This window comes from Alteromonas sp. S167 (assembly GCF_036864375.1).
Classification (GTDB): Bacteria; Pseudomonadota; Gammaproteobacteria; order Enterobacterales; family Alteromonadaceae; genus Alteromonas.
Genome location: NZ_JAZETR010000002.1, coordinates 1 through 57,671, shown reverse-complemented (window position 1 = coordinate 57,671; position 57,671 = coordinate 1). Strand labels below are relative to the sequence as shown.

The following is a 57,671-nucleotide window of genomic DNA, read 5'->3' as shown; positions in this document are numbered from 1 at the left end:
AAAAAAGGGAGCGCTGTGCTCCCTTTTTCGTTGATTTTCATATCAAAGCTAAAAGCGATTACGTGCGTGATTAGTGTTCACCTGATGAACATTCGCCTGTTTCGGCGTCACAACAGCCGCTTTCTTGGTGAACGTGGCCGTGCTCAAGTTCTTCTGCTGTAGCTTCGCGCACGTCTACAACGTTGACGTCGAAGGTCAATGGAATTCCTGCAAGCGGGTGGTTTCCATCTACCACGACATCTTCATCGGTAGTTTCAATAATAATAACCGATTGCTCACCTTGCGGCGTAGTAGCTCTAAAAGACATACCTACTTCAACGTCCATACCTTCAAACATAGAGCGTGGTACGGTTTGAACTAGTTCATCAAGTCGCTCTCCGTATGCTTTTTCTGGTGCAACAGAAACGTTAAAGCTGTCGTCTTTTGCTTTACCTATTAAAGCGTCTTCTAGCCCTTCAATAAGGAAACGGCGTCCAAGCAACACTACTAGAGGTGATTTGCCCTCAGATGAGTCAAGTGTTGTACCGTCTTCTGTCGATACGGTGTAGTGTAGCGTTACAACGCTGTCAGCGGTAATGGTCATAGCATTTCCTGTGTTGGCCCTTTTTGTCAAAAGGCATTAAAAATTCACGCAGCAACAAACAGTGTTTAGCGGCGTTTTTTTACAATATTGCTGGCTTTTTGCTCAATACTGTACGGTAGGGCGTTAGGGTAACAGGTAACGTCAGTTTGATCAGCCAATCTGTGTAAATCTTCTGGCGTTGTATCATTGGTTAATACCGCAATGAAATGCGTTTCTTTACCTAACGTTGCCACGCTTATAATTTTTCCGGCAACACGCCAGTTGTCACCCAACTGCTTTTCTAAGCTGTCACCCTCTTTAACATCCACGCGCATAGGTAATGTAAAGCTATAGGCGGCACGTTTGTTTTTCCCAAGAAAGCGGGTTCTAGCTACCACTTCTTGTCCCATGTAACAGCCTTTATCGAAATCGATCCCGTCAAGAGCCTGCACGTTTATCATTTGCGGTACATACTCGGCAACTGCCGACTCTGCAAGGGCAGGATGAACACTTTCAATTTGCAGAGCATCAAAAATGGATGCTTCAAGTTGTGGTACGTTGCGTTGGTTTAAGTTTGCTTGTACTTGTTGAGCCATTTCTTCGGTAAGCACAAGTACAACACCACTGTGTTTAAAGCCTGTTTGAAAGGCAAGAAGCGAATCGCTTGCAAAGCTTGCCAATGAAGTGCCTTGCTCACTTGCTGCCGCAAGCCTTTCAATATCTTCTTGCGCCACAACGCTAGATGGAAAGTGAGAAAGGGCATCACCTACTGTACTACTTGGTACGAACCAAAGCGTATACGCGTTTGACTCGTCAATAATGTCGGCTTTTGAAAATACACCGTACTTATTCAATTGAGCGAGAGAGTGTGCACCACTTGCCTTATTGGTAATCATCGCTATTTTGCTGTTGAAACGTGCAACATACCCTACAGACCACGTTTTTCCCTTGTTGTCGCAGTGCGCATAGTGCCGGGCAAAGTCTGCTGTAAGCTTATTAACGTTAACGGTAATTTGTCCTTGCAAATAACTATCAGCTTGCTCGCCCTCAAGGGTTATCAGCATGTGATTGTCTAAACGAACAGCAAATTTTTCGGGTAACGCTTCTAGCGTTTCAATTGAAGACATGTAAAGCACTCTTACTTTTAAACTATGCTTTCAAAGTATGGCAAAACAAGAATTAATCAAGGGATGTTAGTGTAGATATTAATTTATTATTAGTTTCATTATCAGACCAAAAGAGCAGTGATCCCGTACACCTGAGCGTGGTACTATTGAACGTAAATAAAAATAGGTAAAAGACATGAAGTTTGAACCAAAAAGACTTGCCCGATTAAAGTGGGCGTGCCGACGCGGCATGCTTGAGCTTGACGTTTTGCTGCTACCATTCGTTGAAGAAGCCTTCGACGATTTGAGCTATGAAGACCAAGAGACATTCGAACGTTTGCTTACCAGTGACGATCCAGACTTGTTCGCATGGATTATGGGTCACCAAAAGTGTGAAGACCCTGAATTAGCAGCCATGGTTTCTACCATAGTGAACCGTGTCAAAGTATAGAATAAATATATCGTATACACCCCACAGAACATTGCTACGTAGCGTGCTTTTATGTTGCTGCGTAGCGATGGCTTTATTAGGTGCACCCGATACCGTTTGGACATGGGTGAACCGCGAAACCACAATAGTTGCTCTTGTATTAGTTATGCTTGTTGCTATCGTAATGGATGCAATTTGTTACAAACAAACACCGACTGACATCACGTATTTGCTGTCTAGTGATGGTAAAATTTGCACAAGTAAAAACAGTTCACAAGAGTCACAGGCTCAACAAAACGGTTCAGTCCAAAACGCTTTACAGCAGCTCCATCACACATCAATGGTGCTCCCATGGGGGCTTTGTCTTGAAGTGGCTAGTGTAAAACGTTATTGGTTTCAGAAAAATCATACCCATTTGGGTTGGGTATTAAGAAATGAGTGTTCTGAGCGAGATTACCGTCGCCTTTGCCGCGCCGTAGTCTTGGCCAGAAAAGAAATGCCTTCAAGGAAAAATTAGATGTTTCGTGAATATATGCAGGCGCTTTTTAAGCGCGTTGATACACGGAAGTTAATGCAATTCAAGCCGCCTTCGCTACCCCAAAGAATTTATACGAAGAGCATTAGCGTCGATAATGCCCATTACGGCACGTACTGCAACGAGGTGGAATGGCCCGTAAGTGATCGAATGCATCCTTTGTATTTGCAAATGTTATCTTTGCCACTGCAGATGCAGTGCCTACTAGATAAGCAAAGCCCGTTTCCACTTTTGGGGCTTATTCATTCCGGCAATAGTGTGTCTGTGCTACTAAGTTGTGACCTTAGTGAGCCGTTCGAATGTCGCGTAAGGTTTCACGACGTAAATCCGCATAGTCGCGGGTGGGAAGTAGAGGTGTTACTAGAGGCGTATCAAGCTGGGCAGCTAGTTTATAAAGCCATAAGTAGCTACCTCGTGAAAGTTAAAGCGGTTCATGTGGCACCAAGAACCACACACTCTGAAGTGGTTGAGTCTTGTAACAGCGAAGAAAAGGTGACGATTGGAGATGCCTTATTACCTGCAGAGACCGGAAGGCGCTATGCAGCGCTGTCTGGTGACTTTAATCCTATTCACCTTTCTACGCTTTCGGCAAAGCTATTTGGATTTAAAAAGCCAATAGCCCACGGCATGTTTACACTAGCTCGCGCAATCTCTGCCTACACCGCCAATCAAGAAAACCCCAACGCCCTTGAAATAAATCGCGTAGATTGCCGTTTTAAAAAGCCTGTGTTTCTTCCCAACACTATAGTGTTTCAGCAGCATTGTGAAACAGATTCTAGTGTGAAAATTGACGTAACAAATGCGAGGAAAACCTCAACACATATCGAAATTTCGATGACGTTTTAAATAGAAAAGGTGAGTTAAAAACTCACCTTTTTTGTAATTTGGGGGAAGCGGTTACGTTTAGAATATTGCACGTTTCGCTATATGCTGTCGATTTACACTGTGTAAAAGTCATCGCTTTAAAAAACGTATCTGACACTTAGCTAAGCCAGTCAACTAAATCAGTCAGGTGTATCCGTAAAACTTGCTTCTGTGATAAGCGAGCCTATATCTGCCGCCGACAGCTGTTTGGTTGGCGTCAGAATAGTCGGTTTAGGCTCATCCAATTGATTTGGATGGTCTAAGTTGAAGTGCAAACCGCGACTTTCTTTGCGCTCCATAGCGCAGCGCACAATTAACTCGGCAACGGTCACAAGGTTGCGAAGCTCTAGTAAATTATTGCTCACTCTAAAGTGTGCGTAGTATTCAGCTATTTCTTGTTCAAGTAATTTTATGCGGCGCATAGCGCGTTCAAGGCGCTTGTCTGTTCTCACGATTCCTACGTAGTCCCACATAAATAGGCGTAGTTCATGCCAGTTATGTTGAATAATAACTTCTTCATCTGAATTCGAAACCTGGCTCTCGTCCCATGGGGCGATAGCTTCGTCACTGCCTGCTGTACGTAGCTTTGGAATAATGTCTTCGGCGGCTGCCGTAGCAAACACAATGCACTCTAACAATGAGTTTGATGCCATGCGGTTTGCACCATGTAACCCGGTATAGGCTACTTCACCAATGGCGTATACGTTATTTAAGTCGGTCTTGGCATTGAAATCGGTTATTACGCCACCGCAGCTGTAATGTGCAGCGGGAACAACAGGAATCGGTTCACGCGTAATGTCGATACCTAGCGAACGACACTTGCGATAAATGTTTGGAAAGTGTTTTACAATGAAATCGGCTGGCTTGTGACTGATATCTAGGTACATGCAGTCGGCGCCCAGACGCTTCATCTCATAGTCTATTGCGCGGGCCACCACGTCACGAGGAGCTAAATCGCCGCGCTCATCGAACTTATGCATGAATCGAGTACCATCAGCATGACACAAGTTTGCACCTTCACCGCGAAGTGCTTCGGTAATTAAGAAGTTTCTTGCCTGCGGGTGGAAAAGGCACGTAGGGTGGAATTGATTAAACTCCATGTTGGCAACCCGGCATCCTGCTCGCCACGCCATTGCGATACCATCACCGCTAGAAACGTCTGGATTTGAGGTATATTGATATACTTTACTTCCGCCGCCAGTGGCTAACGCGATAAACGGAGCGCGGATAACCTCAACGTGCTCTTGCTGACGATTCCACACGTATGCGCCAACACAGGTCTTGTCCTGCGTTTTTGAAGGAATTAAATCAATTGCATTGTAGCGTTCGAATACATGAATGTTTGGGTGCGTAGATACTGCGTCGTTAAGGGTTATCTGTAGCGCTTCACCAGTAGCATCTGCTGCGTGCAATATGCGCCTGTGGCTGTGTCCGCCTTCACGAGTAAGGTGAAAACGCTCTTCGCCAGACTCATTTTTCTCTGTATCAAAAGGCACGCCGTAGCCAATTAACCATTCCAGTGCTGATTTTGCGCGCTCTGCGGTAAACCGAACCGCTGGCTCTTCGCACAAGCCTCCACCGGCTTTCAACGTGTCTTTTACGTGTGCATCAATCGAATCTTGCTCGTCAAACACTGCCGCAATGCCGCCTTGTGCGTAGCGTGTTGAACCTTCGTTCCTGTCACTTTTACTTAATACTATCACCTGACAATGGTCAGCTAGCTTCAATGCTAAACTCAAACCAGCCGCACCGCTGCCAATAATGAGTACATCACATCGATGTTCAATAGCATTTGATGTGGAAGTTAGTGAAGAGGATACAGATTTCATGTATTTTTATACTAAATTAAACGAGCCAAGGTTCGGCAAGTCTAATGGATGAGTAGCAAAACACAATGATTGATAGTGTGAGTTGTACGCATTTTTTAAAATTTTTAATAGTTAGATAGAACTTTTGGGAACAGAGCGCGTCTACACACTGCTTGTTAGAGCTATTGTGTAGTTGAAGTAGGGAGTAACGGCTCGAATGAGCGAGCAGATAACCGACCAGCAGCTGGTTGAAAAAGTACAACGTGGCGACAAAAATGCGTTCAATTTATTGGTAACTCGTTACCAGCATAAAGTAATGCATTTAGTGTCTAGGTATGTCAAAAACACAGGCGATGTAGCGGATGTAACGCAAGAAGCGTTTATTAAAGCGTACCGCGCACTGCCGAATTTTAGAGGTGACAGCGCGTTTTATACGTGGCTTTACCGCATTGCCGTAAATAGCGCGAAGAATTATCTGGTGTCGCAAGGGCGTAAGCCACCTGCAAGCGACATAGATGCAGATGAGGCTGATTATTACGAAGGCAGCGATGCGCTTAAAGAACAGTCAACGCCTGAGCGTAGCTTACTATCTGAAGAGATTGAAGAGACACTGTTTAAAGTCGTTGAAAAGTTGCCTGACGATTTACGAATGGCAATTACATTACGAGAAATAGAAGGCCTGAGCTACGAAGAGATCGCTAGCGTGATGTCGTGCCCTGTGGGTACAGTGAGATCGCGAATATTCAGGGCTCGAGAGGCTATAGATAAAGTGATTCAGCCGCTGTTAGAAAACTAATCGAAAAAAATTAAAAAAAGATGAACTTTCTTTTTTTAGCGATGACTAACAGCTGTGTTAGGGTAGTAAACGATCAAATCGATCTGGAAATGAACATATGACGCAACAGCAAGAAAAATTGTCCGCATTCATGGATGGCGAGATAGAAGGCAATGATATCATCGACGCGATTAAGCAAGATGAAGCGCTTCAAGCCAAGTGGCAACGCTACCATGTATATCGCGGCGCGATGCGCAAAGAAGCTAGTGTCGCTCCCGAGCTTGATATTACCGCAAGCGTAGCCGCTGCGTTGGAGAACGAGCCAGCTATTGTTGCACCAAAACGCTCTCGTTGGCAGTCAATTCCTGTTATTGGCAACGTTGTACCGTTTGCTAAGCAATCTGGTCAGTTTGCAGTGGCAGCATCGGTTGCAGTAGCGGTTATTCTCGGCGTACAGCAATTCAATCAACCTGTTCCTACAGAGCCGTTTGAAACGTTTGAGACGGTAGGACCGCAAGGTGGCCTTGCTCCGGTTAGTTTAGAGCAAACACGTGAGCTGCCGCGCAACGATATGAACGAAGTTTTGGAAACAAAGCGTAAAATTAATGCGTTAATTGCTGACCATGAACAGCAAGTTAAGCTTAAGCAAGTGAAAGACGACGCTGAAGAGAAAGAAGGCGACAAAGTACGTCCATAAACGTCGTCCGTAGCGTCGCACATCTATTTATTTTAAACATGCCAGCATATAATTGCTGGTATGTTCGTTTCTAAGGCAGGGAAAATGCGCTGTAGTCTAGTCATTGCTTTCATTTCAATACCTCTTTTTAGCGCGCTTGGCGTTAACGCTCAACAGCAGCCTGTCGTAGAAAAACAAAATGCTAGTTATGAAGAAGCGCCAGTGGCGTCATCTACATCGTATCAGTCTGCTTCTTCTATCCAGTCTACTTCGCAATGGCTAATACGGTTAAGCGATATTGTGTCTAATGAGAACTATCAGCTTTCTTTCGTTCAAACAAAGACGGGGCAAGAAACAGTGCCTTATCTATGGCGTCATGGCATTGATGAGAACGGGACTGAGTTGGAACAATTAAATGTGCAAAACGGCCCTGGTAGGGAGCTTATACGCATTAATGACGTCGTAAGTGTATTCGAGCCTGACGTACAGCCATACAGCTTGCGCTCACAACATATTAATGGGCCAATTCCGACGGCGCTTTTGTATCATCCTGAAACGTTAACTACCGCCTATGAATTTGTGGCAGTAGGGCGCGCGCGAGTAGCTGGCCGACCTGCTCAACAAATTCGTATTGTGAGTCGCGACAACAGCCGCTTTAGCTATCAATTGTGGTTAGACGAAGCAACAGGAATGTTGCTAAAACTCAATATGGTTGACTTACAAGGTGCTATTTTGGAACAAGTGCAGGTGACTGCATTCGCTATGTCTCCCGAACCATCTGAGTATTTTTCACGTATTAATCCAGAATCGTTGCCAAAACCAATGGCGCTGAATAACGTGCAAACCAGAGAGCACTCTTGGGATGTGGGCTATTTGCCCATTGGTATGAAAGAAGTAAAAGAAGACACGCGGCGATTAGCATTAACAGGCCAGGTGGTAGAGCATAAAATGTTCTCAGACGGCTTGGTTGATGTGTCTGTATATGTGCAGCCCGCAGAAGATGCTGTAGGCGCCGATTTAGCGCTACGCCATGAACTAAGCACGTTTCTCACTTTAACCGTTGGAAAGGCCCAGATAACGGTTGTGGGTGAAATACCACTTCAGACAGCGAAAGCAATGGCAGCTTCATTAAGGCCGGCGGCAAATTCAGCAAATTAAGGGTAGTATTTCGACATGATCAAAGAAACCGCAACAGTGGTGGCAGTTGATGGCGATAAAGTAACCGTAGAGGCGGCCATCAAGTCCACATGTAATAGCTGTCATGCGCAGAGCGATTGTGGTACCGGTGTGGTTTCACGAGCGCTTGCGCCCAAGACACAGTATCTTACGTTGAATACGCCTATGACAGTGCAGGTTGGACAGCAGGTAACGGTAGGTATACCAGAGGCAGGTGTATTAAGTGCATCGGCTTGGCTGTATTTACTGCCACTATTTACGTTTATTGTCGCATTTTTTACTATTAGTGAAGCGTTGCTTATGGTGGAAATACGCCATGAATTAGCTGCATTGCTGCCCACGGTAGCCATAACGTATTGTGTTTATCGTTTTGTTGCATCAAAGCTTAGTAAATTAGAGTCTTCTAAATATCAGCCCGTGTTGCTTAAACATATTAAAACCGACTAGTTTTATCTTTCTTGTAAACCACCATACCCATTCAAAAGCATACTTATTAAAAGTTTAAGCCTTGCTGATTCGCTTTTCGTATTAGAAATGGGTAAAATCCGCACGCGCTACGTAGACATAGGCTATTTTTAGCGGTGTTGATGTCGAAAATACAGCAGCACACGTAGCATCTTTTTGTTTAATGAATTTTTCTGCAGGTAATTTCCAGCATTATGCAACAGTCGCACATTCGTAACTTCAGTATTATTGCCCACATTGACCACGGTAAGTCAACGCTTTCAGACCGTTTGATCCAGCATTGTGGAGGTCTTTCCGATAGGGAAATGGCTGAGCAGGTCCTCGATTCAATGGACCTAGAAAAAGAGCGTGGAATTACCATTAAAGCGCAGAGCGTAACGCTTAATTATGAAGCAAAAAACGGCGAAACGTATCAGCTAAACTTCATCGATACGCCAGGACACGTTGACTTTACTTATGAAGTTTCACGTTCTCTTGCAGCCTGTGAAGGTGCACTGTTGGTCGTAGATGCGGGGCAGGGTGTTGAAGCTCAGACACTGGCAAACTGCTACACTGCTATTGAAATGGACATGGAAGTGGTGCCTGTTTTAAACAAAATAGACTTACCGCAAGCAGACCCTGATCGCGTTGCTGAAGAAATTGAAGATATCGTCGGTATTGATGCGATGGACGCAGTACGCTGTTCTGCGAAAACCGGTATTGGTATTGAAGACGTTCTGGAAGTTATTGTAAATCAAATTCCACCGCCAGAGGGCGACCGTGATGCGCCTTTGAAAGCGCTTATCATCGATTCTTGGTTTGATAACTACCAAGGCGTTGTGTCACTGGTACGAATTGTTGAAGGTCAACTTACCAAGAAAGACAAAATTCAAATTATGTCGAATGGCCAAACTCACCAAGTTGACAAGATTGGTGTGTTTACACCGAAGGCACTAGACACGGGCGTACTGCGCGCCGGTGAAGTAGGCTTCATCATTGCTGGTATTAAAGATATTCAAGGTGCACCAGTAGGTGACACCATTACGCTAGCGCGTGAACCTGCAACTGAAATGCTTCCTGGGTTTAAGAAAGTTAAGCCACAGGTTTACGCAGGCATTTTCCCAATAAGCTCTGACGATTACGAAGACTTCCGTGACGCATTGGCAAAACTTAGCCTAAATGACGCGTCATTGTTCTACGAGCCAGAAAGCTCAGCAGCCCTTGGTTTTGGTTTCCGTATCGGTTTCCTTGGCATGCTGCACATGGAAATCATTCAAGAGCGCTTAGAGCGTGAGTACGACCTAGGCCTAATTACCACAGCGCCAACGGTAATTTATGAAGTTGAAACCACCAAAGGTGAAGTACTTACAGTAGACAGCCCTGCCAAGCTTCCGCCGGTAAACGATATTGCGGAAATTCGTGAGCCTCTTGTTGAAGCCAATATCCTTGTGCCGCAAGAATATTTAGGTAACGTTATCACGCTGTGTGTTGAGAAGCGTGGTATGCAAACTAATATGACTTATCACGGCAAGCAGGTGGCAGTAACTTATGAGCTTCCTATGGCGGAAGTGGTTCTAGATTTCTTTGACCGTTTAAAGTCGACGAGCCGTGGTTTTGCATCGCTAGACTACAACTTCAAGCGTTTCCAAACATCAGACATGGTGCGTGTTGATATTCTTATCAATGGTGAGCGTGTAGACGCCCTTGCGGTAATCACTCACAGAGAAAACTCTCAAGGTCGCGGCCGTGAGTTAGTTGAAAAGTTACGTGAGCTTATTCCTCGTCAAATGTTTGATATTGCAATTCAAGCGGCGATAGGCAACCACATTGTTGCGCGAAGCACGGTTAAACAATTGCGTAAAAACGTAATCGCTAAGTGTTACGGTGGGGACGTAAGCCGTAAGAAAAAGCTACTTCAAAAACAAAAAGAAGGTAAAAAGCGAATGAAGCAAGTGGGTAACGTTGAATTGCCACAAGACGCTTTCCTCGCAGTACTCAAGGTAGGTAAGTAATGGCGAATTATTTTTCCTTGATTTTGGTGGCGCTCACCTTAATCACAGGGCTTGTTTGGCTAGTTGACAGTGTGTACTTTGCGCCTAAGCGCAAAGCCCGCTTACAAGAAGCGGCCACCGCCGAAGGTGCAGCATATGGTGAAGATCCACAGCTGCCATATTGGGTAGATACATCGCAGCAGATATTCCCAGTCATTGCTTTCGTCCTTGTGCTTCGTTCGTTTCTTTATGAGCCATTTCAAATTCCGTCTGGCTCGATGATGCCAACGCTGTTGGTTGGCGATTTTATACTGGTAGAGAAATTCTCTTACGGCGTAAAAGACCCAGTGTTCAGAAGTAAGATGATTGAAACCGGTGTGCCAGAGCGCGGTGATGTGGTTGTATTTAAGTACCCTGAAGACACGTCAATTGATTACATCAAGCGCGTTATCGGTTTGCCGGGCGATACAGTGGTTTACCAAAACAAACAGGTGTATATAAAACCTAAATGCCAACAAGGCGAGGTTTGCGGGAAGCTTAAAGCAGTTCCTTTAGATTTCCAAGAGCGTGGTGAGTTTGTGCAAGATATGGCGCAACTTATGCGCTATACCGAGGACCTAGGTGTGGTTAAACACGACATCTTGCGTCATCCCGTTCGTGAAATTTCATCAGTTCATTTTTACACACAACCTGGCACACGCAGTAATGAGTGGATTGTGCCAGAAGGTCAATATTTTGTGCTTGGTGATAACCGAGACAACAGTCGTGACAGCCGCTTTTGGGGCTTCGTGCCAGACGAAAATTTAGTAGGTAAAGCGGTGGCAATCTGGATCTCATTTGAGTTCGAGCGCGATCCAAAAGATTTCTTGCCAACATGGGTACCCACCGGAGTGCGTTTTGACCGCGTAGGTGGCATTAATTGATGCAAAACCCAATGCAAGGAATAGATAAATATCGTCGGCTTTATAAGGCGATAGGCTACACGTTCAAAGACGAATCGTTGCTAGAGCAAGCGCTTACGCATAGAAGTGCAGCTAAGCAACACAATGAAAGACTAGAATTCCTAGGTGATGCCATACTGGGCATGATTGTTGGTGAAACCTTGTTTAAACGTTTCCCTAGTGTGCCGGAAGGCAAGCTAACCCGCATGCGCTCTACGCTTGTTAAAGGCGAGACACTAGCCGAACTTGCCAAAGAAACGAGCGTGGGTGAGTTGCTGCATCTTGGTCCAGGTGAGCTAAAAAGTGGTGGGCATCGCAGAAGCTCAATACTTGCTGATGCTGTTGAAGCCATATTAGGTGCTATCTATCTTGATTCAGGTATGGAAGAGGTAAGAGGTGTCATCGACAGACTTTGGGAAAGTCGTATTTTAAAGCTAGACCCCAATGCTCATCCCAAAGATAGCAAGACGCGCCTTCAGGAATTCCTACAAGGTCGAAAGCAACCTTTACCTACTTATGAAGTACTTTCTATTTCAGGCAAAGACCACGCGCAAACCTTTGAAGTAAGCTGTAAGGTAGAAAGCCTGCCAAAGGCGGTAGTGGCGTCGGGTAATAGTCGTCGTAAAGCAGAACAAGAAGCTGCTCGTTTAACATTGGAGAAGCTTGATGACAACGCATAATGACAATGACTCTATGTCTGCACCGCCAGTGGATACACGCTGTGGCCTTGTTGCCATTGTAGGAAGGCCAAACGTAGGTAAATCTACGTTGCTAAACCGCTTGTTAGGCCAAAAGGTAAGTATTACATCGCGTAAGCCACAAACCACACGTCACCGTATTCTGGGTATCGACACTGATGGCGATTATCAAGCTATTTATGTTGATACACCAGGGCTTCACCAAGACGAAAAGCGTGCTATTAACCGATACATGAACCGTGCAGCATCTAGCTCGTTAGCTGAAGTAGGGCTAGTGTTATTTGTTGTTGAAGGCGACCGGTTTAACAGCGAAGACGAGATGGTGCTAACGAAAGTAAAGCAGTCAAACCTTCCTTGCTATCTTATTGTAAATAAGATGGACAAAGTGGAAGACAAAGAAGGCTTTATGGTGCACTTACAAAAGCTAGGCGAAAAGCACAAGTTCGAACACATCATTCCAGTAAGTGCAAAGCAAGGCAAAATGATAGACGGCATTCGTGACCTTGTGGCGCAGTCGCTACCTGAAAGCGAATTCTTCTTTCCAGAAGACTATATCACTGACCGCTCAAGTCGCTTTATGGCTGCCGAAATCATTCGTGAAAAGCTTATGCGCTTTACAGGCGATGAACTGCCTTACTCAACTACGGTAGAAATTGAGCAGTTTAAGATGGCCGATAACGGCGTCTATCGCATAAACGGGCTTATATTAGTTGAACGTGAAACGCAAAAACGCATGATTATTGGTAAAGGTGGAAAACATCTTAAAACCATCGGTGAACAAGCGCGAAAAGACATGGAAAACCTGTTCGACAACAAAGTTTTCTTAGAGCTTTGGGTTAAAGTAAAACAAGGCTGGGCAGATGATGAACGTGCGCTGCGCTCTTTGGGCTACGGCGACGACAGCAATTTATAAGAGGCCTTGCCGATTGCGTTTTTACAAGGTCGAGTGATCTCGACCTTGTTACCATCCGTTTTCACTCCACATCATCATTAACGATTTATCGCGGGAGCGTATATGGCAATATCAGATATGCGTAGGCAATACTCAAAGGGCACTTTGGGTGAGTCTGATTTAACTTCAAATCCTTTCTCTTTATTTGATAAGTGGCTAAAAGATGCCATTGATGCCGGTATACCAGACCCAACTGCCATGACAGTTGCCACCGTAGACGCCTCAATGCAGCCGTCTCAGCGCATTGTGTTGCTAAAGGATGTTAGCGAAAAAGGGTTTGTTTTCTTTACTAATCTAGGCAGCAGAAAGGCACAAGAGTTATCTGTAAACCCAAAAGTGTCGTGTCACTTTCCGTGGTTTTTTATGGAGCGACAAGTGCGTGTTTGCGGTAGCGTTGAAAAGCTATCGGTATCTGAAAATGCGACTTACTTTTTTTCTCGTCCTAAAGACAGCCAGCTTGCGGCGTATGCTTCAAAGCAAAGCAAACCTATTGGCAGCAGAGAGCTTTTGCTAACCCAATTCAAACAATTGAAAGATAAGTTTGCTAACAAAGAACTACCAGTCCCCGATTTCTGGGGAGGTTTTCGAATTGTTCCCCATCAAATTGAATTCTGGCAGGGTGGTGAAGACCGCTTACACGATCGCTTTGAATACAATTTGACGGAAAACGGCGAGTGGACCACGCAACGGTTAATGCCATAGCACTCATGCGAGTGCACGCAGAGATACCACAATGATAGACAGTCATTGTCATTTAGATTTACCTGCACTCGCTGACAATATCGACAGCGTATTACAATGTGCTAAACAGAAAGGCGTTAATCGCATTATGGCACCTGGAACTACGGTGCCATCTTGGAAAAAACTTCAGCGCATTAGCGATTCGTTTGCACATCTACTTCCCATTGATACAGCCTTGGGTTTGCACCCTTATTTTCTCCAAGCAAATGCTGATAACGCCATAGCACTACTAAAACAGAGTGTTGACCTGCTTGAGCAGTCGTTAACCCATCCTCACTCCTCAGTAAAAGCCATCGGCGAAGCAGGATTAGACGGTCATATTAATACCTCGATGGCACTGCAAAAATCGGCGCTTGATGCGCAACTAAATATAGCTGCATCTGCATCGCTACCCATTATTTTGCATCATCGTAAAAGCCACCACTTGCTGTTTGAGGCCCTTAAAGCTGCTAAATTTACAAAAGGTGGTGTAATACATGCTTTTTCGGGCAGTATTGATGTAGCAAAGCGATATATCGAGCGGGGCTTTATGCTGGGTATTGGCGGAACCATAACTTACGAAAGAGCAGGAAAAACAAGAGACACCGTTTCGTATCTACTTAAGCATTACCGCGATTGGTTGCTTTTAGAAACTGATGCGCCAGATATGCCTATGAGTGGCAGGCAAGGGCAACCGAATAAGCCCGAATATATCGGCGAGGTAGTAAGTACATTGCAAACGTTGGGAGATGAATCAGAGGAAAGCGTTATAGGCTTAACATCAGCCAATTACGCCCGCTTATTTTTGTCCTAAACGAGCAATAATCCATGGTCGTGACTTGTAAAAAGCGCGCGTCAAGTACACACCTAAAATCAACGCTAGGCCCAATAAAATCAGTAATATAAACAGTAGCTGTGATCGCAGCGTCAGAGGGTTTTCCAATACGGCGTTCGTATTCATGTGGATGTTCACATAGCCAAGTAAAATACCGTCTTCATTATGAATATCTTCTACAAAGGTAAGTGGAGTAAGTGTGTCGCTTTTACTCAATTCAATAACGCTTGGGATCTTCGGTAGCGGTGCAATGTATTTGCCGTCACTATTAAAAACGGCAAGGTTAATGATGTGTGGTTCGCTCGTCAGCACCTTCAAAACGGTTTCAATGTTGGTAATAGCAATAGCTGAATCGCGCGTTGTGTCTGTTGTAGCTTGTTTTGCTGAGTTCTGTCTGCCAGTACTTTGTGTGCCAGTACTTTGTGTGCTTATGCTTTGTGCATTTACATAGTTCGACAGCGGTTTTTCTAGCAGTTTGGCATACTGGCGCGCAACGCTTTCTCCAGAGAACTGAGTTTGTACTTTTAACCACTCGTTCTGATATTGCTGTAACAGCACGATTAACACTATTGTCATTGCAACCACTCCAGCAACGACTAACGCATGACAAAGTCGCTTTATCACGGTGTAAAGTGAATGCGAACGGTCTGCTGTTCTTTTCTCGTGGTTTTCGCCGTTTGCTAACGCCATATTTGTAAAGGCCGTGTTCCCGTAAATAAATGCCAGCCTAACAGTAGGATAAATCGAATTAATTTTAAAGGAGTTATTTTATTGGCTTATTGAATTGGGTAGCATAAGGGCTAATCAAGTTAAGGGGCAATAACGTAGTGCATGCCAAATTAAACGCGCTTATTACCAGCGTGACATCATCATCTCTTCATGTTTCCGACGCGTTATCATCATACGTTACCACTGACGCTGGAAATGATAACTTCACACACACGTTAACCGTTTCAGGTCAGGCACTTACGCCTTTTATTGTGAAATCAGTTTTACAAGCACTAGAAAAGCACTTTGCTGCATCGTTTATGACGTTTCATCATCTACACAACGTGTTTGGTGACAGTGTTGTGACTTTGCGCGGTGAGCTATTAAGTGCTGATGTCTCGAGTGTGAAAGCTACTTTAGGAGATCTTTCATCCACCTACAATATTGATATTGGCATCCAGGCAAGTCGCCCATCATTGTCTCAGCCAGGCTTGCTGGTTATGGACATGGACAGCACCGTGATTGCTATCGAGTGCATAGATGAAATTGCCGTGCTTGCCGGGGTTGGCGAGCAAGTTGCTGAGGTTACAGCACGAGCCATGCGTGGCGAAATTGCATTTAACGACAGTCTTGTACATAGAGTTGCATGTTTAGATGGCGTGCCATTAGCCCATCTTGAAAAAATTCGAAACCGTATCCCGTTAATGCCGGGTATCCAAACATTGGTTCAAACCTTACAAAAGCACAATTGGAAGCTGGCAATAGCTTCAGGTGGTTTTACATACTTTGCCGACTATTTGAAAACCCGTTTAGGTTTAGACTACGCTATCTCTAATACGCTTGGTGTAAATGACGGGAACCTAAACGGTAAAGTGGAAGGTGAAATTATCAATGCCGAGGTTAAAGCGCGTACGGTTAAAACATTGGCGGAAAAATGGCAAATTCCAAAGGCACAAACCGTTGCTATGGGCGATGGAGCGAACGACCTTGTTATGATGGCTGAATCGGCGCTGGGCGTGGCATGTCACGGCAAGCCTTTGGTAAACGAAAAAGCCGATGTAGCAATTCGCGTGGGCAGTCTGCACAGTATGCTGTATTTCTTGGAAGGCTAGTGCTCACTAGCCTTTTTTGAGCTTCACTACACACTAAATAGTTTTAATTGCATAGTGTTTAGTGCTCATTGCGTAAGCAAAGCGCCCTTGGGTTTGCTTTCTAGCGTTTTGTTAGCGGTAATGTCGTCTAACGAAAAACCGTATCTTAAAAGCACTTCGTCAGTCACATCTATAAGATGTGAACACGCCGCCATACTCCACATCTTCTTTTCAAGTTCTTTGGCTTTGTGCATCGCGTACATGGTGACGTAGTTAATCTCTGTTTGAAGCATCGATAAATCGGGTTTGCCGGTTGTAGTTAGCATCAAATGAATAGCAATAAACTGGCCGCGAGTCATTGCCTCTCGAATAAAAGCCTTGCGTTGTTTGTTATCTTCAAACTTACTTGAATACCGCGGTATGATAGCCATTCTCGGGTCTTTTTGTGCAGTATCAAAGGAAATGAAAAGCTCTTCTCTTAACGGCGTGTTTTCATGCTTAACAACTTTTATACCGCTCTGTAAAAAAGGCGATTCCTGCTTTCTATCGCGGAATAAAAACTCAAGGTTTACTTGACCTTGCTCAGCAAATTGGGTTGTTAGCGTAGTAACACGCTCATCCTGTTTCCCGATAATGCAAGCTTGAGGTACGTATCGCACACCTTCTTTACTCATCAAAAATGAAAGCGACGTTGCGTTCCTCGCGTTAATACAGCGAAGTGCCTGACCCATGCCCGGTATTTCTTCTTCTGTATCTTCTACTTTTAGGCTGCTTTTATTCTTTTTAATAAGCTCTTCGAAAAAGTAGCGAGCACCTTTACCTGCATCTCCTGATACGGCTTTCAAATGCAAAATGTTTTTATCTGCGTTGTGGTAAATCACTTCGTATTGCAAATGCATTACGTTAAAAGACGGTGCAATTTCTTGAAGCTTAGGAAATGCAACTTCTACACGCCCTTCAAGGTTACCTTTATATTCGCGCTTCAACTCAATACGCAGCCCCAGGCCGTGTACCGAAATATCCTCGCTAATTCCGTTAATTACAGTTTCATCATCATTTAAACGAAGCGTTACTTGAGTTCTAAGCTGATAGCGGCTTTCAATCCGCTTTTCGTCATACTTAAATCGTACAATTTCAATATTTGATGTGGCACGGTTTCGAGGGTGCCCAAAGAGACGTAAATGCGAAAGGTTATCTCTATTGAACGTAAATTCGTTATAAGTTTCTTGTCCAGTTACTGAGGTAACATCGGTAATATGAGCAAGGAATTGTAAGTTTTTAAGCTTAGACATTAACCGAGCAGACGGCGGCGTATTAAGCTTTTTAATCTTGTTACCCACCGAATCAGGAATGGACGTTGGAATATGTGCTTGTTCTGGCACCATGTCTGTTAGTGTTATTTTAAATACACGCCAACTCGCCTTCTTCGAGCCAAACCCAAGAAAAGCACGCATAAGCGCATCCTTTTGCGCCAGTTCTTCCATCGCAGCAGAGTAGAAGTACACTTTCTCGTTTTGAAAATGTGTGAAGCTAAAGACAAAAATTTCTCTCACTTCCTCTGACTTATTTAATAGTTGATTAAGTCGTTCCTGAGTTAAAAGAAAATTTAGCCTACAGTTGTCATCTTCGTCTTGCCAATACTCGAGTGTTTCTCGATTCACTTCGTTAGCCATTGCAAAACGGGGCACCAGTGTATTGCTTATAACATCAATGAAAACAGGTAAGGTAGGGCTGCGGGGTGAAAAGAATTGTTCGCTTGTTTTACTGGTGATGGCTTCGATGGTGTTACTCATGTTTACTTTATAACGGCGCTTATTACCGTGAATAAAGTTTTCTAGGAACTTGTCGAAAGCTGGGTTGGGATGGTTACTGTCTCGCTGTAGTGCAAGGTAATTGACGTCGTTCTTCGTACTTATTTTTACTAGCTTGTACGCAATACCGTTCTTTTTATCCAGCGCGTATTCGGTTTCAAGGCCTCTAAAAAAGATATGAAGCGTTTCCCCTTTTTTAAAAAACGTATCTTTTGACAGTTTAACCTGTAGCCCTTCAAGCGAAATGTCTACACTTAACCCGCGTATCGACTCATTTTGGTCATTAAATAACTCTACGGCTACCGCAAAGTTCATACGCTCTGCATTGCGCTGACGATAGTCTAGAAGGTTTACTGTTGGTACTTTGAATTGTTCTAATATCGCAGAACGTTTTTTTAATTCGGGATTACTTCTCTCTTGTCGTTCTTGAGCGAGTTCTTTTTCGCGCATTAGGCGGAAATTGTTTTCCGTATTTTGTACGGCCTCGTAAACACCATAGGTATAACGACCAAAAACGCGTATCTGCTCTTCAAACTTATCAACAGCAATGTCATCCATATAGTGCGTGCGGCCTTCATGCACATACTTTTTGCATTTACCATCTACATGGCCACGTAAGTCAATGGTCCTCATGCAAGGTTTTGCAAGTCGCTTTACTTCCATCTTTATAAGGAAGCGCTTCTCTTTCGGAACATCAGAAGCGATCTGAAGCAGCACTTGGTTGAACTCAGGTTCATTAACCATTGGCTTTAGCTGTTCTATAATGGCAGCATATTGCTTTAAATCTTGACTCATGAACGGGCAACTTTGTCGTTAAGTATCATTATTTTAGTTATTATCGGCATTTCAGCCAATCTCATTAATATGGAGGTTGCGCGTCCTGCGCGTGCGTGAAGCACAAAAGTTGAGAAGCAATCACGTGTTCTACATAAAAGCATAGTGCACAACGTATAAAACGTATACCTAACAAAACAGGTGTTGGTGGGTCGCAATCTCTTCTAAATGAAGAACATAGAATACTACTTTAGACTAATGGATCAAATAGCTTTATGGCAAAACGTAAAACTGCTTATGTCTGTTCAGACTGTGGCGCAGAATTTCCTCGTTGGCAAGGGCAATGTTCAGAATGCAAAGCTTGGAACACAATAAGCGAGTTTGTTGTAGCGAGTGCTAAAAGTGCTTCTCGTCCCAGTACTTCAGGTTATGCGGGTCAAACTGCGGCAAAAATAGAAACCTTAAACGCAATAGATTTGGCATCTCTCCCACGCTTTAGTGCAGGCTTTAAGGAACTGGACCGTGTGTTGGGTGGTGGTATTGTGCCTGGAGCCGCTATGTTAATTGGCGGTTCGCCAGGCGCAGGTAAAAGTACGTTGCTGTTACAGGTAATGTGCCAAATGGCACAAAATGAAACGGCACTGTACGTTACGGGTGAGGAATCATTACAACAGGTTGCCATGCGCGCTAAGCGGCTAAACTTACCAGACGATAAACTGCTAATGCTTGCAGAAACCAACGTCGAAACCATCTGCGACCTTGCCCTTACGAAAAAGCCCAAGATTATGGTTATTGACTCCATTCAGGTAATGCATGTATCTGACGTACAGTCGGCGCCGGGCAGTGTTTCTCAAGTGCGTGAAAGTGCTGCCTATCTAACGCGCTTTGCAAAACAAAATCACATTGCCATGTTTATAGTGGGCCATGTCACCAAAGACGGTAATTTAGCAGGCCCTAAGGTGCTAGAGCACTGTATTGATAGTTCTATGATGCTAGAGGGCGAAAGTGATGGGCGTTATCGCACCCTTCGCAGTCATAAAAACCGATTTGGAGCGGTTAATGAGCTTGGTGTTTTTGCGATGACCGAAAAAGGTCTGAAAGAGGTGAGTAACCCATCGGCCATCTTTTTAAGTCGTGGCGATAACGAAACGCCGGGCTCAAGCGTCATGGTAATTTGGGAAGGAACGCGCCCATTGCTTGTGGAAATTCAAGCGTTGGTTGATTATTCACAAATGTCTAACCCAAGACGTATTGCCGTGGGTCTTGATCAAAATCGTTTATCTATGTTGCTTGCAGTACTGCATCGTCACGGCAATGTTCAAATGAACGATCAAGATGTATTCGTGAATGTAGTAGGTGGAGTAAGGGTGTCTGAGACCAGCGCTGATTTAGCGTTACTGCTTGCCATGATATCGAGCTTTAGAAACCGTCCACTGCCACGAGACTTAATTGTATTTGGAGAGGTAGGGCTAGCCGGTGAAATACGACCTGTGCCGAATGGTACTGAGCGTATTATTGAGGCGGCAAAGCATGGCTTTAAACGCGCTATTGTGCCTAAAGCTAATGCGCCTAAACAAGCGATTAATGGAATGAAGGTGGTACCGGTATCGCGCCTGACCGAAGCGTTGGATGCTTTGGAGTAATAGCCTTATTATGGACGTGGTTTATTGAGGTGCTTGGTAAACTGCGTCTATCAGCGCGTTTAAGTCTTTCTCTTCAATACCGCTATCCATACTATTTAACGCAATAAGTCTGCGCAGAGCACTTAAACATTCAACACCCATGCGCTCTACTTTGCATCCTAGCGAAACATCGTCTTTTCTACTGTCTGAATGCCGGTATAGCTGTGATATATGAAGGGTTATTGATGGACTATCTTCATTGGCTTTGAAGGTTGCAGTGTAGGGTTCATGGCTATCGAAAGGGAGTTTTGCCAATTCTGTTTCAGAAGCAAGTAGCTTAATACCTTGTAGTGAAACATCACTTACCATTACCTCAATAGTGATGTCGTTGTGAGCAAGGTGTCCCTTCACATTCAGCATAACCCGATGAAACTGGCGCTTGTCCGTCATTCTTCAACCTTTTTTATTCTTTCCCTAAACTCAGTATTGGCTATTTATTTTTCCTTCGCAATAAAAAAGCCCTCGATAACGAGGGCTTTTTGTACGGTGCCGTAAAGCTTTTACATACAAAAGTAGGTCTTTGTTAAAAAGCTATTTCGACATACGTTTGTATTTAAGGCGATGTGGCTCAACCACGTCTTGACCAAACTCATTTTTCAGCCACGTTTCGTAATCTGAGTAGTTACCTTCGAAGAAGTTGATGCTACCTTCATCGCGATAATCCATGATATGCGTAGCCACGCGGTCTAGGAACCAACGGTCGTGCGAGATAACCATTGCACAGCCAGGGAACTCTAACAGGGCGTTTTCTAACGCACGCAGCGTTTCAACATCCAAGTCGTTAGTCGGTTCATCCAGTAGTAATACGTTTCCGCCCGCTTTTAATAGCTTTGCCAAGTGAACACGATTGCGCTCACCACCAGAAAGGTCCTTAATGAACTTTTGTTGGTCCGTGCCTTTAAAGTTAAAGCGGCTGCAGTAGGCGCGGCTATTTATTTCAAAGTTACCAATGCGAATAATATCTGAGTCGTCAGAAATTTCTTTCCACACTGTATTGTTCTCGTTCATATGATCGCGGAACTGTTCAACGGCGGCAATTTGAACGGTTTCACCCAAGTCAATGTTGCCCGAGTCGGGTTGCTCTGCACCAGTAAGCATTCTGAACAGGGTTGATTTACCCGCACCGTTTGGACCAACAATACCTACGATGGCACCTTTTGGAACCTTGAAAGAAAGGTCATCAATAAGTACGCGGTCGCCGTAAGATTTTTTAAGGTTGGATACCTCGATAACCTTGTCACCAAGACGCTCACCAGGTGGAATGAATAGCTCGTTAGTTTCGTTACGTTTTTGATAGTCACTCGTAGACAGTTCTTCAAAACGGGCCATACGGGCTTTACTTTTCGCGTGACGACCTTTCGGGTTAGAGCGCACCCATTCAAGCTCTTGCTTCATGCTCTTCATACGGGCTGTCTCTGCGCGCTCTTCTTGCTGAAGACGGTTTTCTTTTTGCTCTAGCCATGAAGAGTAGTTGCCTTCCCATGGAATACCTTCACCGCGGTCAAGTTCTAGTATCCAACCTGCAACATTATCAAGGAAGTATCTATCGTGGGTAATTGCCACTACCGTTCCTTCATAGTCGTGAAGGAAGCGTTCAAGCCATGCTACTGATTCAGCGTCTAGGTGGTTAGTCGGTTCATCAAGCAGCAGCATTTCAGGTTTTTCAAGTAGAAGACGGCAAAGTGCAACGCGGCGACGCTCACCACCAGAAAGTTTGCTGACGTCAGCGTCCCACGGCGGTAAACGAAGAGCATCAGCTGCGCGCTCAAGCGCATTTTCAAGGTTATGCCCGTCTTTCGCTTGGATAATGGCTTCTAATTCACCTTGTTCTTTTGCTAACGCGTCAAAGTCGGCATCGGGTGCTGCGTATTCTGCATACACTTCATCTAGACGCGTCAGTGCGTGTTTTACATCTGCAACGGCTTCTTCGATGTTGCCTCGAACGTCTTTTGATTCGTCTAGCTGAGGCTCCTGAGGAAGGTAACCTACCTTTAACCCAGGTTGAGGTCGCGCTTCACCTTCAATGTCGGTATCAACACCAGCCATTATACGGAGAAGTGTTGATTTACCTGCACCGTTTAAACCAAGCACACCAATTTTGGCACCAGGGAAAAAGCTGAGAGAGATATTTTTAAGAATATGACGATTCGGTGGCACAATTTTGCCCACGCGATGCATACTGTATACATATTGAGCCATGCTTGCTCCTCGCTACAATGCAGAAAAATTAATAAGTTCCAACTCGCAAAATACTATGTTCATTTGTGCCTTGAAGGCACAGTCAACGAGTTGATAAATGTGGTGCCGTATTCTACTCGTAACACTATAGTTTGTGCCAGAGCACAGCGCCATTTAGGTGTATTTATGCTGTTATTTTGTGCACTTGCAGAGAAATTTTTTATTTAAACATCGGTGTAAGCATGGAATTAAGGTAAACTTCAGATCATAAAATGGTGTGTGTTGTTTTACTAAGTGAAGAACTGAATGAAGACTTTGCAATGCCCTTTAAAGCACTTATTGCGTATCTGAAAGGGTAATTGTTAGAGCGCATTGGTAAATGTGCACGTTAGAAGCAGTGCCAGTCAAGCAGTGCAGGTAATAATAACGCAACACTAATTGGAACATTCTTACAGGTACAAAATTGCATGACGGCTATGAAAAAACGTACGTACAGTTTAGAAGAGCTCGCCAGCCATGTTGGCGGTGAGGTTCAGGGCGATGGCAGTGTCAACATTTCTGCTGTTGGTACCTTGTCGGGCTCTGCCGAACATCAAATTTCTTTTTTGACTAACCCTAAATATAAGCCTCAGTTAAAAGACACAAAAGCAGGGGCGGTTATACTGCATGAAAGTTTAAAGGACGACAGCCCGGTCCCTGCTTTGGTTGTGGCTAATCCGCATGCGGCATTTGCCCTTATAGCCCAACTTTTTGATACCACGCCGGTAGTCGCTACGGGCATTGCCGACACCGCTGTTATTGCACCATCCGCGCGCATCGGAAGTGACGTAGCGTTAGGTCATAACGTTATTATTGAAGACAACGTAGTGCTTGGCGATAGGGTAGTCATTGGCGCAAATACGGTAGTGCGCAAAGGTACACATATTGGTGAAGACACTACCGTTCATCCAAATGTCACTATTTATCATGATATTGTTATTGGCAAACGAGTAACTATTCATAGTCAAACAGTCATTGGCGCAGCGGGTTTTGGTTATGCTAACGACAAAGGTGTGTGGATCCCAATTCCTCAAACGGGGTCGGTGCGTATTGGCGATGACAGCCAAATTGGTGCCAGTAGCAGTATCGACAGAGGTGCAATGGAAGACACCATTTTAGGTAATAACGTGATTATTGATAACCAAGTGCAGATTGGGCACAACTGCATTATTGGCGACCATTCATGTATATGCGGGGCCACAGGTATTGCTGGAAGCTGCCACATAGGTAAACACGTTATCATCGGTGGCGGTGTAGGTATTAATGGTCACATTTCTATTTGTGACAATGTTCAAGTAACTGGCTATACCATGATTGTGCAAGATATTACCGAGCCAGGCGTTTACTCTTCAGGGCAACCGGCACAAACCAATCGAGAGTGGCGTAAAAATACGGTTCGCTTACAAAAAATTGGCAGCTTATTTGACCGTGTCAAAGCGCTAGAAAAACAGCGTTAAAATTAAGATGGCGTAGGGATATCGTTAAACCTACGCCATTTGTATTAATTTAGTGATAAAGCGGTATACAAGGGGCTGAAAATGACTAGAATATGGCCTCAAATTGAGCTATTCGAGTGAATACTAACCTGCATAGGCAATTGGTGACACCGCAGTTTCTTATCCAGATTGGTATTATCGCCACATAAAAACCGCAGTTAAGGAGCCCCCATGTTTTCTCGCGAAATGAACATTGCTGACTTTGACCCAGAATTAGCCGATGCAATGGCAAAAGAGGTTGAGCGTCAAGAACACCACATTGAGCTAATTGCCTCTGAAAACTACTGTAGCCCACGTGTGATGGAAGCACAGGGTTCGCAGCTTACCAATAAATACGCAGAAGGTTACCCTGGCAAACGTTACTATGGCGGTTGCGAGCATGTTGACGTTGTTGAACAACTTGCCATTGATCGTGCAAAAGAGTTATTTGGTGCAGAATACGCAAACGTTCAGCCTCACGCGGGTTCGCAAGCTAACTCAGCTGTGTTTATGGCGCTACTTGACGCTGGTGATACTGTACTAGGAATGAGCCTGTCTGAAGGTGGTCACTTAACACATGGTTCTCACGTTAACTTTTCTGGGAAGACATACAACGCTGTTCAGTATGGCTTAAACAACGAAACGGGGGAAATTGATTACGCGCAAGTTGAAGCTCTAGCAAAAGAGCATAAGCCTAAAATGATCATTGGCGGTTTCTCGGCGTATTCAGGTGTTGTTGATTGGGCTAAGTTCCGTGAAATTGCAGACAGCGTTGGTGCTTTCTTGTTAGTTGATATGGCGCACGTTGCAGGTTTAGTAGCGGCAGGTGTTTATCCAAACCCGCTTCCACACGCACACGTAGTAACGACTACAACGCATAAAACGCTTGCGGGCCCCCGTAGTGGCTTAATTCTATCTGCATGTGGCGATGAAACCATCTACAAAAAGCTGAACAGCTCGGTATTCCCTGGAAACCAAGGCGGTCCGCTATGTCATGTTATTGCAGCAAAAGCAGTAGCCTTCAAAGAAGCACTTCAGCCAGAGTTTAAAGCGTATCAACAACAAGTTGTTGCCAACGCGAAAGCCATGGTTGCAGTGATGATTGAGCGTGGCTATAAAATTGTATCTGGCGGTACAGACAACCACCTTTTCCTGCTTGACCTAATTGATAAAGATATCACAGGTAAAGACGCAGACGCGGCACTTGGTGCAGCCAACATTACTGTGAATAAGAACTCAGTACCAAACGATCCTCGTTCACCTTTCGTAACGAGTGGTCTGCGCATTGGTAGCCCAGCGATCACTCGCCGAGGCTTTAAAGAAGAACAAGCTAAACAAGTAGCTACATGGATTTGTGACATCCTTGATAATATGGGCGATGAGTCTGTTATTAAGCGTGTTCAAGACGAAGTAGTTACGCTTTGCTCACAATATCCTGTTTATAAGTAAATAGGTTTGTGTTTTATTGCGTACTTTGATAGTTATGCTGCTACATTGAGACACTGCTAAGTACGCAATAGTTAAGGATTTTCTATGTTTTGCCCCTTTTGCTCCGCGCAAGAAACTAAAGTTATTGATTCTCGCCTTGTGGCCGAGGGGCATCAAGTGCGCAGACGTCGCGAATGTAATGTCTGCCACGAACGCTTCACTACCTTTGAAGGTGCCGAACTTGTAATGCCGCGTGTTATTAAGCGCGACGGCTCACGCGAGCCGTTCAACGAAGATAAGCTTCGTGCGGGACTGCAGCGGGCATTGGAAAAGCGTCCTGTAAGTACTGAAAAAGTTGAACAGTGCATTTTATCTCTTAAGTCTGAGTTACGTGCCACTGGAGAACGAGAAATAGAAAGCGAGTTGCTTGGTAACTTGATCATGAAAGCGCTTAAAGAGCTGGATAAAGTCGCCTACGTTAGATTTGCATCTGTATACCGTTCCTTCGAAGATATCAGAGAGTTTGGTGAAGAAATCGCTCGCTTAGGCGACTAGCGCACGTTGCGCCTATCACAGGATTAAATGTGGATCACGCAAACCTAAAAGATGATTATTACTGGATGGCGAGAGCCATTAAAAATGCCAAAAAAGGGCGTTTCACTACCTCTCCCAACCCTCGCGTTGGCTGTGTCATTGTTGATGAAAATAATCAGTTCTTAAGTGAAGGTTTTCATAAACAGGCTGGCACGCCTCATGCCGAAATACATGCACTCGACGCTGCTGAAAAAGCGCGGAAACAAGGCGCAAAAGGCGCAACAGCATACGTTACCTTAGAGCCGTGTAGTCATTTCGGACGCACGCCGCCGTGTGCTCTAGCACTGGTAAAAGCACAAGTATCTCGCGTTGTTATCGGTATGACCGACCCAAACCCTGCGGTAAGCGGAAACGGTATTAGAATACTTCAGGAAGCTGGAATAGAAGTGGTTAGTGATATTCTTGCATCTGAAGCGGCAGCGCTAAATCCCGGCTTTATAAAACGTATGCTAACCGGAAAGCCCTATATCAGACTAAAACTGGGGATAAGTTTAGACGGTAAGATAGCCCTTGAAAATGGCGTTAGTCAGTGGATAACCGGAAAAGATGCAAGGCGCGACGTGCAGCGCTATCGCGCAATGAGTTGTGCGGTACTAACGGGCTCTGGTACAGTCAAAGCTGATAATCCCAGTTTATTAGTGCGTGCTAACGAAGCGGGATTTGCTGACTATCCTATTCAAAATTTGCGTCAACCTGTTCGCGTCATCATCGATAGTAAATTAAGCCTAAACGATGAATACCAATTGTTTAATGATGGGTTCGCTACCCTAGTAGCAACCACATCCACAGAATCCAAAAGCACACCTGGGCAGCACGCTGGTCAAATTATGATAGTGCCTGAGAAAAACGGAAAAGTTGATTTACATGCACTAATGGATGCACTGGGTGAAAAGCAATATAACGAAGTGCTTGTAGAGGCGGGGCCTGGGCTTGCAGGTGCACTGCTTAACGAGGGGCTGGTGGACGAGCTAATTTGCTATCAGGCACCCAAGTTATTGGGCGACAAAGGGCAGAGTATGGTGTCGCTGCCTACTTTCACGTCGCTCGAGCAATCTATTTCACTCACACTCATTGAAAATTGCCAAGTGGGTAACGATATTAAGTTTATCTTTAAACCCGATGGCAATCGGAACGTCGCAGCTAGCGATTAAGAGGAAGTTTATGTTTACGGGCATTATTCAGGCACTAGGCACAATTCAGAAACTAGACAATCGCGGGAACGATATTCGCCTTACTGTTGCATCTCCCACACTTGATATGGCCGATGTTGCCTTGGGCGATAGTATTGCAACAAACGGCGTTTGCCTAACTGTAACTGATATGGGCGACGACTATTATTGCGCTGATGTATCTGCAGAAACAATTAAGTTAACTGGCTTTGCACATTATTCAGCAGGCTCTACAGTTAACTTAGAAAAGGCCATGCGACCAACCGACCGTTTTGGCGGGCATATTGTGTCTGGACACGTTGACGGTGTTGGCAAAGTAACGCAAATCATAAAGCATTCCGACTACATCGAGTTTTGGGTGAAAGCCCCTGAAGACTTAGCGAAGTATATCGCACATAAGGGCAGTATTACCGTAGACGGTATTAGCCTGACGGTGAACGAAGTAAATGGTTCTGAATTTATGCTGTGGATAATACCTCACACGTTAAAAGAAACCAATATGGGGACTTACAAGGTAGGTACAGCCGTTAATTTAGAAGTCGATGTTATAGCACGTTATTTAGAACGTTTGATGCTGGGCGAAAAAGCCGCAGAGCCACAGTCAAAAGGCATCGATATGGCATTTTTAGCCGAGAATGGATTTTTAAAAAGATAACCCTACAAGAAGCAAAAGAATATGGCATTTAACACTACACAAGAAATAATTGAAGATATTCGTCAAGGTAAAATGGTTATCTTGATGGATGATGAAGACCGCGAAAATGAAGGCGATCTCATCATGGCGGCTGAGCATGTAACACCTGAAGCCATTAACTTTATGGTGACCCATGCACGAGGCCTAGTGTGTTTGCCTATGACACAAGAGCGCTGCCGAACTCTCAACCTTCCGTTGATGGTGGATAAGAACGAAGCACAATTTTCAACCAACTTTACAGTGTCAATTGAAGCGGCGAAGGGCGTTACAACCGGTATTTCGGCAGCAGATCGCGCAACTACTATTCTTGCCGCTGTCTCAAAAGATGCAAAAGCCACTGATATTGTTCAGCCCGGTCATATATTCCCGCTTATTGCAAAAGAAGGTGGTGTATTAAACCGTGCAGGTCACACTGAAGCTGGCGTTGACTTACCCAGACTTGCAGGTCTTGAACCGGCAGGCGTTATTGTTGAAATACTCAACGAAGACGGCACCATGGCTCGTCGCCCTGAGCTAGAAAAATTTGCTGAAAAACACGACTTAAAAATAGGCACCATTGCTGACCTTATCGAATACCGTAATTTAAATGAAACCACCATCGAAAAAGTAGCGCAGTGCAACATGCCTACAGAATACGGTGATTTCGAGCTACACACTTTTAAAGACAGTATTGATAACCAGCTTCACTTCGCACTTAAGAAAGGTGACATCAAAGAGGACGAACCAACGCTAGTACGTGTTCACTTGCACAATACTTTTAGTGATCTTCTTGGTTCGACACGTGGTATTCATCGCTCACTTACTTTAGCCGATGGCATGCGTAAAATTTCGGAAGAGGGTGGTGTACTCGTGCTTTTAGGCAAAGAAGAGCATATTGAACATCAAGTACGCCGCTTTGCTGCTGAAGACCGCGGAGAGCGTCCAACAGGCGCAGATTGGCAGGGCTCGTCTAGAACCATTGGAGTGGGCAGCCAGATATTAGCGTCTATGGGCGTACATAAAATGCGCCTACTGAGTAAGCCAATTAAATATCACGCACTTTCAGGCTATGGCCTTGAAGTAGTGGAGTACGTGCACGACTAGTACTTCAGAGCTTGGAGCGACGGAGTAAGAAGCGCGGAAGGGGCATGTCCATCGCAAACGTTGGATGAATTAGAGTGGGGCAGTAATCTCGGTTGTGAACCCTCCACCGCATGGATGCGGTGGCGGAGCGTACAGGGATGTATTTACCGCGTGTTCACAACCGAGGTTGCTGCCCCACAATCAGCTTAAGTCAAATGTACAAATAGAAGTTAAAGAAACAATCGATTTAGTTTAGGCGCAGTTGTGGTATACTTCGCGCCGTTTTTTCTCGAGGAATGAAACCATGCAGGTAATTGAAGGTAATATCAGAGCAACCGGTAAGAAGTTTGCTATCGTTGTATCACGCTTTAATAGCTTTGTTGTAGAGAGCTTGCTTGAAGGCGCGTTAGATACACTAGAGCGTCACGGTGAAGTAAACAGTGACGACATTACGGTAGTACGTGTTCCTGGTGCATATGAATTACCTGTAGTGGCACAAAAGATTGCCGAGAAAAAGTCATTTGACGCGATCATTGCATTAGGTGCGGTAATTCGTGGCGGCACACCTCACTTTGATTTTGTAGCGGGCGAATGTAACAAAGGCCTTGCACAAGTATCACTAGAGTACGGTGTACCAGTGTCATTTGGCGTAATCACAACAGATTCAATTGAACAAGCTATCGAACGTTCAGGAACCAAAGCGGGTAACAAAGGTGCAGAAGCTGCACTAGGCGCCCTTGAAATGGTTAACGTTTTTGATGCTGTTGAAAAGCTTTAAGGTAAACATTTAGTGAAAGTTTCAGCTCGTCGTAAAGCCCGTGAGTTAGCACTTCAAGGTGTATATTCATGGCAAATGAGTCATAACGACATTCAGCAAGTTGAACTGGCTTTAGCAACCAGTAACGACATGCAAAAGGTAGACATGGCATATTTCCAAGCTTTGTTGCGCGGTGTTGCACACAACGCAAGCAAGCTTGATGACACCATCAAACCTTACCTTGGCCGTTTGCCAGAAGAACTGGATGCTATTGAAAAAGCCATTCTTCGTATAGCGACACTGGAACTTACCGAGCGCATTGATGTGCCTTATCGTGTAATTATTAATGAAGCTATCGAGCTGGCTAAGGCATTTGGTGCCGAAGAAAGCCATAAGTTTATTAATGGTGCTCTTGATAAGGCCGTGCGCACATTGCGCAAAGATGAGCGCGACTAACCTTTTTACTAAGACGGCAAGGATTGCTGTTAAAGGGTTTCAATTACTACCGTGAAAGAATTCGATCTTATCGGCCGCTATTTTGCAAACAGTGGCCACAAACGCAAAGATGTTGTTATTGGTATTGGTGATGACTGCGCCGTAACAACAGTTCCAGAAAACCAACAGCTTGCTATAACTACCGACACCTTAGTAGCAGGTGTTCACTTTCTTGATGATGCACCAGCGAAGTCGGTGGCATATAAAACGGTTGCCGTAAATTTAAGTGACTTAGCTGCAATGGGCGCTGAGCCTGCATGGATTAGCCTTTCTTTGTCGTTGCCAGAAGTGAATGAAGCATGGCTAGACGATTTCGTTAGCGGGCTATATGAGCTTACGCAGTACTATTCTGTTCAGCTTATTGGTGGTGATACGGTTAAAGGGCCCATGGCAATGACGGTCACTGCACAGGGGTTTATTCCACCCGGCTCTGAGCTTACTCGAAGCGGCGCGAAACCAGGAGACTGGGTATATGTTACCGGCACGTTAGGTGATGCTGGCGCAGGCTTGGATATTCTTCAAAATAAGCTAGAGGTTACAGGCGAAGCAAAAGATGTGTTGATTAATCGTCATTATTTTCCTACGCCACGTGTTGCCGTTGGTACTGCTATTCGTCGAATTGCCACCTCGTGCATTGATATTTCAGACGGACTTATCTCTGATTTAGGTCACATCTTAAAAGCATCTAACTGTGGCGCTAACGTTCATGTAGACCGTTTGCCGGTTTCACGCGCTTTGACCAGCGCCGTGTCAGAGCAACAGGCTACTGATTATGCGTTGTCAGCGGGTGATGACTACGAGTTAATATTTACCGTTAGTGAAGAGCAACGAGGCAGTTTAGAAACCTCTCTTGCCAGTACAAATGTTAAAGCGACGTGTATAGGGCAGTTAACAGGTCAACCTGGCGCATTATCACTGTTAAAAAACAACGAAAAGTACACGTCAAAAACGGGCGATGGCTACGAACACGTTTTTTAGCGTAGCCCGCAATAACTCACCAAACAGCGTATAAGAAGAGACAATAATATGCAGGCTGAATACCGCGCCAGAGTAAGTATGAAAAACCCTGTTCACTTCCTGGCGCTGGGGTTTGGTAGTGGGTTGATACCTGTTATGCCCGGCACATTTGGCTCACTTGCGGCCATTCCGCTTTTACTGGCTTGCATGTATGTATCTTCGGTTTCATTCATTGCACTAACGCTTATTTTTAGCGTTATTGGCATTTACCTTTGTGGTAAGACAGCAGATGACATGCAGGTTCATGATCATGGATCTATTGTTTGGGATGAAATAGCAGGCATGTTTGTGACATTCCTGTTTGTGCCGCTATCTGCATCAACATTACTCATTGGCTTTTTATTATTCCGCGCGTTCGATATTTTAAAGCCTTGGCCTATTGGCGTTATCGATAAACGTTTACATGGCGGCACCGGTATTATGCTGGACGATATTCTGGCGGGTGCAATGGCCTGTGGCTGCCTCCATTTGCTTATGGTGCTATGGCCTAGTTCACTTAGCTTCTTGTAGTAAAAGCCTGTTTAACACGCGCTGAATCGCACACAACAAAAAGCCCGCTACGTTAATCATACGTCGCGGGCTTTTTAATATCTGGCTTTTACATTCTTAGGAGCAATGTGCCAGCGTCTATCGCATTTGTAATACAATACAAGGTATTGAAAACCTAATTACCTAGAAGCGCGTTAGCCGCACCTACAATGCCATCAGCATCTAGGCCATGCTCTTTATACATTTCCTGCTGTGTGCCTTGAAGTATAAAGCTATCTGGAAGTCCTAGCATTTTAACGGCTTTTAATACGCCATTTTGCTGCAGATGCTCAAGCACTGCACTGCCTGCTCCACCCATTATACAGCCATCTTCAAGTGTCATAAGCACATCATGCGATGCTGCTGCATTTATTACAGCTTCACCGTCCAGCGGCTTGATAAAACGCATGTCGATAACGGTTGCATCAAGCTTTTCGGCTGCTTCTAGCACATTTGGAAGCAAACAACCGAAGTTTAAGATAGCGATACGTTTTTCTGCAGAACTTGATGCTTCGCGACAGGTGCGAGATTTTCCTATTTCAAGCTGTGTCATTTCCTTGTCAGGTGTAACGCCCATACCGGCACCTCGAGGGTAGCGAACTGCAGCAGGCTTTTGTAACTTGTGCCCTGTGTACAACATTTGGCGGCATTCATTTTCATCAGAAGGCGCCATAACCACCATGTTCGGAATACAGCGCAAGAAAGCAATATCAAACGCCCCTTGGTGTGTAGGGCCGTCGGCGCCAACAATACCGGCACGGTCGATGGCAAACAATACAGGTAAGTCTTGTATCGCTACATCATGAATTAGCTGGTCGTAAGCACGTTGTAAAAACGAAGAGTATATGGCTACTACCGCGTTCATACCGTCTTTCGCAAGACCAGCGCCAAAAGTTACTGCGTGCTGTTCAGCAATGGCCACATCGAAATATTGTTCAGGAAATTTCTGTGAGAACTCAACCATACCCGAACCTTCACGCATAGCAGGAGTAACTGCCATAAGCTTGGGATCTGCCGCGGCCATGTCGCATAGCCAATTGCCGAAAATGGCAGAATAGGTTGGCGCAGAAGGCTTTGACTTCGGAAGTGCGTTGTCTGCAGGATTAAATTTTGGAACGGCATGAAACTTAATAGGATCTTCTTCCGCTACCGCGTAGCCTTTACCCTTTTTAGTTACTACATGTAACAGCTGTGGACCCTCGAATTTGCGCATATTGCGCAATGTATCCACAACCGCATTTACATCGTGTCCATCAATAGGACCAATGTAATTAAAACCAAGCTCTTCAAAAATAGTGCCTGGTACTACCATGCCTTTAATGTGCTCTTCCGCGCGGCTAGCAAATTCTTTAATTGGTGGAACGTTGCTTAATAGCTTTTTACCGCCGTCACGAATAGAATTAAAGAAGTTACCTGTAAGCAGTCGTGCTAAGTGACTGTTAAGCGCACCTACATTTTCAGAAATAGACATTTCGTTGTCGTTCAGTACTACAACCATGTCTTTCTTGATATCACCAGCGTGGTTTAGTGCTTCAAACGCCATGCCTGCCGTCATTGCACCGTCACCTATAACAGCTACTACTTTTCTGTCTTTGCCTTCTTTTTCGGCCGCTACTGCCATGCCTAGCGCAGCACTTATAGAAGTAGAAGAGTGACCTACAGCAAAAGTATCGTAATCGCTTTCAGGCGGCCATGGGAATGGGTGCAATCCGTTTTTCTGACGAATGGTACTCATGCGCTCTGCGCGGCCAGTCAAAATCTTATGTGGGTAAGCTTGATGGCCCACGTCCCACAATAAACGGTCGAATGGCGTGTTGTACACATAATGAAGTGCAACGGTAAGTTCAACAGTGCCTAAGCCAGACGCAAAGTGCCCGCTGGTCGAGCTTACGCAGTTAAGTAAGTACTCACGCAACTCGTCGGCGAGCAGGCGTAACTTTTCCTGTGGCAGCTGCCTCAGTTTGTCAGGTGTTTGCGCAAGCGCAAGCGTAGGATAATGTTGGAGGTCTAAACTCATTAATTTGTTATCTTTTTCAACATGGCGCGTGGCTAGTGGTCTCGTTTTACCAGTAGCTCGCTAAACGCAATTAAACTTTCTGTATTGTAGGGTAAACGTGACAAGGCTTGAAGTGCATTATTATGAAGCTTGTCTAATTCTTTCTTTGCACCTTCAAGTCCAAGCTTGGCAGGAAACGTATTTTTACCCAATGCTTCATCTGACCCTGCGGGTTTTCCTAGTTGCTCACTGCTGCCTTCCACATCTAGAATGTCATCTTGAACCTGAAAAGCCAGCCCAATATCGGTAGCGAATGCCATTAAATCTGTGCGTGTTGCATCAGTTAGCGACTCGCATACCGTTGCAACCATTTCCACACACGCTTTCAAAAGGGCACCTGTTTTTAATTTGTGCAGAGTTTTTAACTCTTCAAGCGATATGGTTTTACCTGTACTGGCAAGGTCGATGGCTTGACCACCACACATACCTGCATAACCCGCACTTTTCGCAAGTATGGAAAGAAGCCTCACGCGTTGTGATTGTGCGTAATCACTTAAAGGTGCGTCGGCAAGTACGCTAAAAGCCAAAGATTGTAGCGCATCACCAGCCAAAATAGCGGTAGCTTCATCAAATGCAATATGACACGTTGGTTTACCGCGACGTAAATCATCATCATCCATTGCGGGCAAATCATCATGTACCAGCGAGTAAGCATGGATACATTCAATAGCCATACTAATAGCCATTTGGTCTTTTTTGGGAATATCTAGTGTGTTACCGACTACCTGTACTAGAAGGGGGCGCATGCGCTTGCCGCCTGCTAACAGCGCGTGACGCATGGCATCTTTTAGTCGCGGTGCATAGTGAGGTAAATCGTCGATTAACGTAAGCAAAGATGCATCAGTTTGTGCTTTCACTTGCTGATGCAAATCAGAAAAATTCATAAGGTACCTGTTGGAAGTGAGTTACCGATTTAGGGTTGTTCACTTTCTGGAAGCGTTTGAAGTGTTTCTTCACCTTGGTTGCTAAGCAATATTTTCACTTTCTGCTCGGCACTTTCAAGGGACTGTTGGCCTTGACGGGAAAGCGCGATGCCGCGTTCAAACTTCTCTAGCGCTTTGTTTAAGGGCAAGTCACCGTTCTCCATTTCATTAACGATGGTCTCAAGCTCTGACAACGTTTCTTCAAAAGACGGACTTTCAGTTTCCTTCGTCATAAAAATTACTCAATATCTTCGCCAAAATACATGTATGGCGCACATTAACCGAGGGTTGCGTAGGGGTCAAATGGTTTGTCTGTATATTCCCAATATGCACAAAGGGTAAGACGAAAATTCATACCATTTACAACGCATTTTAAACTCAGGGCTGCATTTTAGTTGCTAGAAAAGTAAATGTGCTATATTCGATGTATTGTGAGGTTTTGCATTTAAACTGTCTTAAAAAGACAGAAAGCGTCATGGCAGCATTGTTCAAAAATATCCAATAAATGTGATATTTTTCAATAATGTTGTTTTAGTATTTTAATATAATGCCGATAGACTATTTGAATAACAGCAGCATTGTCTGAGCATAAATGGGGAAGAGTGAGTGGATTTAGCAACCGTCATTGGTATGTTGGGCGCCATCGGGTTCATTGTAATGGCCATGATATTAGGCGGCAGCTTAAGCATGTTTATCGACGTGCAATCAATACTAATTGTATTTGGTGGAACTCTATTTGTTGTCTTATCTCAGTTTACATTAGGCCAGTTTTTCGGAGCAGGTAAGGTTGCGGGTAAGGCCTTTATGTTCAAAATCGAGTCGCCCGAAGAACTTATCGAGAAAATAGTCGAAATGGCGGATGCTGCTCGTAAAGGCGGATTCCTTGCGTTAGAAGAAGCTGAAATTTCAAATGAGTTCATGCAAAAAGGCGTGGACATGCTGGTTGATGGGCACGATATAGAAGTCGTGCGTGAAACCTTATCAAAAGATATTTCCATGACGACCGAGCGACACGACTTTGGAGCATCAATTTTCAAAGGTATGGGTGACGTTGCTCCAGCGATGGGAATGATTGGTACGCTAATTGGTTTGGTTGCCATGCTATCAAACATGGACGACCCAAAAGCTATCGGGCCTGCAATGGCTGTAGCACTTCTTACAACGCTTTACGGCGCATTCTTTGCCAACGTGGTTTGTCTTCCAATTGCATTTAAACTGGCTGTGCGTGCAGGTGAAGAAAAGCTGAATCAAAGTTTGGTACTGGATGGCATAGTAGGTATTGCTGATGGGCAAAACCCGCGTGTCATTGAAGGTGTGTTAAAGAACTACCTTGCGGCCAGTAAGCGCGGCGCTGCAGAGGAAGAATAATGGCAGAAGAAGAATGCCCAAAATGCCCCCCCGAGGGGCTCCCTGCTTGGATGGGAACCTTTGCAGACCTTATGTCTCTGCTTATGTGCTTCTTCGTACTTTTATTGTCATTTTCAGAAATGGATGTGCTTAAGTTTAAGCAAATAGCAGGGTCCATGAAATTCGCATTTGGTGTGCAAAATAAAATTGAAGTAAAAGACATACCAAAGGGCACAAGCGTTATTGCTATGGAGTTTCGCCCAGGCAGACCCGACCCCACGCCCATTGAATCTATTCAACAACAAACTATTGATATGACACAGCAGATGCTTGAGTTTCAAGCCGGTGACGAGGACTCTGCTGGCGGTCGTCAAAAACAACGCGGTGAACAACGGGGTGGTCAATCGCAACAAACCGCCAGTGAGTCATCATCGTCAGCACCGCAAAGTAGCGAAGAATCTGAAACGGCTGAGTTAATGAAGAAAGTAGCCCAGCAGCTTCAAAAAGAAATATTAGATGGTTCAATTGAAATGGAGTCGTTAGGACAACAGCTCACAATTCGAATAAGAGAAAATGGTTCATTTTCTGCGGGCTCTGCATTTCTGCAACCGCAATTTCAGCCCGTGTTGAGAAAAATAGGCGGCATACTAGCTGAAGTGCCTGGTGAGATAGAAATTTCAGGTCATAGCGACGGACAACATATTGCCAATGAATTGTATCGCTCAAACTGGGATTTATCTTCGCAGCGTGCTGTAGCAGTAGCAGAGGCAATGCGTACTGCACCAGGCTTTGATGAAAGCCGTATGTCGGTTGTTGGTAAAGCCGATACTAACCCAATTGTTGAGAATGCCACGTCATCTGCTGATCGCGCAAAAAATAGGCGCGTAGAAATAAACATTAATCAAGGTAAGCCAATGCTGTCTCAGCCAATATCCGTGGTTGATCAATAGCTAACTCCAATAAAGAAGTTGGTGACCAAGTATCTATACAGAATTAGAAAAGGCGCTCTAAAGGCGCCTTTTCACTGTCTACTCAAATGAAACACATTGACTATTTTCGTACGCACATTACCTACGCAATACGTGCTAAATCATCGCGATAGTGAGGCTTTGAAATAACAAGCTGAACAGTGCTGATGGTGCGCTCTAGAAAACCGCCTTCGCAGTATTTTAAATAGTATGTCCACATACGCATAAAGCGTTCATCGTAACCATCCTTCATTAATTCGTCTTTGGCCGAGATAAACGCTTCGTACCAATGATTTAGGGTTTTTGCGTAATCAATGCCAATATCATGAAGATCGCGGATCATCATATTGGTATGCTTTTTTAAATGCGCATTTAACTGATATTGCGAAGGAAGAAAGCCACCTGGAAAGATATATTTTTGAATAAAATCAACACTGTTTGAGTAACTGTCATAACGGCGGTCGTCAATAGTGATAGATTGCAGTAACATCAAGCCATCGTCTTTTAGCAAAGACTCACACTTTTCAAAGAAATTACCTAGGAACTGCTTACCTACCGCTTCAATCATCTCAATGGATACGAGTTTGTCGTATTTTCCTTCAAGTAGACGGTAGTCTTTCTTAAGAAGCGTTACTTTGTGCTGCAGATTCTCTTTTGCAATCCACTCTGCAGCCCACGCATGTTGCTCTTCTGAAATGGTGGTAGTGGTAACTTTACATCCGTAATGCTTCGCTGCATATACGGCAAGTCCGCCCCAACCAGTGCCGATTTCAATCAGATGGTCGTTTTCATTGAGTTGAAGCTTGTCACAAATATTTTTGAGCTTGTAATTTTGTGCCTCATTTAATGTGGCATTTGGATCTGGGTAAATGGCAGATGAATACATCATCGTTGGGTCTAAGAATCGAGTATACAGTTTGTTACCCAAATCGTAGTGCGCTTCTATATTGCGCTTTGCTTGGTCTTTTGTATTTCTGCGAGTAAAGTGCTGGAGTTTATTAATCGGCATGGTTAGCCATTTAAACTTATTCTCCCACTCATCTAAAACAGGTAGGTTTCGCGCGAAAATTTGAACAACGGCTGTTACGTCGTGACTGTCCCAAAGGTCGTCCATATAAGCTTCACCTGCGCCAACACTTCCACCTAAGAGTAAACTGCGATAGGCGCGAACGTCTTTTATATTTACATTCGCCCGTAGGTTGTCATTATCATTGCCAAACTGAGCAATCGTGTCGCCACATTCTTGAATGGTTAAGCTACCGTGGGGTAACTGTTTTAAGCATTGTAAGAATATTTTCCTACAGGTCTTATCAATTAACGAGACCTCTGATGTATTAAGTAGTACAGATTCACCGAAAGACATTATTGTTGTTCCTGACTTTTTTCTGGGTGTGTATACAGCGGTGTTTTTTTTAGGAATAGTTTTAGCGCTTGCCAATAAATTCCTACCACTGTTTTTATTGTCATACTTGGTATACGTTTCATCGCGTCAGTTAGATTCGCCTCATCGAAAGTAAATCGAGTAAGGTTAAACCCCGCGCTGAACTCTTTTTTATCTCTTACGCACTCCATCGCTAATGACAGTGTACGAGACGGTTCGGATATTCGCCACCGGTATGTCATATCCATAGGATTGAAAGGCGACACATGAAATGCTTTAGGCGTGTCTTTTTGCTCTTTTAGATCAACTAAGTAATGGTGCCGTTCATTCCACGGAGTATTGCTCACTTCTGCAAGTAGATGGGTGAAGTGGCCTGATTCTTTATCTCGTAGGTAATAAAAGTTAACAGGGCTGAAGTACATACCCCACATACGAAGCTGGCCCAGCATAAATACATCGCCCTCAAGAGCTATACCGTTATTAAGCGATGTCATTTTTTGTTTTACTGCCTCATCAAGAGGGGTTGATGGGGCACCTAAATAGTCTTCACGCTTAAAACGTACGCGCGCTTTTCTATTTGCCGAAAAACGCGGTATTGTTGAAGACAGAGTGTCTAACTCGTTGCCAGACAACTTAAGCCAAAACAGATAAATGTCGTAATCGAATTTATGCTGTGTTGGCAAGAAGCGTTCGTGGAAGACTTTACCTTTGTAAATGGCACTTTCTATCACAATTGTTCACCAAAACGCGCGCAAACATCTAATGCACTTCTTACGCCGTCTTCATGAAAACCGTTGTACCAATAAGCACCGCAGAAATGTAGATTATCTACGCCGCAAATTTCGCTGCGACGCTGTTGCGCGGCAACCATTTCAGCACTGTACTGTGGGTGCGCATAATCATACTGACCAAGAATACTGTTACTGTTGATTTCAGGAGTGTTATTTAACGTAACGCAGTAGGTGTTTTTAGCTGTTAAGCGTTGCAAAATGTTCATGTCGTAGGTTACCGACGCTGGACGCATTTCTTCACTGGCATCTTCTTTTAAACGATAGTTCCAGCTGGCCCACGCCAACTTTCTTTTTGGTAGCTGCCCAATATCTTTATGCATTACAACGTCGTTTGCGGCATATGGAATACTGCCTAATATGCTTTTATGAGCGTCTGATGGCGCCGATAGCATTGCCAGCGCCTGGTCGCTATGACACGCAAATACGACATCGTCGAACGCTTCTGAATGTCCAGTTGAGTCATGAACGGTCCAATTGTCTGACTCTCGCACAACCTTGCTAACGCCAGTAGATAACTTAATCCTCGATTCAAATGGCGCTACCAATGGTGGAATGTATTGGCTGGAGCCACCTTTAATGGTGTACCATTGAGGTCTATTTGTAATATTCAGTAGGCCGTGATTGTTGAAAAATTGCAGAAAGAAGGTAAGTGGGAACCTACGTGTTTGCTCAAGACTACTCGACCATATAGCAGCACACATTGGCAGTATATAGTAGCGTGCAAAGTCGTCACTTAAGCCCAGTTCGCTAATGATATCTTCAAGTGTTAGAGAGGACGTATCTCGCTTCTCGGCAACCATTTGTTTGCACGCTTTGTTGAACTTAAGAATGTCTCGCACAATTCGCCAAAAACGCGGGCGCAAAATATTCCGTCTTTGAGCGAACAAACTATTTATGTTGTTGCCGTTGTATTCCAGGTTTGCCTTTTCGCTTTTTACTGAAAAACTCATCTCGGTAGGCTGGTAATCAACACCAAGAGACGTAATTAACTTTATAAAATTAGGGTACGTCCAGTTGTTGAAAACAATAAAACCTGTGTCGATAGCGTGTTGCTCGCCATCATCGGTGATTTGCTTTGTTGCGGTGTGGCCACCAATATAGTCGTTAGCCTCGTAAACTGTTATGTCGTTATTCTTGTTTAACAGGTGTGCGCACGTAAGGCCTGAAATGCCTGTACCCACAATAGCAATTTTTCTTGTCATTATTGGTTTCTCTACTTCTCATCTCTCATTGCTAAACCCAGTCGTTTTTTAACTGGAGTAGGTAGAATGTTCATAAATCTCAGCATATAGCCAAACACTTTGGGGAAAAACACAGATTGTTTTCCGCTTTCAATACCTTTAAGCATCGCTTTTGCTGCTTCTTCTGAGGTTATTTTCATTGGCATTTCAAAATCGTTTTTATCTGTCAGTGGTGTTTCAACGAAGCCTGGAGACACCGCTTGTACTGAAACGCCCTTGTCGTGTAAATCAACTTCAAGTGATTTGGTGAAATAGTGGAGCGCAGCTTTACTCGCACCATAAGCTTGTGTGCGTGTGAACGGCAATAGTCTTGCCATGCTATCAACAATTACCAGTTGGCTACCTTTTTTAAGTTTAGGGAGTAATGCATCAACACAATGGACAACACCAAAGAAATTAGGCTCAAATACTCGTCTAAACATGTCTGGCTCGAAACTGTCCAAGTCAACATATTCACATGTGCCTGCATTAAGAACAGCCGTGTCGAACGTTACGTCTGCTAAAGCACGCTTAGTATCATTTAAATCGGTTACATCAAATTGACATGACGTAATATTTTCATGCTTGCTTAGCTCGGCAAGTGCTTCTTCATTCCTGCCACATGCAATTATGTTGTAGTTGTTGTCAGCCGCATGTTCTGCCAACGCTTTACCAATTCCTGATGTTGCACCTGTTATTAACAATGTCTTCACTGGGCTAGCTTCCGTTTAATCTTTTTAATTACAAAACCTAACAGTGGTACGTGCTCATACACCATTTCGCCCAAATCATAATAATCTTTGTGATAAACAATAATGTCATCTTTCACCGCTAGCTGCGTTGTGCCGTCTAGGGTAATCGTTTTATCACCGCTGTTCAGCACAAGTGTCATGGTCCAGTTTGCAACATGGGTAATGCTCTTTTGGTTTTCACCACAAGGTAGAATATCGGCAATATCAAACTTACAGCTTTTGGCTTGAGTAAGTAAATTTGAAAAGTAGCCTTTTACTTCATTGAGACCAGTGTGTGTTGTGATAGGGTCGACAAAAACAATATTCTCGGCGTAAATGGCGCCTAAGTCTTCTGGAGATATCTGACAAATATCCGTGTAAATTTTACAAAAACGATCAATTACATCCATCTCAAGTCTCCACACATTATTAAATATAGTAAATGCTGATAAGTCTTTCGTAGAGGTACGCCTATATGCTCCTGCTGATATTTCATAGACTGGTACTTTTTGCAGTGAAGCGCAAGTGTTTGATTTACTTATTCGATTCTAGATAACGATGACACTATTTACATCGACAGCAAGTGGTCAGATCACGAATTTGTTCAAAAGTGTGAAAAATTTTCCCATTCGATCCAATTCGTACTCAGTTGCGTAACTGATTCTGTATTATTGGAAGTGTTATCTATGAGTGAAAATCGTTACCCATTATTTCCGCTGTCTGCACACTTACTTCCCGAGGGACGGATGGCGCTTCGTATTTTTGAACCACGCTATGTAAGAATGGTGAAGGAGGCGTGCGCTGAAAACAAAGGGTTTGTAATGTGTATGCTCAACGCGAATGGCGACAAAGAGCGTAACGAACACATACACAAAATCGGAACTTTTGCCCATGTAGTCGACTTCGATATGCTGGATGATGGGCTGCTTGGCATAAAGGTTGCTGGTTCTCACCTTGTCGAAGTGTCGAATATACAGACGGACAAGGATGATTTGAGAACCGGGATATGTGAATCGATATCCCCATGGACGTGTGATTTATCGCCTCGACAACTAGCGCCTATGGACGAGCGGCTTAAGGAAATTTTTGGGAATTATGATGAGCTTGCATCCCTATATGATGAGCCCAAGTTTGAATGCCCTACATGGGTATTGAATCGTTGGTTAGAATTGTTGCCGGTAGATGGTGCTCAAAAACAGCATTTTTTAGCACAGAGAGAATGTACAGGCTTACTTAACTACCTGTCGGCTCTTATCGCTTAAGAGGTAATAAGCTGAAATAACTGTAAAAAGTAGTTGTTATTACAAAATCGTAATCCATAAATCAAAAATTTTGCCAACGAATTAAGCCAAAACGTCGTAGAATTAACAGAACCAAAACGGAAAAGCGGACGAATCTTATGTTAGTTGGAATTCCATTGGAACAAAGCAACAGCACAATCAAACCTAAAGAGTGTGCTACTGAAATGTCTGATTACCTGGTCGCGGTTGCTGATAGTCGATGCAAGCGGTCTTTCGCAAATGTATTTAGTTATTTCGCCCCTCGCTTACGCTCGTATGCGCTGAAGCAGATGGGAAACGAAGCGCTAGCGATGGAGCTAGTGCAAGACACAATGTCAAACGTGTGGCAGAAAGCACATCTATTTAATGCCGAAAAGGGTTCACCATCAACTTGGATCTTTACCATCGCGCGAAACATTCGTTTTGATATGCTTCGTAAGCTACAGAACAGAAAAGAAGACGTATGTTCCGACGACCTTTGGCCTGTTTTGTGCGAGCAAACCGCAGACGTTAATGAAGCGCCACTTGACGAACAAGTTACGTTAGAGCAAATTGGACATTTATTTGAGTCTCTGCCCGTAAAACAGAAAGCAGTTGTCGAGGCAATTTACATCGACGGTAAGTCACAACAAGAAGTGGCTGATGAGTTAGCAATACCGCTTGGTACTGTAAAGTCTCGCACAAGATTAGCTCTTCAGCGATTAAAGGTAATGCTAAGCGATAATGATTAAGTTTCATCCAAGTTCCGAGCAAATTAAAGAGTTTGTGGAAGGAACGCTGTCACCAGCTACATCGTTAATGGTCTCTGCGCATTGTGATATGTGTGAAAAGTGCCAAAAGCAGGTTGAACTGCAAACAGAGTTACTTGCTGCCGAAATGGTGTCTAGTTTTGAGCGGCAGTCTGCATCAAACTCAGATTTCGACAGTATGCTTGCTGAGATTACGCAAATGCCGTCCTCAAGAGAAACGGACGGTTATTTGTCTACTTCGCAAAACGACGAATTCGGTTACGGAGATAAAGCTTTCGGTGCCACTACTATCGAACTTGATGGGCGCTCTTTTATGCTACCACGAACGCTTCATCGTTACATCGATAAAACCGGTAACTGGTCGAGTTTAGTGGGCAAGCTATGGCAGGCGCCTGTGGATTTAGGAAACCAAGGTGTGGCTAATTTCATCTACATGGGCCAGGGTGGCAGCGTGCCTGAACATACACACCGCGGCACAGAGTACACACTTGTCATAGACGGCGAGTTTAGCGATGGACTCAGTCATTATGATACGGGCGACTTCATTTTTATGGATGGAGATAAAACACATACGCCTAAGGCCGATACAAAAGAAGGATGTTTAGTGTTTAGCATTGTTGACCAGCCGCTGCATTTTACATCAGGTTTGGCGCGGCTGCTCAATCCATTTAGCCATCTTTTTTTCAGGTAAGAAAAGAAACAAAAAACGCACCATATGGTGCGTTTTTTTATGTTCCAAGGAAATGGAATAACTTTGTGTTAGCTAATGAAGTCACTTTCTGGGTAGTTCAACTTCAATGTCTTCATCGCGTTATCACGAAGTTCGGTTAAACCAAGCTGCTCATAACTAGAAACCATAATCTCCAACGCTTGTTGAACTTGCGTTGTATTCGGGAAGTGCTCAATAACATACCGTCCGCGGTTTGCTGCCGCAACGTAAGCTTCTCTTCGCATGTAGAATCGTGCAATCGCAATTTCATAGCGCGCTAAACGGTCTTTGATATACACCATACGCTGTTTGGCATCGGCTGCATATTTGCTGTCTGGATATTGCTGAATTAAACGACGAAAGTCTTCAAATGCTTGGCGCGATTTTGAAGGGTCTCTGTCTGTTCTATCGATATTCATTAACTCTTGGAACAAATTGCTGTCTGATTCCATATTAGTCAGCCCGCGCATGTAGTACGCGTAGTCAACATCTGAGTGGTTAGGGTTTAAACGAATAAACCGGTCGATAGTTGCAAGCGTCTCGTCATTTTTACCAGACTTGTAGTAGCTGTAGATAAGGTCGAGCTGTACTTGGTGTGACAAAGGACCAAACGGGTAACGTGAGTCAAGCGAGCTTAAAGTTTGAGCTGCGGCACTGAAGTTTCCTACTTCCATGCTTTGTTTCGCTCTGTCGTAAAGTTGCTGTGCCCCCATATTGGCAAGTACGGCTTTTTCTTCAGGGTCTGAAGAGCTGCATCCTGCGACAGATACCATAGCACCCAAAAGTACGGGGGCTAAAAAACGAAATGATTTCATAATAATTCTAGTTTCCTGCTAAACAGTTTTAATACTTCGCTGCCTAAGCTCATGTGTTAAACAACAACACTTTCGACGCATTCTAACGCACTAACGGTGAGAAAAACCATACAAAAACGTAAACAACGCAGTGTACAGCGTGAATACTTGTTATAATACCTTTTTTTAGACGTTATCAATGGTGTTATGACACAGTCGCCGAACACAATACAATTAGAAGCTTCAACAGAAGCTTCCCACTTTGGCTTACGCTTAGATCAGGTTTTAGCAGATTTGTTCCCTGAATATTCGCGTTCAAAGCTAAAAACTTGGATTCAAGATGGAAACGTTGCTGTTAATGGAGAGGTAATTACTGTTCCTCGACATAAAATGCAGATGGACGAAGTGGTTACCGTACAAGCAGAGATGGACGTTCAAGTTACCAGTAAAGCACAAGATATTGCGCTGAACATCGTGTATGAAGACGAACATATTCTGGTTATCAATAAACCTGCTGATTTGGTAGTGCACCCTGGTGCGGGTAACCCAAGCGGAACAGTGTTAAACGCGCTTCTAAATCACGTGCCTGAAATTGATAAAGTTCCTCGCGCTGGTATCGTGCACCGACTAGATAAAGACACAACAGGGTTAATGGTGGTTGCTAAAACCATTCCTGCGCAAACCCACCTTGTGGACCAGCTACAGCGCCGTGAAATGAGTAGAGAGTATGAAGCGGTTGCGCTTGGCACAATGGTAGCGGGGGGAATTGTAGATGCCCCCATAGGTCGACATGCGACTAAGCGAACTCATATGGCGGTTCGCGAAATGGGTAAGCCGGCGGTTACACATTTCCGCGTAATTGAAAAATTCCGTGCGTACACCCACTTAAGACTAAAACTTGAAACAGGCCGCACTCACCAAATCCGCGTTCATATGGCGCATATTAAGCACCCATTACTTGGCGACCAAGTGTATGGCGGGCGACCTCGTTTACCAAAAGGTGCATCAGAGGCGTTTATTGGTGCATTAAGAGGGTTCCAGCGTCAGGCGTTACATGCAGCGCAGTTGTCACTGTTTCACCCCGAAACAGAAGAATGGATGACATGGAAAGCGCCTTTACCGCAAGACATGCAAGACTTGCTGAAAGCAGTCAAGCAGGACTGCTTGGACAATCCTGAGGATATGCTTTAACACCATGTCAAACGCGCTCAACGTAATTACACCAGAATGGGATTGCCCCGATAACGTTATTGCTTATACTAGCACGCGTGCTGGTGGTGTAAGTATAGGCGACTTCTCTGGCTTAAATGTTGGCGCTCACGTTGGTGATGATTTGCTTTTCGTAAAGACAAATCGTCATCAGCTTCCACACAATGAGAAAATTACGTGGCTTGAGCAAGTACACGGAAACAAGGTCGTTTCGCTTCCATCTGTCGATACCACCGCTGATGCTGCAGTATCATCAAACCGCAATTTCTATTGTGCAATAATGACGGCAGACTGCGTTCCAATTCTATTGTGTGATAAGGATGGAACCCAAGTAGGGGCTGTTCATGCAGGATGGAAGGGATTAGAAAATAACATCATTGCTAATGCGATCCGCGCTTTTAAATGTGAGCCAAATAATATTATGGCGTGGATTGGTCCTGCAATATCTCAACGTTGCTATGAAGTTGACACTAACGTAGCCAGTCGTTTTTCGGCTTTTGATAATGTGGTGCAGCCAAGTGCAGACCAGGGAAAGTTTCTGCTAAACCTGCCTGCTATAGCTCAACAACAGCTTCAAAATGCCAATGTTTTCTCTGTTACAAATAGTGGCTTATGCACATATTCAAGGCAGGACTTATTTTATTCTCATCGATTCGCAACACATCAGAACAAAAGGTCAACAGGCCGAATTGTTAGTGTTATCGGGTTGTCCTAAATCAAACTTCTCTCTAAAACCCACACTTTTTTTGCGGTTCTTTCAATATCCTACTTGAATCACTATTTATAAGCTCCCATAAATAAACCATTACCAACGTTTCATCTGTTAGGTTGAGATTATGAGACTAGATAGATTTACCAGCAAATTTCAGCTCGCGATTTCCGATGCACAATCTTTAGCTTTAGGCAGAGATCATCAATACATCGAGCCAGTACATCTAATGACTGCCATGCTAAATCAGCAGGGCGGATCAGTGCGTCCACTGCTTGACCAAGCCAACATAAATGTTAACGCATTGCGTAGCGCATTAAGCCAAGCCATAGAGCGTTTGCCTCGAATTGAAGGCATTGGTGGAGACGTACAGCTTAGTAAAGACAGCGGCATCTTATTAAATTTGTGCGATAAAATAGCGCAACAGCGTAAAGATGAATACATCACATCGGAGATATTTGTTCTTGCAGCGCTTCAAGACAAAGGGCGTTTAGGTGAAATCTTAAAAAGCCTTAACGTGACGAAAGACAGTGTGGAGGCAGCCATTGATGACATGCGTGGTGGGCAGACGGTAACCGACCCTAACGCTGAAGACGTTCGCCAGGCGCTAGAAAAATATACCACCGACCTTACTGAGCGCGCTGAGCAAGGTAAATTAGACCCCGTTATCGGACGAGACGACGAAATTCGCCGAACCGTGCAAGTGCTGCAACGCCGCACAAAGAACAACCCTGTGCTTATTGGTGAGCCGGGCGTAGGTAAGACTGCTATTGTTGAAGGTTTAGCACAGCGAATTATCAATGGTGAGGTACCGGAAGGTCTAAAGAATAAGCGGGTGCTTGCTTTAGACATGGGCGCACTTGTAGCTGGCGCCAAGTATCGTGGCGAGTTTGAAGAGCGTTTAAAAGCGGTGCTTAATGAGTTGGCCAAGGAAGAAGGGCGCGTAATTTTGTTCGTGGACGAGCTTCATACCATGGTAGGCGCTGGAAAAGGCGATGGCGCTATGGATGCCGGCAACATGTTAAAACCAGCACTTGCCCGTGGCGAACTTCACTGTGTGGGGGCCACTACATTAGATGAGTACCGCCAGTATATTGAAAAAGACGCTGCACTAGAGCGTCGTTTCCAAAAGGTGTTGGTAGAGGAGCCTAGCGTTGAAGATACCATCGCCATTTTACGGGGTCTGAAAGAACGCTATGAACTGCATCACTCTGTCGATATCACCGACCCAGCAATTGTTGCTGCAGCCAGTCTTTCTCACCGCTACATTAGCGACCGTCAGCTTCCCGATAAAGCTATCGATTTAATTGATGAAGCGGCGTCTAGCATTCGCTTGCAAATAGACTCTAAACCAGAAGATATGGACCGTTTAGAGCGCCGAATTATTCAGCTTAAGTTAGAAGAGCAAGCACTCGCTAAAGAAACCGATGACGCCAGTCACAAACGGCTAGAAATGATAGAGCTTGAACGTGAACAGGCTGAAACACGTTACAGTACTTTGGAAAAAGTGTGGCTAGATGAAAAAGATGCCATGCAGGGAACACAAACCATAAAAAGTGAGCTTGAACAGGCGAAGCTTGATTTAGAAATAGCGCGTCGTGCGTCTGATCTCAATCGTATGTCAGAGCTACAATATGGGCGAATACCTGAGTTAGAAGCGAAGCTAGAGCAGGCTGCCGAGAATGAAACGCGCGAGACAACGCTGTTGAAAAACAAAGTAACAGACGCAGAAATTGCTGATGTGTTGTCGCGTTGGACGGGGATCCCTGTTGCAAAAATGCTTGAAGGTGAACGTGATAAGTTGTTGCGCATGGAAGATGTATTGCATAAACGCGTAGTAGGGCAACAGGAGGCGGTTCAGGCTGTGTCTCATGCTATTCGACGTTCACGGGCGGGCCTTGCCGATCCTAATCGTCCAATTGGTTCGTTCTTGTTCCTGGGGCCAACAGGCGTAGGTAAAACAGAGCTATGTAAAGCGTTAGCGGGATTTATGTTCGATACCGAAGATGCCATGGTTCGTATAGATATGTCAGAGTTTATGGAAAAACATTCCGTGGCAAGGCTGGTGGGTGCACCTCCTGGTTATGTAGGCTACGAAGAAGGAGGTTACTTAACCGAAGCTGTTCGTCGTAAACCCTATTCGGTCATTTTATTGGATGAGGTTGAAAAGGCACATCCAGACGTATTCAACATTTTGCTTCAAGTGTTGGATGACGGTCGTTTAACTGATGGACAAGGACGCACAGTAGACTTTAAAAATACCGTTGTGATCATGACGTCTAACTTAGGTTCGGACATCATTCAAGATAAACACAACGAAAGTCAGTATGACGATATGAAGGCGTCGGTAATGAGCGTGGTGGGGCAGCATTTCAGGCCCGAGTTCATTAATCGTGTGGATGACATTGTGGTATTCCATCCATTAGGCAAAGAGCAAATTAAGTCTATTGCTAAAATTCAGCTTGCCTCGTTGCGTGCAAGACTTGCTGAAAAAGGGTACAAACTGACCTTGTCTGCCGCAGCCATGGACAAGTTAGCCGACGCAGGTTTCGACCCTGTGTTTGGCGCAAGGCCGCTTAAACGTGCTATTCAAGTGCAAGTGGAAAACCCACTCGCCCAGCAATTGCTAGCGGGTGAGCTATTGCCTGAGTCCACCATTCGAATTGATGCAGATGACAGTGGCTTATTTGTATTGAACCAATAATGCTGTGAAAAGCGGCATCGAGAACATTTGAAAAACATAACGAGAGGGCAGCAGAAATGTTGCCCTTTTTCTTTTGCGCTTCATTTTTAGCAACGCAGTGGTATGGTAACCACTCAACCATGGCCGAATAAAAAAGAGAGAATTCATGCGAAGTACAGACGTTATCGAAAGGTTCATAGGCATTATTGGTGAAGATAACGTTGCTACTCAACCTCAACAAACTGAGCACTATAGAAAAGGCTGGCGTAGTGGTGAAGGAGAGGCGCTTGCGGTGCTGTTTCCAAAAACACTTTTAGCCTGTTGGCAACTTTTGGAAGTGTGCGTGGAAGCTAATTGCATTATTATCATGCAGGCAGCGAAAACAGGGCTAACGGAAGGCTCTACCCCCAATGGTAACGACTACGATAGACCGGTAGTTATCATAAACACGCTTGCCATGGACGAAATAGTTCTACTTAACGGCGCGAAGCAAATAATCAGTTTTCCAGGTGCAACACTTCACAAGCTTGAAGGTATGCTTAAACCATTTAAGCGCGCCCCACATTCTGTTATTGGCTCGTCGTGTCTTGGTGCATCAATTGTTGGTGGCATTGCTAACAACTCAGGTGGAGCATTGATTAAAAGGGGCCCTGCATATACAGAGCTTTCACTGTTTGCACAGGTAGATAAATTCGGAAAACTGCAGCTTGTCAATCATCTTGGTATTGAGCTAGGCGAATCGCCCGAAGAGATCCTCACAAATTTAACCAATGGAAACTTTGATAAAACGCAATATCAAACCAGCAGGAAGGCCTCTGCAAGTGATTATGACAGTATTGTAAGAGATGTAGACGCAAACACACCAAGTCGCTACAACGCCGATCCATCCCGCCTTTTTGAAGCCAGCGGCTGTGCCGGAAAAATAGCTGTGTTCGCAGTGGTACTCGATACTTTTCCAATGCCTGAACAAGAGCAAACGTTTTACATAGGTACCAATGATGCAAGCGTGCTTACAGAGTTAAGGCAGCACATGCTAAAATATTTTACGCATTTGCCTGAGGTAGCAGAATATCTTCATCGCGATATGTTCGATATCGCTGATAAATATGGCAAAGACACATTTCTAAGCATCTATCATTTGGGCACATCATTTTTACCAAAGCTGTTTGCTGCGAAAGGGAGACTAGATGCCGTTCTAAACAAAGTCTCTTTTCTGCCTTCGTTTCTGTCCGATCGTATCATGCAAGCGGTAAGCTCGCTTTTTCCTGATCACTTGCCTAAGCGTATTAGGGCGTTTCGCGATAAATACGAACACCATCTCATTCTTAAAGTAAGCGATGAAGGAATTAGGGAAGCCCAACAGTATTTAAGCGCATTGTTTAAGGAAGATAATGCTAAAGGCGCATACATTACTTGCACTGAAAACGAAGCCCAAAAGGCATTTTTGCTTCGCTTTGCGGCAGCAGGCGCTGCGGTAAGATATCAAACTCTAAAAGACAAATCGGTGGGAGACATTCTTGCTTTAGATATTGCGCTTCGTCGTAATGACTCACAATGGGTGGAAACACTGCCAGCCTCTATCGCTCAATATATCGATAAGTCACTGTATTACGGCCACTTCTTCTGTCATGTGTTTCATCAAGATTACGTGCTTAAAAAGGGCGTCGACGCCAAAAAAGTAAAGCAAGATATGTTAATTCTGCTTGATTCTAGAGGGGCGAAATACCCCGCTGAGCACAATGTAGGGCATTTGTATCAGGCAGAAGATGCGCTGGTAAAGTTTTATACATCGTTAGATCCCACCAACACGTTTAATCCCGGCGTTGGTGGGATGGAGAAACATAAGCGTAACTGCTCATGCTGCTGACTTGAATTCTAATACGGCCTTAAGCGCATAAGGAGCTGTGGCGCTTTGTTAGAGGCTATCAAGTAACTCTTGAGCTTTTGGGCGTAGAAAGAAAGGGCGCTCTACGTTAACTGCAAACTCTAGCTCTTTTCTTGCTTCATCAATGCGCTTCAGTTTCGCTAACGTGAAGCCCAGATGATAGCGAATGTTCGGGTTGCTCGCGTCTCTAGAAAATGCATCGCGAAGCATTTTTAAGCTACCTTCATAGTCACCCTCTAGTGCTTTAATATGCCCAAACGTATCAAGCACGCGTGCCGACGTTGGTTGCAATTCGTAAGCTTTCACTGCGTATGCTTTAGCTTTTTCAAGTGAACGGTCCATTGTCATAAGCGCAAGACGGTTATGTGCTTCTGCAGGGTTCAGCAGTCCAGGTTCTTCAATAAGTGATTGGTAAAGTTGTATAGACTCATCAAAAACTCTAATAAAGAACAAATACTGCGCCAGCAGGTTTTTCGCAAGCAAGTTGCTATCATCTTTTTTTACTAGGTCGCGAGCGGTGTTCAAGAATGTTTCTACGTGCTCTTCATTAAGGGCATAGTTGTAGATAGCAATAAATGCCTGTGCAAAACGTGGGTCTATATTCAACGCTTCTTTGTAGTGTTTAACCGCGGTATCACTGCTACCGTTATTTGCAGCTAGCCTACCTTTTAAAAAGAAATACACTGGGTTTTGGCGCTGTGTGTTAGGAACAGACGCCAACAGTGAAGCAGCTTTGTTGTTATCCTGTAGGTCTAATAATAGACTTGCGTAGCGTAGGGTAACGAAGGTGTTATTGTTAGAAACGGAATAAGCGGTTTCCATTGCGCTTTTAGCAGCATCACTATCACCAATAGTTCGCATCAAGTCAGAGTACGTAAGTAACTTGTCTGGCGCTTCGTTAATGAAGTTTTTCACAATGCTTAAGGCTTTTTGTGCATCAGCCATTTTATTAGCGGCTAACAGCAGTTGCGCCTTGCGCAGTAAGAAATCTGCATTGTCAAAATCGTCTTTCAACAGTAAATCAAGATGGTATAGGGCGCTTTTTGTATCACCTTGCTGCTGATAAAGACGAGATAAACGCTCTCGTGCACCTACGTTTGACGGTGTGAGTGTTAGAATATCGAGATAAATTTGCTTTGCTTCTTCTATTTCACCTCCTCTTGTTAAGTTGAAGGCCTTAAGAAGTAACGTTTCGTTGTGCTGAGGAGACAGCTGAAGCAATTCCTCTACAAGTTTGTTTGATGCGTCAACGTTGCCAAGCCTACTTTCTGTTGCCGCTAAATTGAACTTAGCTGGAAATAGGGTGGGGTTTGCTTCCAACGCTTTTTCTATATTTAATTTGGCTTGGTCAAGCTGTCCTTGGCGAATTAGAATCCCTGCTTTTAAGTTATAAACTTCAGCCTCTTCTGGAAATATTGAACTTAATAGCTCGGCACCTTTAAGTGCTTTATCAAACTCACCCGCTTGAAGGTTCATCAAAGAGTATGTAAACAGAAAGCCCGCGTTTTCAGTGTATTTTTCTAAATTACTTTCTAAAATATCTAACGCTTGCTGCTGTTTGCCGCGTGCGGCCATTAGCTTAATTTTAAAAAGTTGCAGTTTTCCTTCGCTTGGAAATTGCATTTCTAAGTCAGATAGCAAGCGTTCAGCTTTAAACGCCTTTTTCTGACGAATAAATAGGTCACCTAGCAGCAGCGCTGAATCTACATCAGACATAAGTGCCGACTGATGTCTCTCTAGCAATCCTAGTGCTTGTTTATCTTGCTGTGTTGCAATGTAAACTTGGCTCAGCATAAGTACAGCTTGAAGATCATCGGGCTCTTTCTGCAGGTAAGCGTTAAAGTCTTTTGCTGCAGTTTCCATATTATTGTTGAAGAAGTTAGTTAAGCCGCTAATGTAAAGCAGCATGGGCTGTGAAGTAATGAGTTCGGGGTCAAGTTGCGCCATAAACTCATTGAGTTCTTTCAACTTTGTATTGTCAATGGCTTGCTCGCTGTCGCGGCTTTGAAGCCAGCTGTTTAATAGTATGGCCAACGGGTCGTTGGGCGTATCTTCAATAATTTCGTCAACAAACAACTTTGCTGTGTCGTAGTCTTTTGCCTCTAGATAAAGATCTACAAGGTTTCTAAGTGCTATGGGGTCGTCTCGGTTAAAAGATAGCGCTTTTTGTAAATTGGCAGTAGCAGCGTCTGTATTACCCTGACGGTAAGCAAGTTGACCTTTCAAGCGCCAAGTAATCGCGTTTTCCGGTTCGAGTGAAATAGCATCATCTATTAACGCTTGCGCTTTTGCCAGCTCTTCATTTTGTAGTGCAATTGATGCAAGGCCATTTATTGCCGGTACAAAGTTTGGAGAACTTTTAACAATGGTATTGTAGTCACGAAGGGCACAGGCTTCGTCCTCAAGACGCAGGCACGCCGTTGCTCTAATGAGCAGCCACTCTCGCTCAGCGTCGCCAGATAATCGCTCTAGGTTGGTAAACTCAACAATCTCTTTGTATTTGTTAAGAAATAGCCACGTATTTCCGAGGGGCTCAGCTAACAGGTTTATATCTGCACCCATTTCAAGCGCTTCTACAAATTCCATTTCAGCGGCAGTTAAATACCCGTTAATTAGCAGTATCTCGCCCATAAGTAGTTTAGCGGCTAAATTTTCAGGGTCTTTTTGTAGGCTATTCTTTAAGTGTATATAGGCCTCGTCGTATTCGTTCTTATTAAATGAAGAAAGTGCTTTTTCATAGTCTTCAGATGTTGTAGCAAAACTAGCACCGCTAAATGAAAGCATTGATGTAACAGCGAGTGACAGTAAGGTGCGATTGAATACACGTTTTTTATTGAGCAAGATGTCCATGAGTACCTATATTTCCACCTGACGAGGGGTATTTTTATGCATAAAAAAAGGTGGCTAAAGCCACCTTTTAAAGATACGTGTTTTCTGTTTAATTTTAAACAATTAAACGCGACGTTTACGTCTATATAGCAACAAACCAAGACCTAAGCTCATTAGTGCTAGCGCACCTGGTTCGCTTACTTCTGTTGCTGGGGTTTGTTGAGTCATTGAAACACCAAGAGACGACAGCTTTAACTCTACACTGTTGAACTTGCTCGAAGCATTATCGTCAAAAATGGTATTGTATGCGCCGATTAACCAATATTTAGCGCTACCAGTTATACTCGTGAATGTTGATTCATATAACCCGTTTGAACCTATTGTGCCGACGCCAAAATGGCCAAGTGTGTTATCTACAATCGCGCTTTTAACGCTGTTCCATGTAGAGCTAGCTTTGTTGGTGATACCAGCGATATTGTCAAGGCCAGCAACGGTTACTTCTTTGCTTCCGTTATTGCCCACAACCCAAGTGAAGGCAGCATTTTCAAGCGTTACTGATTCACTGAATGATAGTAAAAACATATCGAAGTCTCTACCATAACCGTCACCGCTATTATCAACTGCGTGACTGTCACCACCCCAAGAGTAATCGCCATTTTTTATGCCGTATCCTTTATGTCTATTCTGTGTGGTACAGCCATTTTTCCCGAGTGTACAATTCCACCAGCCTTCTATATCGCCTTTTTCTAAAATATTGTCTGGATTGCCTGTGTAAGAGTCTGACCATGCTGTAATTCCAACATTAACTTGAACGCCGTTTATTTCAATCGACGTGCTGCTGTTCTGAGCATTTGTTGTCTGTGTGTAATTAGCACTGCCATTAGGGTTGGCTAGCGTGTATCGTGCATCATATTTCGCACTGGCAAGGCTTGAATCTGAACCGAAAGCCGATGAACTTACGGCAAGTAAAAGTAATGTTAGCGATGTAGAAAACTTCATATCTTTTAAAACTACCAAATAGCTTATTTAGGGGTACTTACCCATTTTATGCTAAATGCGTGCCAGTTTTTAAGTTATTGGTTTTTATCGATTTTTATCTTGCTTTGGTAAAGGGAGATAACGCGGGGTAAAAAAAGCTGACAGTAGAAAACTGTCAGCTTTATTCTTTGGTAGGGTGATATCTTATCTGTTAATGCGCTGCTCGTTTTCTACGCCACATAACTAGCATGCCAGACGCGAATAGTAATCCTATGGTCCCTGGCTCGCTCACTGCAGTAGTTGTTGGTGGCGTTGGTGTTCCGTCCACTGAAAAACCGATACTCGTTAGCTTGAACGCATCATTAGTTGAGTAACCGCCAATATCGCCGAATACTTTATTGTACGCACCTACAAGCCAGTATTTTGCCGATGTATTAATGGCAAACTCAGATTTGTATTTTAAATGCTCATCGGTTGTGTCACATTTTTCTACATTATAAGAGGCTGTTAAGGCGTCCCCTACAATGCTGCTCCAAGTGCTACTACCAGATGTCAAAGAACTGATGTTGTCTAGAGCGGCAACAGAAACCTGTGTATCGCTTTGACTGTATGCCCATGAAAAGCCAGCACCCTGCAACGTGACTGAGTCAGAGAACGAGAAAAGGACAAAGTCAAAGTCTTGCCAGTTGCCACTTACTGTATTCATATTATCAATGGCATGGTCGGGAGAGTTGTGGCTGTACTCCCAATCTTGGTTTGTAACACCGTACCCATACCAATCTGAAATCTTGTACGTATTTGCACCTACAACAATGTCGTCATTACTGCCAAAAGTATCGGCCCAGCCGCTGATAGAAATATCCACACCGCCTATCGCAACGTCTGATGACGTGGTGGATGTGCTCTCGAAAACGCCTTTATCGACAAGGTTATAAACATTCTCACCAAGAGGCGAGTTACACTCGATACTAGTAGATTGGGTACTCGTACCGCAACCGCTGTAATTATAGTTGTACCAATTACCGGCAATTGCGTTGTTCGCTATACAAGTAGTAGACAACGCCAGGCAAATTTTAACAATGGAACTTAACCGCATATCAATTAATCCTATTACAATTGAGTGGGTAAGCGCCTCTTGCGCTCTGAGCGCGAGGAACTTCAACATGGAAATCGGATTCTAATATGTATAAGGAGTGTGTTGGGTATGCGAACCCATACGATGTTATGGAGTACGTTTATCAACGCTATCTCATGGATGTATACAGACAGCTATGCGAATAACGCTAGATATGAAATAATTACTACAGATTAAGTTGAAAAACGAGGACATATGTCTGAACAGAAGAGAAAAGGAATCTACTTGCTTCCTAACCTATTAACAACTGCGGGCCTATTCTCAGGTTTTTTCGCCGTTGTGTCTTCAATGAACGGCCGCTTTGAAGCAGCTGCGGTCGCAATTTTTGTGGCAATGATATTTGATGGGTTAGATGGACGTGTAGCTCGAATGACCAATACACAAAGTGATTTCGGAGCAGAATACGACTCGATGGCCGATATGGTGTCTTTCGGTGTTGCGCCTGCGCTTGTTGCTTACAACTGGGGGTTGACCGAATTAGGTAAACTCGGTTGGTTGGCCGCATTTATATATGTTGCTGGTGCTGCTCTTCGTTTAGCACGTTTTAATACGCAAGTTGGCATCGCCGATAAACGTTTCTTTCAGGGGTTAGCAAGCCCAGCCGCTGCGGCTGTTGTTGCTGGTCTTGTTTGGGTTGGCGTTGAATATGACGCCGTTGGTACTGATTACGGCCTTATTGTAGCTGCGGTTACTGGGCTGGCAGGTTTGCTAATGGTGAGTAACTTTAAGTATAACTCTTTTAAAGAAGTAAACTGGCACGGAAAAGTACCGTTTGTGGCTCTTCTACTTATATTGCTTATTTTTGTAATTGTCGCCACAGAGCCAGCGCTTGTGCTGTTTATGGTATTCGCTCTTTACGCGTTGGCAGGTCCTATCAATACTTTCCGCACCGTAGAGAAGGTGACACTTGATGATGTAGTAGGTGATCACGAAGAAGATGCTGACTTTCAAGTAACAAATAGCGACGTTAGCAGTGGTAAAGCCAGTGACAACACAAAATAACATTTAAAATCGAGCCAAATACCCAAAATTGGTTTGATAATAAACGTATTGATTAAAAGGTGACCTCTTGGTCGCCTTTTTTATGTTTTATTAAAAAAGAGTGTTGACGGCTTAATGATAATGCGTAAAATGCGCGCCTCCTCAACAGGGAACAGCGATAAGCTTTCAACTAATGAGGAAGTCAAAAACCAAGTTTAAAAATAAATAAACAAAGGTGTTGACAAAAAAAAGATGCGCTGTAAGATACGCATCCGCTTCGAGAGAGGCAGCTGGCAAG

General features: G+C 44.2%; 54 protein-coding genes. 35 read left to right on the top strand and 19 right to left on the bottom strand.

The window, feature by feature from the left end; translation table 11 throughout:
* Positions 1-70: 70 nt before the first annotated feature.
* Positions 71-583 (bottom strand): FKBP-type peptidyl-prolyl cis-trans isomerase, encoded by a 513-nt coding sequence (locus V7R35_RS03485; RefSeq protein ID WP_334013323.1) that lies wholly within the window; start codon positions 581-583, stop codon positions 71-73.
* 65 nt (positions 584-648) lie between these two features.
* Complete coding sequence (gene ygfZ, locus V7R35_RS03480) at positions 649-1,689, bottom strand: CAF17-like 4Fe-4S cluster assembly/insertion protein YgfZ (protein ID WP_334013322.1); 1,041 nt, start codon at positions 1,687-1,689, stop codon at positions 649-651.
* A gap of 175 nt (positions 1,690-1,864) precedes the next feature.
* On the opposite strand from ygfZ, the gene V7R35_RS03475 reads away from it, so the two are divergent.
* The 3 genes from V7R35_RS03475 to V7R35_RS03465 are packed head-to-tail and all read left to right on the top strand — an operon-like array spanning position 1,865 to position 3,479.
* Positions 1,865-2,119: an FAD assembly factor SdhE gene (locus V7R35_RS03475; protein ID WP_334013321.1), complete on the top strand. Its 255-nt coding sequence runs from the start codon at positions 1,865-1,867 to the stop codon at positions 2,117-2,119.
* Positions 2,106-2,615 (top strand): protein YgfX, encoded by a 510-nt coding sequence (locus V7R35_RS03470; RefSeq protein WP_334013320.1) that lies wholly within the window; start codon positions 2,106-2,108, stop codon positions 2,613-2,615. The genes V7R35_RS03475 and V7R35_RS03470 overlap by 14 nt, the downstream gene beginning before the upstream one ends.
* A complete protein-coding gene (locus V7R35_RS03465; RefSeq protein ID WP_334013319.1) occupies positions 2,616-3,479 on the top strand; it encodes a MaoC family dehydratase in 864 nt (287 codons plus the stop codon).
* A 158-nt stretch (positions 3,480-3,637) separates the two neighbouring features.
* Here V7R35_RS03465 and nadB read toward each other — a convergent pair whose 3' ends face one another.
* Entirely contained in the window at positions 3,638-5,326 is a 1,689-nt protein-coding gene (gene nadB, locus V7R35_RS03460) for an L-aspartate oxidase (protein ID WP_334013318.1), read from the bottom strand.
* Positions 5,327-5,522: 196 nt separating this feature from the next.
* Here nadB and rpoE point away from each other — a divergent pair, with 196 nt between their 5' ends.
* The 10 genes from rpoE to V7R35_RS03410 all read left to right on the top strand — a co-directional run bounded on the left by rpoE (position 5,523) and on the right by V7R35_RS03410 (position 14,492).
* On the top strand, positions 5,523-6,101 hold the full coding sequence (rpoE, locus tag V7R35_RS03455; protein WP_334013317.1) for an RNA polymerase sigma factor RpoE: 579 nt from the start codon (positions 5,523-5,525) through the stop codon (positions 6,099-6,101).
* A gap of 97 nt (positions 6,102-6,198) precedes the next feature.
* Positions 6,199-6,777 carry a sigma-E factor negative regulatory protein gene (locus tag V7R35_RS03450; protein WP_334013316.1) on the top strand — a complete coding sequence of 193 codons (579 nt, stop codon included), beginning with the start codon at positions 6,199-6,201 and terminating at the stop codon, positions 6,775-6,777.
* A gap of 84 nt (positions 6,778-6,861) precedes the next feature.
* Positions 6,862-7,914, top strand: coding sequence for a MucB/RseB C-terminal domain-containing protein (locus V7R35_RS03445; RefSeq protein WP_334013315.1), 1,053 nt, complete (start codon positions 6,862-6,864; stop codon positions 7,912-7,914).
* A 15-nt stretch (positions 7,915-7,929) separates the two neighbouring features.
* Entirely contained in the window at positions 7,930-8,379 is a 450-nt protein-coding gene (locus V7R35_RS03440) for a SoxR reducing system RseC family protein (RefSeq protein ID WP_334013314.1), read from the top strand.
* 212 nt (positions 8,380-8,591) lie between these two features.
* Positions 8,592-10,388, top strand: coding sequence for a translation elongation factor 4 (gene lepA / locus V7R35_RS03435; protein WP_334013313.1), 1,797 nt, complete (start codon positions 8,592-8,594; stop codon positions 10,386-10,388).
* Complete coding sequence (gene lepB, locus V7R35_RS03430; protein WP_334013312.1) at positions 10,388-11,290, top strand: signal peptidase I; 903 nt, start codon at positions 10,388-10,390, stop codon at positions 11,288-11,290. Before lepA ends, lepB begins: the two co-directional genes overlap by 1 nt.
* An 11-nt stretch (positions 11,291-11,301) precedes the next feature.
* Positions 11,302-11,988 (top strand): ribonuclease III, encoded by a 687-nt coding sequence (rnc, locus tag V7R35_RS03425; protein WP_334013800.1) that lies wholly within the window; start codon positions 11,302-11,304, stop codon positions 11,986-11,988.
* Positions 11,975-12,919: a GTPase Era gene (gene era, locus V7R35_RS03420; protein WP_334013311.1), complete on the top strand. Its 945-nt coding sequence runs from the start codon at positions 11,975-11,977 to the stop codon at positions 12,917-12,919. Before rnc ends, era begins: the two co-directional genes overlap by 14 nt.
* Positions 12,920-13,021: 102 nt before the next feature.
* A complete protein-coding gene (gene pdxH / locus V7R35_RS03415) occupies positions 13,022-13,660 on the top strand; it encodes a pyridoxamine 5'-phosphate oxidase (protein WP_334013310.1) in 639 nt (212 codons plus the stop codon).
* A gap of 31 nt (positions 13,661-13,691) precedes the next feature.
* A complete protein-coding gene (locus V7R35_RS03410) occupies positions 13,692-14,492 on the top strand; it encodes a TatD family hydrolase (RefSeq protein ID WP_334013309.1) in 801 nt (266 codons plus the stop codon).
* Here the strand turns inward: V7R35_RS03410 and V7R35_RS03405 are convergent.
* The gene (locus V7R35_RS03405; RefSeq protein WP_334013308.1) at positions 14,478-15,203 is read right to left on the bottom strand and encodes a hypothetical protein; all 726 of its coding nucleotides are present in this window, start codon (positions 15,201-15,203) and stop codon (positions 14,478-14,480) included. The genes V7R35_RS03410 and V7R35_RS03405 overlap by 15 nt on opposite strands.
* Positions 15,204-15,340: 137 nt before the next feature.
* Here V7R35_RS03405 and serB point away from each other — a divergent pair, with 137 nt between their 5' ends.
* Complete coding sequence (gene serB, locus V7R35_RS03400) at positions 15,341-16,333, top strand: phosphoserine phosphatase SerB (RefSeq protein WP_334013307.1); 993 nt, start codon at positions 15,341-15,343, stop codon at positions 16,331-16,333.
* Positions 16,334-16,398: 65 nt separating this feature from the next.
* On the opposite strand, the gene V7R35_RS03395 is transcribed toward serB, so the two are convergent.
* The gene (locus V7R35_RS03395) at positions 16,399-18,918 is read right to left on the bottom strand and encodes a PilZ domain-containing protein (RefSeq protein ID WP_334013306.1); all 2,520 of its coding nucleotides are present in this window, start codon (positions 18,916-18,918) and stop codon (positions 16,399-16,401) included.
* Between the two features lie 254 nt (positions 18,919-19,172).
* Between V7R35_RS03395 and radA the strand changes: the two genes are divergently transcribed.
* On the top strand, positions 19,173-20,540 hold the full coding sequence (radA, locus tag V7R35_RS03390; RefSeq protein WP_334013305.1) for a DNA repair protein RadA: 1,368 nt from the start codon (positions 19,173-19,175) through the stop codon (positions 20,538-20,540).
* 21 nt (positions 20,541-20,561) lie between these two features.
* On the opposite strand, the gene V7R35_RS03385 is transcribed toward radA, so the two are convergent.
* Both V7R35_RS03385 and ettA read right to left on the bottom strand, forming a co-directional pair.
* Entirely contained in the window at positions 20,562-20,969 is a 408-nt protein-coding gene (locus V7R35_RS03385; RefSeq protein ID WP_334013304.1) for a PilZ domain-containing protein, read from the bottom strand.
* A gap of 141 nt (positions 20,970-21,110) precedes the next feature.
* A complete protein-coding gene (ettA, locus tag V7R35_RS03380; protein ID WP_334013303.1) occupies positions 21,111-22,778 on the bottom strand; it encodes an energy-dependent translational throttle protein EttA in 1,668 nt (555 codons plus the stop codon).
* A gap of 446 nt (positions 22,779-23,224) precedes the next feature.
* Here ettA and lpxD point away from each other — a divergent pair, with 446 nt between their 5' ends.
* The 10 genes from lpxD to V7R35_RS03330 all read left to right on the top strand — a co-directional run bounded on the left by lpxD (position 23,225) and on the right by V7R35_RS03330 (position 31,997).
* The gene (lpxD, locus tag V7R35_RS03375; protein ID WP_334013302.1) at positions 23,225-24,253 is read left to right on the top strand and encodes a UDP-3-O-(3-hydroxymyristoyl)glucosamine N-acyltransferase; all 1,029 of its coding nucleotides are present in this window, start codon (positions 23,225-23,227) and stop codon (positions 24,251-24,253) included.
* 210 nt (positions 24,254-24,463) lie between these two features.
* Positions 24,464-25,720 carry a serine hydroxymethyltransferase gene (gene glyA / locus V7R35_RS03370; protein WP_334013301.1) on the top strand — a complete coding sequence of 419 codons (1,257 nt, stop codon included), beginning with the start codon at positions 24,464-24,466 and terminating at the stop codon, positions 25,718-25,720.
* 84 nt (positions 25,721-25,804) lie between these two features.
* On the top strand, positions 25,805-26,254 hold the full coding sequence (nrdR, locus tag V7R35_RS03365) for a transcriptional regulator NrdR (protein ID WP_334013300.1): 450 nt from the start codon (positions 25,805-25,807) through the stop codon (positions 26,252-26,254).
* Positions 26,255-26,283: 29 nt separating this feature from the next.
* Entirely contained in the window at positions 26,284-27,444 is a 1,161-nt protein-coding gene (gene ribD, locus V7R35_RS03360; protein ID WP_334013299.1) for a bifunctional diaminohydroxyphosphoribosylaminopyrimidine deaminase/5-amino-6-(5-phosphoribosylamino)uracil reductase RibD, read from the top strand.
* Positions 27,445-27,454: 10 nt separating this feature from the next.
* Entirely contained in the window at positions 27,455-28,117 is a 663-nt protein-coding gene (locus tag V7R35_RS03355; RefSeq protein WP_334013298.1) for a riboflavin synthase, read from the top strand.
* Between the two features lie 21 nt (positions 28,118-28,138).
* Positions 28,139-29,239: a bifunctional 3,4-dihydroxy-2-butanone-4-phosphate synthase/GTP cyclohydrolase II gene (gene ribBA / locus V7R35_RS03350; RefSeq protein ID WP_334013297.1), complete on the top strand. Its 1,101-nt coding sequence runs from the start codon at positions 28,139-28,141 to the stop codon at positions 29,237-29,239.
* Positions 29,240-29,522: 283 nt separating this feature from the next.
* Entirely contained in the window at positions 29,523-29,996 is a 474-nt protein-coding gene (gene ribH, locus V7R35_RS03345; protein ID WP_334013296.1) for a 6,7-dimethyl-8-ribityllumazine synthase, read from the top strand.
* A gap of 12 nt (positions 29,997-30,008) precedes the next feature.
* Entirely contained in the window at positions 30,009-30,431 is a 423-nt protein-coding gene (gene nusB / locus V7R35_RS03340; RefSeq protein WP_334013295.1) for a transcription antitermination factor NusB, read from the top strand.
* Between the two features lie 51 nt (positions 30,432-30,482).
* Positions 30,483-31,448: a thiamine-phosphate kinase gene (gene thiL / locus V7R35_RS03335; RefSeq protein WP_334013294.1), complete on the top strand. Its 966-nt coding sequence runs from the start codon at positions 30,483-30,485 to the stop codon at positions 31,446-31,448.
* 48 nt (positions 31,449-31,496) lie between these two features.
* Positions 31,497-31,997: a phosphatidylglycerophosphatase A family protein gene (locus V7R35_RS03330; protein ID WP_334013293.1), complete on the top strand. Its 501-nt coding sequence runs from the start codon at positions 31,497-31,499 to the stop codon at positions 31,995-31,997.
* A 154-nt stretch (positions 31,998-32,151) separates the two neighbouring features.
* On the opposite strand, the gene dxs is transcribed toward V7R35_RS03330, so the two are convergent.
* From dxs to xseB, 3 genes are read right to left on the bottom strand one after another with little or no spacing between them, the layout of a single operon-like run.
* Complete coding sequence (dxs, locus tag V7R35_RS03325) at positions 32,152-34,032, bottom strand: 1-deoxy-D-xylulose-5-phosphate synthase (protein ID WP_334013292.1); 1,881 nt, start codon at positions 34,030-34,032, stop codon at positions 32,152-32,154.
* A gap of 32 nt (positions 34,033-34,064) precedes the next feature.
* A complete protein-coding gene (locus V7R35_RS03320; protein WP_334013291.1) occupies positions 34,065-34,955 on the bottom strand; it encodes a farnesyl diphosphate synthase in 891 nt (296 codons plus the stop codon).
* Between the two features lie 29 nt (positions 34,956-34,984).
* Positions 34,985-35,227, bottom strand: a complete 243-nt coding sequence (gene xseB, locus V7R35_RS03315) for an exodeoxyribonuclease VII small subunit (RefSeq protein ID WP_334013290.1) — start codon at positions 35,225-35,227, stop codon at positions 34,985-34,987.
* Between the two features lie 373 nt (positions 35,228-35,600).
* Here xseB and pomA point away from each other — a divergent pair, with 373 nt between their 5' ends.
* Positions 35,601-36,362 carry a flagellar motor protein PomA gene (gene pomA / locus V7R35_RS03310; RefSeq protein ID WP_334013289.1) on the top strand — a complete coding sequence of 254 codons (762 nt, stop codon included), beginning with the start codon at positions 35,601-35,603 and terminating at the stop codon, positions 36,360-36,362.
* A complete protein-coding gene (locus V7R35_RS03305) occupies positions 36,362-37,291 on the top strand; it encodes a flagellar motor protein MotB (RefSeq protein WP_334013288.1) in 930 nt (309 codons plus the stop codon). Before pomA ends, V7R35_RS03305 begins: the two co-directional genes overlap by 1 nt.
* Positions 37,292-37,412: 121 nt before the next feature.
* On the opposite strand, the gene V7R35_RS03300 is transcribed toward V7R35_RS03305, so the two are convergent.
* From V7R35_RS03300 to V7R35_RS03280, 5 genes are read right to left on the bottom strand one after another with little or no spacing between them, the layout of a single operon-like run.
* The gene (locus V7R35_RS03300) at positions 37,413-38,672 is read right to left on the bottom strand and encodes a cyclopropane-fatty-acyl-phospholipid synthase family protein (protein WP_334013287.1); all 1,260 of its coding nucleotides are present in this window, start codon (positions 38,670-38,672) and stop codon (positions 37,413-37,415) included.
* Complete coding sequence (locus V7R35_RS03295; RefSeq protein WP_334013286.1) at positions 38,672-39,421, bottom strand: DUF1365 domain-containing protein; 750 nt, start codon at positions 39,419-39,421, stop codon at positions 38,672-38,674. Before V7R35_RS03295 ends, V7R35_RS03300 begins: the two co-directional genes overlap by 1 nt.
* Complete coding sequence (locus V7R35_RS03290) at positions 39,418-40,683, bottom strand: NAD(P)/FAD-dependent oxidoreductase (protein ID WP_334013285.1); 1,266 nt, start codon at positions 40,681-40,683, stop codon at positions 39,418-39,420. Before V7R35_RS03290 ends, V7R35_RS03295 begins: the two co-directional genes overlap by 4 nt.
* Positions 40,684-40,694: 11 nt before the next feature.
* Entirely contained in the window at positions 40,695-41,414 is a 720-nt protein-coding gene (locus V7R35_RS03285) for an SDR family NAD(P)-dependent oxidoreductase (RefSeq protein WP_334013284.1), read from the bottom strand.
* Positions 41,411-41,842, bottom strand: a complete 432-nt coding sequence (locus tag V7R35_RS03280; RefSeq protein ID WP_334013283.1) for a nuclear transport factor 2 family protein — start codon at positions 41,840-41,842, stop codon at positions 41,411-41,413. Before V7R35_RS03280 ends, V7R35_RS03285 begins: the two co-directional genes overlap by 4 nt.
* Positions 41,843-42,118: 276 nt before the next feature.
* Here V7R35_RS03280 and V7R35_RS03275 point away from each other — a divergent pair, with 276 nt between their 5' ends.
* From V7R35_RS03275 to V7R35_RS03265, 3 genes are all read left to right on the top strand, one after another.
* Positions 42,119-42,694 (top strand): LON peptidase substrate-binding domain-containing protein, encoded by a 576-nt coding sequence (locus tag V7R35_RS03275; RefSeq protein WP_334013282.1) that lies wholly within the window; start codon positions 42,119-42,121, stop codon positions 42,692-42,694.
* Positions 42,695-42,831: 137 nt separating this feature from the next.
* Positions 42,832-43,443: a sigma-70 family RNA polymerase sigma factor gene (locus V7R35_RS03270; RefSeq protein WP_334013281.1), complete on the top strand. Its 612-nt coding sequence runs from the start codon at positions 42,832-42,834 to the stop codon at positions 43,441-43,443.
* On the top strand, positions 43,436-44,152 hold the full coding sequence (locus tag V7R35_RS03265) for a ChrR family anti-sigma-E factor (protein ID WP_334013280.1): 717 nt from the start codon (positions 43,436-43,438) through the stop codon (positions 44,150-44,152). Before V7R35_RS03270 ends, V7R35_RS03265 begins: the two co-directional genes overlap by 8 nt.
* Positions 44,153-44,220: 68 nt before the next feature.
* Here the strand turns inward: V7R35_RS03265 and V7R35_RS03260 are convergent, their stop codons facing one another.
* On the bottom strand, positions 44,221-44,985 hold the full coding sequence (locus V7R35_RS03260; RefSeq protein ID WP_334013279.1) for an outer membrane protein assembly factor BamD: 765 nt from the start codon (positions 44,983-44,985) through the stop codon (positions 44,221-44,223).
* 186 nt (positions 44,986-45,171) lie between these two features.
* Here V7R35_RS03260 and rluD point away from each other — a divergent pair, with 186 nt between their 5' ends.
* From rluD to dld, 4 genes are all read left to right on the top strand, one after another.
* Positions 45,172-46,155: a 23S rRNA pseudouridine(1911/1915/1917) synthase RluD gene (gene rluD / locus V7R35_RS03255; protein WP_334013278.1), complete on the top strand. Its 984-nt coding sequence runs from the start codon at positions 45,172-45,174 to the stop codon at positions 46,153-46,155.
* Between the two features lie 4 nt (positions 46,156-46,159).
* Positions 46,160-46,888 carry a peptidoglycan editing factor PgeF gene (pgeF, locus tag V7R35_RS03250; RefSeq protein ID WP_334013277.1) on the top strand — a complete coding sequence of 243 codons (729 nt, stop codon included), beginning with the start codon at positions 46,160-46,162 and terminating at the stop codon, positions 46,886-46,888.
* Between the two features lie 121 nt (positions 46,889-47,009).
* On the top strand, positions 47,010-49,586 hold the full coding sequence (gene clpB / locus V7R35_RS03245; RefSeq protein ID WP_334013276.1) for an ATP-dependent chaperone ClpB: 2,577 nt from the start codon (positions 47,010-47,012) through the stop codon (positions 49,584-49,586).
* A 145-nt stretch (positions 49,587-49,731) separates the two neighbouring features.
* On the top strand, positions 49,732-51,432 hold the full coding sequence (dld, locus tag V7R35_RS03240) for a D-lactate dehydrogenase (RefSeq protein ID WP_334013275.1): 1,701 nt from the start codon (positions 49,732-49,734) through the stop codon (positions 51,430-51,432).
* Positions 51,433-51,480: 48 nt separating this feature from the next.
* Here the strand turns inward: dld and prsT are convergent, their stop codons facing one another.
* The 3 genes from prsT to xdp1 (V7R35_RS03225) all read right to left on the bottom strand — a co-directional run bounded on the left by prsT (position 51,481) and on the right by xdp1 (V7R35_RS03225) (position 56,353).
* Positions 51,481-54,300: an XrtA/PEP-CTERM system TPR-repeat protein PrsT gene (gene prsT / locus V7R35_RS03235; protein WP_334013274.1), complete on the bottom strand. Its 2,820-nt coding sequence runs from the start codon at positions 54,298-54,300 to the stop codon at positions 51,481-51,483.
* Positions 54,301-54,402: 102 nt separating this feature from the next.
* Entirely contained in the window at positions 54,403-55,278 is an 876-nt protein-coding gene (xdp1, locus tag V7R35_RS03230; protein WP_334013273.1) for an exosortase-dependent surface protein XDP1, read from the bottom strand.
* 190 nt (positions 55,279-55,468) lie between these two features.
* Complete coding sequence (gene xdp1, locus V7R35_RS03225; protein WP_334013272.1) at positions 55,469-56,353, bottom strand: exosortase-dependent surface protein XDP1; 885 nt, start codon at positions 56,351-56,353, stop codon at positions 55,469-55,471.
* Between the two features lie 234 nt (positions 56,354-56,587).
* Between xdp1 (V7R35_RS03225) and pssA the strand changes: the two genes are divergently transcribed.
* Positions 56,588-57,394, top strand: coding sequence for a CDP-diacylglycerol--serine O-phosphatidyltransferase (gene pssA, locus V7R35_RS03220; RefSeq protein ID WP_334013271.1), 807 nt, complete (start codon positions 56,588-56,590; stop codon positions 57,392-57,394).
* Positions 57,395-57,671: the final 277 nt, after the last annotated feature.

Coding starts and splice junctions, on each gene's coding strand:
- prsT (WP_334013274.1), bottom strand. CDS start 54,300: ATGGACATCTTGCTCAATAAAAAACGTGTATTCAATCGCACCTTACTG.
- nrdR (WP_334013300.1), top strand. CDS start 25,805: ATGTTTTGCCCCTTTTGCTCCGCGCAAGAAACTAAAGTTATTGATTCT.
- V7R35_RS03320 (WP_334013291.1), bottom strand. CDS start 34,955: ATGAATTTTTCTGATTTGCATCAGCAAGTGAAAGCACAAACTGATGCA.
- dld (WP_334013275.1), top strand. CDS start 49,732: ATGCGAAGTACAGACGTTATCGAAAGGTTCATAGGCATTATTGGTGAA.
- dxs (WP_334013292.1), bottom strand. CDS start 34,032: ATGAGTTTAGACCTCCAACATTATCCTACGCTTGCGCTTGCGCAAACA.
- ettA (WP_334013303.1), bottom strand. CDS start 22,778: ATGGCTCAATATGTATACAGTATGCATCGCGTGGGCAAAATTGTGCCA.
- V7R35_RS03260 (WP_334013279.1), bottom strand. CDS start 44,985: ATGAAATCATTTCGTTTTTTAGCCCCCGTACTTTTGGGTGCTATGGTA.
- V7R35_RS03330 (WP_334013293.1), top strand. CDS start 31,497: ATGCAGGCTGAATACCGCGCCAGAGTAAGTATGAAAAACCCTGTTCAC.
- V7R35_RS03450 (WP_334013316.1), top strand. CDS start 6,199: ATGACGCAACAGCAAGAAAAATTGTCCGCATTCATGGATGGCGAGATA.
- V7R35_RS03290 (WP_334013285.1), bottom strand. CDS start 40,683: ATGACAAGAAAAATTGCTATTGTGGGTACAGGCATTTCAGGCCTTACG.
- V7R35_RS03410 (WP_334013309.1), top strand. CDS start 13,692: ATGATAGACAGTCATTGTCATTTAGATTTACCTGCACTCGCTGACAAT.
- xdp1 (WP_334013273.1), bottom strand. CDS start 55,278: ATGAAGTTTTCTACATCGCTAACATTACTTTTACTTGCCGTAAGTTCA.
- rluD (WP_334013278.1), top strand. CDS start 45,172: ATGACACAGTCGCCGAACACAATACAATTAGAAGCTTCAACAGAAGCT.
- V7R35_RS03465 (WP_334013319.1), top strand. CDS start 2,616: ATGTTTCGTGAATATATGCAGGCGCTTTTTAAGCGCGTTGATACACGG.
- V7R35_RS03445 (WP_334013315.1), top strand. CDS start 6,862: ATGCGCTGTAGTCTAGTCATTGCTTTCATTTCAATACCTCTTTTTAGC.
- V7R35_RS03440 (WP_334013314.1), top strand. CDS start 7,930: ATGATCAAAGAAACCGCAACAGTGGTGGCAGTTGATGGCGATAAAGTA.
- ribH (WP_334013296.1), top strand. CDS start 29,523: ATGCAGGTAATTGAAGGTAATATCAGAGCAACCGGTAAGAAGTTTGCT.
- V7R35_RS03485 (WP_334013323.1), bottom strand. CDS start 583: ATGACCATTACCGCTGACAGCGTTGTAACGCTACACTACACCGTATCG.
- V7R35_RS03355 (WP_334013298.1), top strand. CDS start 27,455: ATGTTTACGGGCATTATTCAGGCACTAGGCACAATTCAGAAACTAGAC.
- lpxD (WP_334013302.1), top strand. CDS start 23,225: ATGACGGCTATGAAAAAACGTACGTACAGTTTAGAAGAGCTCGCCAGC.
- V7R35_RS03275 (WP_334013282.1), top strand. CDS start 42,119: ATGAGTGAAAATCGTTACCCATTATTTCCGCTGTCTGCACACTTACTT.
- pssA (WP_334013271.1), top strand. CDS start 56,588: ATGTCTGAACAGAAGAGAAAAGGAATCTACTTGCTTCCTAACCTATTA.
- glyA (WP_334013301.1), top strand. CDS start 24,464: ATGTTTTCTCGCGAAATGAACATTGCTGACTTTGACCCAGAATTAGCC.
- lepB (WP_334013312.1), top strand. CDS start 10,388: ATGGCGAATTATTTTTCCTTGATTTTGGTGGCGCTCACCTTAATCACA.
- V7R35_RS03300 (WP_334013287.1), bottom strand. CDS start 38,672: ATGTCTTTCGGTGAATCTGTACTACTTAATACATCAGAGGTCTCGTTA.
- rnc (WP_334013800.1), top strand. CDS start 11,302: ATGCAAGGAATAGATAAATATCGTCGGCTTTATAAGGCGATAGGCTAC.
- V7R35_RS03395 (WP_334013306.1), bottom strand. CDS start 18,918: ATGAGTCAAGATTTAAAGCAATATGCTGCCATTATAGAACAGCTAAAG.
- xseB (WP_334013290.1), bottom strand. CDS start 35,227: ATGACGAAGGAAACTGAAAGTCCGTCTTTTGAAGAAACGTTGTCAGAG.
- V7R35_RS03305 (WP_334013288.1), top strand. CDS start 36,362: ATGGCAGAAGAAGAATGCCCAAAATGCCCCCCCGAGGGGCTCCCTGCT.
- V7R35_RS03265 (WP_334013280.1), top strand. CDS start 43,436: ATGATTAAGTTTCATCCAAGTTCCGAGCAAATTAAAGAGTTTGTGGAA.
- radA (WP_334013305.1), top strand. CDS start 19,173: ATGGCAAAACGTAAAACTGCTTATGTCTGTTCAGACTGTGGCGCAGAA.
- ygfZ (WP_334013322.1), bottom strand. CDS start 1,689: ATGTCTTCAATTGAAACGCTAGAAGCGTTACCCGAAAAATTTGCTGTT.
- nadB (WP_334013318.1), bottom strand. CDS start 5,326: ATGAAATCTGTATCCTCTTCACTAACTTCCACATCAAATGCTATTGAA.
- V7R35_RS03405 (WP_334013308.1), bottom strand. CDS start 15,203: ATGGCGTTAGCAAACGGCGAAAACCACGAGAAAAGAACAGCAGACCGT.
- V7R35_RS03475 (WP_334013321.1), top strand. CDS start 1,865: ATGAAGTTTGAACCAAAAAGACTTGCCCGATTAAAGTGGGCGTGCCGA.
- era (WP_334013311.1), top strand. CDS start 11,975: ATGACAACGCATAATGACAATGACTCTATGTCTGCACCGCCAGTGGAT.
- clpB (WP_334013276.1), top strand. CDS start 47,010: ATGAGACTAGATAGATTTACCAGCAAATTTCAGCTCGCGATTTCCGAT.
- lepA (WP_334013313.1), top strand. CDS start 8,592: ATGCAACAGTCGCACATTCGTAACTTCAGTATTATTGCCCACATTGAC.
- pdxH (WP_334013310.1), top strand. CDS start 13,022: ATGGCAATATCAGATATGCGTAGGCAATACTCAAAGGGCACTTTGGGT.
- ribBA (WP_334013297.1), top strand. CDS start 28,139: ATGGCATTTAACACTACACAAGAAATAATTGAAGATATTCGTCAAGGT.
- pgeF (WP_334013277.1), top strand. CDS start 46,160: ATGTCAAACGCGCTCAACGTAATTACACCAGAATGGGATTGCCCCGAT.
- V7R35_RS03385 (WP_334013304.1), bottom strand. CDS start 20,969: ATGACGGACAAGCGCCAGTTTCATCGGGTTATGCTGAATGTGAAGGGA.
- V7R35_RS03270 (WP_334013281.1), top strand. CDS start 42,832: ATGTTAGTTGGAATTCCATTGGAACAAAGCAACAGCACAATCAAACCT.
- xdp1 (WP_334013272.1), bottom strand. CDS start 56,353: ATGCGGTTAAGTTCCATTGTTAAAATTTGCCTGGCGTTGTCTACTACT.
- V7R35_RS03280 (WP_334013283.1), bottom strand. CDS start 41,842: ATGGATGTAATTGATCGTTTTTGTAAAATTTACACGGATATTTGTCAG.
- rpoE (WP_334013317.1), top strand. CDS start 5,523: ATGAGCGAGCAGATAACCGACCAGCAGCTGGTTGAAAAAGTACAACGT.